Here is a 55,572-nt window from a genome sequence, read left to right on the forward strand (position 1 = left end):
CGGTTCGCCTCCGGGGCGGCGAACCGAGCCCCGAAAAAGCAAGAAGGGGGCGCCCCGGCGTCCTTCGGGCCGACCTGGAACCCGCTGGCTGCGGGTCGACCGAAAGCCGTTGTCTACTGAACGCCGGGGCTCCACCCTGTCGCACCCGCCGACCGGCCGAAACCTTCCCTGGCCCCCCGAGACGCGGGTGCTGGACCTGGCTCCCGGTGGCGGTGCACCGGTGCGGCACACCGCCCCATGACCCAGCGGCGTTCGACGACTGCGCGGGGATTGCCGGACGGACGTCCTGTGGTGGACTCGGCCGAACCTACCCGCCGGTGGCTGCTTACTGTCAACAGCCGTTTGACCTGCGACGTTGGTCGAAATCACCAGGTCAGTAGGGAAGATCCGCAGGTCGCGACCGAGAGCGGGAAGCACTGGTCGGCGGTACGAAATGTCCCCATGTCACTCGTTCGGTCGCACAAACACGGTTTGTCCGGCGACAACGGTCCGCAGACATACGGGCAGCGGGCGGCCCGGGGTCAGATCCGGCAGGCCCGGCGTCCCCGAACGCGGGTCGGTGGACCAGCGGGCCACCCGGTCGTCGGGTGCCTGGACCACCAGTTCCTCGGTGCGCCAGACGGCGTAGTCGGCCGGGGCGCCCGGCACGAGCGTACCCGCGTCGTCGCGGCCGACGGCGCGCCAGCCGCCGCGGGTATGGGCGGTGAACCCCGCCCGTACGGAGATGCGGTGCTCGGGGGTCCGATGGAAGGCGGCGGCCCGCACGGTGCCCCACGGGTCCAGCGGGGTGACCGGACTGTCGGAGCCGAAGGCCAGCGGGACCCCGGCGCGCAGGAGCGCGGCGTACGGATTGAGCGTACGGGCGCGCGCGGCGCCGAGGCGCCGTGCGTACATACCGCCGTCGCCGCCCCAGGCCTCGTCGAAGGCGGGCTGAACGGAGGCGGTGAGTCCCAGCTCCGCGAAGGCGGCGATGGTCCCGGGGGTCAGCATCTCGGCGTGTTCGACACGATGCCTGGCGGCCCGGACCCGGGCGAGGCCCAGCCGCTCGGCGGCGGCCCGTACCCCGTCGACGACCGTGCCGACCGCGGCGTCGCCGATGGCGTGGAACCCGGCCTGGAGTCCGGCCTCGGTGCAGGCGGTGACATGGGCGGCGACCGCGGCGGCGTCGAGATGGGCGGTACCGGTGTGCGGGGCGTCGTCGTACGGGTCGCGCAGCGCGGCGGTGTGCGAGCCGAGGGAGCCGTCGACGAAGAGATCACCGGCGGCGCCCGCCGCGCCCAGTTCGCGGATGCGCCGGGCGCCCTTCTCGTCGGTGACCGGCTCGGCCCAGTAGCCGTGGATCCGGGGGCCGGGCTCCTCGTCCGCCATCCTCAGCAGCGCGGCGAAGTCCTCCTCGTCGGAGATGTCGGGGCCCGCGCACTCGTGCAGGGTGCCGATACCGAGCGAAGCGGCACGCCGGCGTGCCGCGCGCTGCGCCTCCGTGCGCTGGCGCGCGCTGACGGCCCCGTGCGCGGCGGCGCGTACGGCGTGGTGCGCGGCGGCGGTCAGCGGCGCGTCCGGGTGGTAGCCCACGAGGTCGGTGACACCGGGGACGAGATCGAGCAGCGCGGTGGTCACGACGGCCGAGTGCACATCGACACGCGGCAGATAGAGCGGCCGGCCGCCCGCGGCCTCGTCGAGTTCGGCGCGGGACGGCGGGCGCTGCTCGGGCCAGCGTGCGGAGTCCCAGCCGTGGCCGAGCAGAACGCGGCTGTCCGGGTGCGCGGTGCGGTGCGCCCGTACGAGCGCGAGCGCCTCGGCGAGGGTGCGCGCGGAGGACAGATCGAGTCCGCCGAGGGCGAGTCCGGTGGCGGTGGTGTGGACGTGCGCGTCGGTGAACGCGGGGGTGACGAGCGCGCCTTCGAGGTCGACGACCTCGTCCACGCCGGGGGCGAAGGCGTCGGCGGCGCCTTCGGAGCCGACCCAGGCGACATGGCCGCGTTCCACGACCATGGCGGTGGCGAAGGGGTCGGCGGGGCTGTGGACTTCTCCACCACGGAGGAGAAGGGTGCGGTGGGGGTCGGTGCGCTTGGTCATGCGACCAGTGTCGCGCGAAGCGGTGCCGCCTCCCGGCGGGGGGTCGGGGGTGGGGTGCGGGCCCGCATCAGGCCCGTCCGGCGATCGAGGACGGAAGCGACGGAAGCGGCCGTCAGAAAGACGGCGGTCTGGATTCGTAGGGCGTGGACAGGACCACCGTGGTGCGCGTCGAGACTCCCGCCAAGGAGCGGATACGGGTGAGGAGGTGTTCCAGTTCCAGTGGGGTCGGCACCCGGACCTTGAGGATGTAGTTCTCGTCCCCCGCCACACTGTGGCACGCCTCGATCTCGGGGATGCCCGCGAGCCGTTCCGCGATGTCGTCGGGGGCGCTCGGGTCGAACGGCTTCACCGAGATGAACGCGGTGAGCGGCAGGCCGACCGCCTCCGGGTCGACGACCGCGGCATAGCCGCGGATGACTCCGCGCTGCTCCAGCCTGCGTACCCGCTGATGCACGGCCGAGGTGGACAGGCCGGTGGCCTTGCCCAGGTCTGTGTAGCTCATCCGGCCGTCGTTGACGAGCAACTCCACGATCTGACGATCCAGCTCCTCCATACGGATCAACCTATTGCCCCAGGTCACTTCAGGCACAGTCGGCAAATGAGCCGAAGGGGCACCTGCGGGCGGCATGTGACGAAGACCACAGGTCTCTGACGCGGTCCTTCGAGACCTCACGGTTACCCGGCTCGCGCGACGGGAATTGCTTGCTGTGGTCGAGACCACAAGTGCCTGGTCGGCCCACCCGAGGGGGAATGTCTCCATGCAGAGCCTGAAGCGCGCCGGACGTACCGAACCGGAGCCCGTTGATCTCGTCGACGGCGACGACATCGACTTCGACGACACCTTCGAGATGTACCGGGTCGTCTGCCCGGACTGTGCGCAGCCGATCGCGCTGCTGGCGGACGAGGACGTCCTGCCGGAGCACGCTCTGTGCCCCACTCCGTGGAACCCGTTCGTGCTCTCCGTCTGTGCCGGTACGGGCCGTTCGGCGTCGGACGCCCGTCCCGCCGACGAGACGTCCGAGGTCCAGGAGCAGGACACCGCGCTGCTTCTGACGCTCCCTCAGGGGCTCAACTGGCGTACGCAGCCGTTCTCGCATGTCGGCGGACAGGGCTCGCGCCCGTTCAAGGTGCCGGCCGTTCAGCGGCACGCCGCCTGAGAGGACCCCCGGCGCGACCGCCCGACGTGTGTCGGAGAGCGCGCCGGGGACCGGATCAGCGTGTTTCCGGGCCCGCGAGATGACGGGCGATCACCATGCGCTGGATCTGGTTGGTGCCTTCGACGATCTGGAGCACCTTCGCCTCGCGCATGAAGCGCTCCACCGGGAAGTCCACGGTGTAGCCGTAGCCGCCGAGGACCTGTACGGCGTCGACGGTGACCTGCATCGCGGTGTCCGTGCAGAACAGCTTGGCCATGGCGGCCTGTTGGGAGAACGGCTGGCCCGCGTCGCGGAGCCGGGCGGCGGCGAGATAGAGCGAGCGTCCCGCCTCGATCCGTGTGGCCATGTCGGCGAGCAGGAAGCGCAGTCCCTGGAAGTCCGCGATGGGTCTGCCGAACTGCCGTCGCCCGGTGGCGTATTCGACGGCCTCGTCCAGGGCCGCCTGGGCGAGTCCGACGGCGCAGGCGGCGATGCCGAGACGGCCGGAGTCGAGCGCCGACAGGGCGATTGCGAAGCCCTGTCCCTCCTCCCCGATACGGCGGCTGTCCGCCACCCGTACGCCGTCGAAGTGGAGTTGGGCGGTGGGCGAGCCCTTCATGCCCATCTTCTTCTCGGGAGGAGCCGCGTTCAGACCGGGGGCGTCGCCCGGTACGAGGAACGCCGTGATGCCCCGGGCGCCCTCCTCACCGGTGCGGGCGAGCACGGTGTAGAAGTCCGCGATTCCGCCGTGGGTGATCCAGGCCTTGGTGCCGGTGATCACCCACTCGTCGCCGTCCCGTACCGCCTTCGTACGGAGCGAGGCGGCGTCCGAGCCGGAGGCGGGCTCGGAGAGGCAGTAGGCCCCCAGGAGGCCGCCGCCGAGCATGGCGGGGAGGTGTTCGGTCTGCTGGTCCTTGGTGCCGTAGCCGGCGAGGGCGTGGCAGGCCAGGGAGTGCACGCTGACGCCGAGGCCGACGGTGAGCCGGGCCGCGGCCAGTTCTTCGAGTACCTGGAGGTAGACCTCGTACGGCTGGTCCCCGCCGCCGTGGGCGGAGTCGTAGGGGAGGCCGAGCAGGCCGGAGGCGGAGAGCAGGGTGAAGAGTTCGCGCGGGAAGTGTCCCGCTTCCTCCTCCTCGGCCGCCCAAGGGGTGATCTCCCGCTCGATGATGTCGCGTACGAGGGCGACGAGGTCCTTGGACTCCTCGGTGGGCAGTTGCCTGTCCACCTGTCGCGGGGCGCGGTCGGGCATGGCGGCGCTCTCCTCCCTGTCGGGCGCTACGGCGGTCGCACGCGCAGGGTGTGGCGGCGGCGCCGGCTGGGGTCCGGGGGTGCCCCCGGACGGCAGTTCTGCCGAACCGATGCTGCCCTCCCGGATCGCGGAAGCTGCTGACCAGCGGTTGCGGCGCGTCGAGTATGCCCGATCAGCGGCGTTCCGTCACGGGTCGGAGGAACCCTCTCCGGTACGGGCCGAACCCGGCCCGCACCATTGACCCACTGGTCTAGTCCTTCTAACGTTCCCTCTCAACGCGTTCATGTCACACTCCCCCCACTCGTTTCTTCCTCCCCCACGAGGAGACTCCATGCTCAGGCTCCACCGCTCCCGGTTCCGGGCGCTGATCTCCGCCGCCTGTACCGCCGCGCTCGGCGTGACCCTGCTCTCCGGGGCCGGCAGCGCCTCGGCCGGTGAGACCACCGTTTCCGCCGCCCCCACAGCGGCAGGCGACAAGGTGGTCGGTTACTTCACCAACTGGGGCGTCTACGACCGCGATTACCACGTCAAGAACATCGAGACCTCCGGCTCGGCCGGAAAGCTCACCCACATCAACTACGCCTTCGGCAATGTGACCGGCGGAAAGTGCGTGATCGGCGACTCGTACGCCGACTACGAGAAGGCGTACACCGCCGACCAGAGCGTCGACGGTGCCGCGGACACCTGGGACCAGCCGCTGCGCGGCAACTTCAACCAGCTCCGCAAGCTCAAGGCGCTCCACCCCGGTCTCAAGGTCATCTGGTCGTTCGGCGGCTGGTCCTGGTCCGGCGGCTTCGGCCAGGCGGCGCGGAACCCGGCCGCCTTCGCGCGATCCTGCCACGATCTGGTCGAGGACCCGCGCTGGGCCGATGTCTTCGACGGTATCGACATCGACTGGGAATATCCCAACGCCTGCGGTCTGACCTGCGACACCAGTGGCCGTGACGCGTTCGGGAACCTCGCGTCCGCCCTGCGGACCGAGTTCGGGTCCGACGCCCTGGTGACGGCGGCCATCACGGCCGACGGCTCCGACGGCGGGAAGATCGACGCCGCCGACTACGCGGGCGCCGCGCGGTACCTCGACTGGTACAACCCGATGACCTACGACTTCTTCGGTGCCTTCGCGGCGCAGGGCCCCACCGCCCCGCACTCGCCGCTGACCTCCTACCCGGGGATTCCGACCGAGGGCTTCACCTCCGACGCGGCGGTCGGCAAGCTCAAGGGGCTCGGTATCCCGTCGGAGAAGCTGCTGCTCGGTATCGGCTTCTACGGACGCGGCTGGTCCGGGGTGACACAGAAGGAGCCGGGCGGTACGGCGACGGGCGCGGCGCCGGGCACCTACGAGGCCGGTATCGAGGACTACAAGGTCCTCAAGAACTCCTGCCCGGCCAATGGAACGGTCGCGGGCACGGCGTACGCCTTCTGCGGCAACCAGTGGTGGAGCTACGACACGCCCTCGACCATCGCAGGGAAGATGGCGTACAAGGACGAACAGGGCCTGGGCGGCACCTTCTTCTGGGAGCTGAGCGGCGACACCACCGACGGCGAACTGATCAAGTCGATCGACTAGGGCCTTTCCGGATCCAAACGAGAGGCCCTCGGCCCTGTCCCAGCAGGGGCGCGAGACTCGCCGGGGGCGGGGTGGCTGCCGGCCCCCGTCCCCGGCGTCATATCCGCGGCGGGTCCGGCTGCTCCTCGCGGCCGGTGAACGGGCGCCAGGTGAGGTCCGGCGGCGGCGCGGGGCACTCCGGCGCGAACTCCTCGATCGTGTTGAGGGTGTGGCGCAGCATCCGGACCAGCAGATCGCGCGGGATCTCCAGCGTCAGTTCCTGGTGGCCCAGCCACTCCAGCGTCAGCCACTCGACACTGCTGAGCCAGCCGAGCAGCGCGAGCCGGGCGATCGGCGGGATGTCGCGGCTGCCGTAGGCGCCTTCGGCGAGTGTGGCGACCAGGCCCGTGCGTACGGCGTCGCGGATGGCCTGCACCTGGGTGTCGAAGCCGACGCCGCCGGTGATGATGGTGCGGTACGCGGCCTCGTTCAGCTGGGCGAAGCGGAGGTAGGCCTCGACCGTGCGCTGGATCCGTTCCGTACGCGGCACTTCGGCGCTGCCCGCGGCGGCGAGGGTGACCAGTTCGGCGACCGAGTCCTCGACGATGGCGAGGTAGTAGCCGCGCTTGTTCTTGAAGTAGTAGTAGATCAGGCCCTTGGCGACCCCGGCGTGCTGGGCGATGTCGTCCATCGACAGCGCGTCGTACGAGGTGTTGGCGAAGAGCTTCCGACCGGTCGCGATGAGTTCGGAGCGCCGCACCTGCGATCGCGCGGAGGTGCCACGCTGTTGACTACGGTTCACATTCGCGTCCTGGTCTCCGGCTGCCACGGGATTCCCGCAAGATTTCCCGCAGTATCGCAGAGAGAGCACACGGGCTCACGAAGCGACCGCGGTGGCCCGGTGCCGGGGTCCGGGGGCGAAGCGGAATGTCCCCGCCCCCGGTCGCGGCCCCCCAAGGGCCCTGATCAGAGCAGGCCGACCGCCCGCAGGGCACGCCGCTGGACCGTGGACGGCGCGGCGGGCCAGTAGACGTAGCAGACACCGCCGGTGCCGGAGGCCACGGCGCCGGAGGCGTTGTACCGCTTGGTTCGGAGCCAGATCGTCTCCCATTCCGCACGGCGGTAGATCCGGCGTACGGCGGGGTTGTCCGGCGAGGCGGGGTCGTTGGCGATCACATCCCCGTCGGCCGTGAAGCCGATCACGGTCATGAGATGGCCCGAGGTGCCGTAGCCGGCTCCCGTCAGCTCCTCCTTGAGGAAGGACTGGGAGGTGATCACGGGAATGCCCGCGCGGATCAGGGTCTCCACCTCGGTCAGCGAGCCCAGCCGGGTGACGGCCGAACTCATGTCCGGGTAGGTGGCCGCGTAGGCGGCGTTGAAGGGCCAGTTGCCGCAGCCCTCGTACTGGTAGTCGTAGGTGAACCGGGCCGCGTGGCAGACCTGCGGGTCCGCGTACTCCGGGTTCACCCAGGCGAGATCGTCGGGGGCGGGCTCGCGCCCCCAGTACTCGATGATCATCTGCGAGGAGGTGGGGCTGCACCAGGCCTCGCCGCCGTTGTCGTACTCGGGGTACTGCCCGGAGTGGATGTTCTGCGAGTAGCGCGGCACGGGCAGCTCACGGGCGATCCCCGGTACAGAGACCGGGACGGTGAAGCGGTCCGGGACGTCCGAGGCCATCGCCCCGGCCCGGTGGACGGCGGGGGTGAGCCGGCTCCCGGGGACGCGGTAGAGCGTGAGCCGCAGCCGGTACGAGTCCAGCCGCGGCCCGCTCGCCGCGTCGTCCACCGAGAAGGTGTCGGTCCAGATGGTGCTGCGCCCGTCGGTCTGGCCGTCGACGGAGGTGCGCCGGATGTCGTCCGTACCGTCCCCGGCGGTCCAGCGGCCCATGACGTACCAGGGGGTGTCGGTGCCGTCGGAGTACCGGCCGCGCAGTTCGATCTGGAGCCAGGTGCCGGCGGGGGTCGTGGCGTTCCAGGAGGCGATCACCTCGGTGGCGGGGACCTTCGAGCGGTGTACGGGCGAGGTCCAGGTCGCGTACTCCCAGGCGGTGGTCCGCCCGGTGTGCGGATCGGCGTAGTCGGTACGGCCGGCCGGGGCGCCGATCACCAGCGCGGGCCGGCCGCCGGGCACGGCCCGGGTGCCCTGGTGCCGACCGGAGCGCCAGTCGGCGTACGAGGCCCAGAAGGCGTTGTCCACGAGAGGCCCGGCGCGGTCGGGGGCGGCCGGGGCCGGGGAGCCCGCGGCCGCCGCCGGGACGGCGGAGACCGCCCCGGCACCGGCGGCGGCGAGAGCGGCGGCGAGCACGGATCGGCGCGAGGTGGAGCTGGTCACGGGACCTCCGGTCGAAGGCGGAGAGGGCGGAGAGACACAGGTATACGGGGAACGATACGAAGGGCCGGGGAGAGCCGGCGGCTGCCCGGCATCGCCACTATCCCGGTTCGCGACGGGCTTCTGCCAGCGATTCACCTCGCGTCGCCCGATCAATATTGGTCTCGACCAGTGACGTGACCTGGGACCTCGTAGGGTGGGCGGATGACCGACCTGACCGGGGCCACCGCCGGCCTGCGCGCCCTGCCGCCCTCCTGCGGGCCCGTCCGGCTGATCGCCGTCGACGGCCACGCGGGCTCCGGCAAGAGCACCTTCGCGGGGCGCCTCGCGGCGGCGCTCGACGGCGCGCCCGTGCTGCGTCTGGACGATCTGGCCTCGCACGAGGAACTGTTCGCGTGGACGGAGCGGCTGATGAAGCGGATCATCGAGCCGCTCGCGCGGGGCGCGACGGCGCACTACGAGGCGTACGACTGGACGCTGCGGCGCTTCACCGAGCCGCGCGAGCTGCCCGCCGCGCCTGTCGTACTGATCGAGGGTGTGGGAGCCGGGCGCCGGGCGCTGCGGCCCCATCTCGCCCGGCTGCACTGGATGGACCGGGGCGCCGAGGAGTCCTGGGAGCGGGGCCGGCGGCGGGACGGTCCCGGTCTGTCCACTTTCTGGGACGGCTGGACAACGGCGGAGACTCGCCATTTCTCGGCGGACCCGTCCCGGCCCTTCGCCGATGCGCTGGTGAGGGAGTTTCTGGAGGGGTACGTGATGCTCCCGGGGCCCGTTTCGACCGCGATGCACGACCGGACCATCACCCACGGTGATCAGTTTCGGCCGCCATACTGAGCAGTCGGAAATCGACCCCGGACGAGTAACCAACTCCGCTTGACCGAGGGGCCGGACAGGTCTTACGTTCTCAATGTGCGGCTTTTCGGAGCCGCCGCGGACGCGAAGCCCCCGGTTGTTCCCCCGTGATCGGGGGCTTCGTTCTGCCCTCTTCGCCGGTTTCCGGCGCTCGCGTGCCCCCGCCCGCTCACCCTCGGTCACTGCTGTGGCCTCTGAGTGGTGCCCTTAGCCGCACACCCTCTGCGCAGGTACGATGCCATTCGGTAGGGTCAATTCCCGTCCGCCAGAGGGTGGTTCAGCACACTGCCGACGGGCGCCCGCCCGACGGGACAATCCGGGGGCACGGTTTGTTGTGGGGGGCCTGATGGACATCGGCACGCAGGGCGGCACCGCCGCCCCAGCCGACCTCGCCTGGGCGCGAGGTGTGGACGCGTACACGATGGGGGCCTACCCCCAGGCGGAGGAGGAGTTCAGGACCGCCGTACGGCTCGATCCCGCAATGGCCGACGGCTGGCTCGGGCTGCACGCGCTGCGCGTCGACACCACCACCGCGCTGCTGCACATGTACCGCCACCGCGACCGCTTCGGCGAACAGCGCGCCCGCCACCGCCGTACCCTCAACTCCTGGTACTGGCTGGGCTGGTGGGTGCAGCCGGTGCTGGAGAACGGGCGCGATCTGCTGCTCGCCCACGCCTCGCACTGGCTGGACGGCCGGCACGTACCGGAGCTGGACCGGGCGCTGGCGGGGCTGCCGCCCGTGGACGCCGATCCGCAGGTGCGGTTCCTGCACGCCTGCCGCGCCTATCTGGTCAAGGACTGGGACCAGCTGGTGCGCCACACCGAGCCGCTCGTCAACGATCCGCTGCTGGGCATCGAGGCCGGCCTCTTCGGCGGGATGGCCCGGGTCCGGCTGGAGATGTACGGGCAGGCCCTGCCGCTGCTGTCCACCGCGCTGATGCGCTGCCGCAGCGAACAGCCCCAGCGCAAGGAGCTGCGGTACTGGCTGGCGCGCGCCCATGAGGGCACCGGGCGCAGCGCCGCCGCCTTACCCCTCTACCGGGCCGTGCACCGGCTCGACCCCGCGTTCATGGACACGGCGGCCCGGCTGGCCGCGATCACCGACTTCGACGGCTACGAGGGGCCGGACGATCCGGTGGGGCTGGCCTCGGTGGCGCTGACCGGCTTCGGCCAGGACACGGCGGACGCGCAGGGCGAGAGCGAGGAGCCGACCGGCTCCGACGTACTGCTCGGGCGTGAGACCCCGCCCCCGATGGGCGGCGCGGCACCGGCGCCGGCGCGCGACGACGTACGGGAGAAGGTGCCGCCGCCCACCCAGCCGGCCCAGCCCAGATTCCCGGAGGGCCCCACCGATCCGGCGCTGCTCGCCGAGGCACTGGCCGAGCTGGAGCGGATGGTCGGTCTCGATCCGGTGAAACGCCAGGTCAAGGCGATCTCCGCGCAGCTCAACATGGCCCGCCTCCGGGCCGGTCAGGGGCTGCCCGTCCAGCCGCCGAAACGTCACTTTGTCTTCTCCGGCCCCTCCGGTACCGGCAAGACCACCGTGGCGCGCATCCTCGGACGGATCTTCTACGCCCTCGGGCTGCTCGGCGGCGACCACCTGGTCGAGGCCCAGCGGGCGGATCTGGTGGGCGAGTTCCTGGGGCAGACCGCGGTCAAGGCGAACGAGCTGATCGACTCCGCGATCGGCGGGGTGCTCTTCGTCGACGAGGCGTACAGCCTCTCCAACTCCGGATACACCAAGGGCGACGCGTACGGCGACGAGGCCCTCCAGGTGCTGCTGAAGCGCGCGGAGGACAACCGGGACCATCTCGTGGTCATCCTCGCCGGCTATCCGGAGGGCATGGACCGGCTGCTCGCCACCAACCCCGGCCTCTCCTCCCGCTTCACCAGCCGGGTCGACTTCCCCAGCTACCGTCCGCTGGAGCTGACCGCCATCGGCCGGGTGCTGGCCGCGGAGAACGGCGACCTCTGGGACGAGGAGTCCGTGGACGAGCTGCTGTCGATCAGCGGGCATGTGGTGGATCAGGGGTGGATCGACGAACTGGGCAACGGGCGCTTCGTCCGCACGCTGTACGAGAAGAGCTGCGCGTACCGCGATCTGCGGCTCTCCGGCTACAGCGGCACACCCACCCGCGACGACCTGGCGACCCTACGCCTGCCGGACCTGATGCAGGCGTACGGCGAGGTGCTCTCAGGCCGAGGCACGCCACCGCCTGCCGGCTAGGGTCTTTCGTTTGGATCTGGCTGGGTGAGGGAGCGCCCGCCGCGGGAGCGGCTGGTGTCCGCGTGGTGCCGTGGATCGCAAGGCGGAGGAGGGAGTCCACGCGGAGCGTAGGCGACCGACGACAACGCGGCGAGGCGCGGTGCCAGGGCACGCGAGCCCAGCAAGATCCAAACGAGAGGCCCTAGGGGTCGTGGCCGGGGGGTGCGTTGTGGCTGGGGCTGGTTTTCGGGGTGCGGGTCCGTCCGTGCGACGGTCCGTCCTCGCTCGCCGGACGGGCTTGTCTTCCGGGCCTGCGCACGGACCAGGCCCGGCCGGGCGCACCCCCCACCGGCCCGCGGCCGGACCACCGGCGGGAGGGCACCCGACGAACCGCCCCGCACCCACCACCGACCCCCGCGCCGCCGGGCGCGAGAGGCGGTCAGCGCGCCAGGACCTGCGCCGCCTTGTCCGCGCGCTGGCCGCCGACCACCGCTCCCTTCGGTACGCGTTCGCGGTGCGACGGGTCCCGGACCTCGCCGACCAGCTTCTCCAGGACGTCCTCCAGCGCCACCAGCCCCAGCACCCGCCCCGACGCGTCCGCCACCTGGGCGAGATGGGTGGCCGCGCGGCGCATCACGGTGAGCGCGTCGTCCAGGGGCAGCTCCGCCCGCAGCGTCGCCATCGGCCGCCACACATGCTGCGGCACGGCCCGCTCCCCCGCCTCCAGATCGAGGACGTCCTTCACGTGCAGATAGCCCATGAAGACCCCGCCGCTCTCCGCGCACACCGGGAAGCGCGAGTAGCCGGTGCGCACGGTCAGCTCCTCGATCTGGCGCGGGGTGACCGCGGGGGGCACCGTCACCAGTGAGGCGTGCGGCAGCAGCACATCGGTGACCGGGCGGCTGCCCAGTTCCAGCGCGTCCTCCAGCCGCTCCTGCGCCTCGGGCTCCAGCAGTCCCGCCTGGCCCGAGTCCTCGACCAGCCGGTTGAGCTGCTCGCTGGTGAAGACGGCCTCCACCTCGTCCTTGGGCTCGACATGGAAGGCCCGCAGCACCAGCCGGGCGCACGCGCCGAGACCGGCGGTCACCGGACGGCAGAGCCGGGCGAAGCCGACCAGGCCGGGGCTGAACCAGAGCGCGGCCTTCTCCGGGGCGGCCATGGCGAGGTTCTTCGGGACCATCTCGCCGATGACGAGATGCAGCGAGACGACAAGCGCCAGGGCGATCACATAGCCCAGCGGATGGATCAGGCCCTCGGGCACATGGACCGTGTGGAAGACGGGTTCCAGCAGACGTGCCACGGTCGGTTCCGCGACCGCGCCGAGGGTCAGGGAGCAGACGGTGATGCCGAACTGCGCGGCGGCCATCATCTGCGGCAGGTTCTCCAGACCGTGCAGCACCTGTCTGGCGCGTGCGGAGCCGCGTGCGGCGTGCGGTTCGATCTGGCTGCGGCGTACGGAGACGAGGGCGAACTCCGCGCCGACGAAGAAGCCGTTCGCCAGGACCAGTACCACGGCGAAGACGAGTTGCAGGGCGCTCATCGGGCGCCCTCCGCCATCGCGGGGGCGCCGGCCGGTATGTCGGCCGCGGTCACGGGCGGACCGTCCGCCCCGGCCCCGGCCCCGGCCCCGGGCGCGGTCGCGGTCGCGGTCGCGGTCGCGGGCAGGACGTCCGCGGCGGTCATGGGCGGGGCCTCCGCCGCGGTGCCGGGCGGGGCGTCGGAGGTGCGTACCAGCCGGACCCGCTCGGCGCGGTAGCGGTCCACCTGGCGCACGGACAGCCGCCAGCCGGGCAGCTCCGCCTTGTCGCCGGGGGCCGGGATACGTCCCAGCAGATCGGCGACCAGACCGGCCAGGGTCTCGTAGGGGCCGTCCGGTACGTCGAGCCCGATCCGCCGCAGGGTGGGGACCCGGGCGCTGCCGTCCGCGTCCCAGGCCGGGCGGCCGTCCTCGGCGGCGACAGGGGCCAGTTCCGGCCGTCCGTCGCCCTCGGCGTCGTGCTCGTCGCGCACCTCGCCGACCAGCTCCTCGATGATGTCCTCCAGGGTGACGACCCCGGCCGTACCGCCGTACTCGTCGACGACGACGGCTATCGGCTGCTCGCTGCGCAGCCGCTCCAGGAGCTGCTGTACGGGCAGGGTCTCGGGCACCAGCAGGGCCGGTACGGCGATCTCCCCGGCCGGGGTGCGCAGCCGGTCCGCCACGGGCACGGCGAGGGCGTCCTTGAGATGCACCATGCCGACGATCTCGTCGATGCGCTCCCGGTAGACGGGGAACCGGGAGAGACCGGTGGCACGGGTGAGATTGAGGACGTCCGCCGCGGTGGCGTCGCTCTGGAGGGCGCTCACCTTGACCCGGGGGGTCATCACGTGCTGCGCGGTGAGCCGCCCCAGCGAGAGCGTCCGTACGAACAGATCCGCGGTGTCCTGTTCGAGGGTGCCCGCGCGGGCGGAGTGGCGGGCCAGGGAGACGAGTTCGCCCGGGGTGCGGGCCGAGGCGAGTTCCTCGGTCGGCTCCACGCCCAGCACCCGCACCAGCCGGTTGGCGACGGTGTTGAGCAGGGAGATCACCGGCCTGAAGACGGTGGCGAAGAGATACTGCGGGCCCGCCACGAACCGGGCGACCTGGAGCGGCCTGGAGACCGCCCAGTTCTTCGGTACGAGTTCGCCGATCACCATCTGGACGGCGGAGGCGAGCAGCATCCCGATCACCACCGCGACACCGGAGACGGCCCCTTCGGGCAGTCCGGTCGCGGAGAGCGGTCCGTCGAGCAGCCCGGCGAGCGCGGGCTCGGCGAGCATGCCGACGACCAGCGAGGTGATGGTGATACCGAGCTGGGTGCCGGAGAGCTGGAAGGACAGCTCCCGCAGGGATCGGACGACGGCGCGGGCGCGGCGGTCGCCGCCGGCGGCGGCGCGCTCGGCGTCCGGGCGGTCCACCGTGACCAGGCCGAACTCGGCGGCCACGAAGAAGCCGTTGGCGAGAATCAGAAGGAACGCTGCGGCGAGCAGCAGAAGGGGGATGGTCATGCCGCCGCCTCGTCGAAGGGGGCGGCGCAGGTACTACCGGACGATCCGTCCATTGCTGGAGGGAGTCACTCCTCGGGTCGCAGGTGCCCCGCGGGCCGTCGCGGCCGTCTGATGCGGGGCGGGGGCGCACTCGGCGCCTCCGCCACCAGAGTAATCAAGAGAGGGCGCGGGAGGGCAGTGGCGTACGCCCCTGTGGCGCGGCCGTGGACGGCCGGGCTCCGCTCCGCGGGGTCAGTTCTTCTCCGTACCGGTGCCGTGCGATTCGGCCAGCGCGCGCAGGGCGCGCGCGTCACGGATGGCGTGCGCCTTGGCCACACCGGGCTGAATACCCAGTACGGGCAGGCTGCTGCCGTCGCTCAGATCGAGGAAGACCCAGGGATCGCCGGAGCGCAGATTGACCCGGAGGATCTCGGCCCACTCCAGTCGGCGCGTACGGGTGAGATTGACCACGGTGACCCCGGTTTCGTCCGCGACGACCTTGGGGCGGCTGAGCAGCATCAGTATGCCGAGGAAGACCAGGGCCGTGAGGATGAAGCTCGCCCGCTCCCCCGGGCCCAGGTTCTCCAGCAGCAGGGCGACGGCCGTGATGACGGTGAACATGAACGCCCCCACGGTCAGCAGGACGATCCGGGTCCTGGTCGGCCGGAAGGTGACCGGAAGGACGGGCTCCACGGCTTCGGACGGACCGGACCGCGACGGACCGGACGTCGGCGGACCGGACTGCGGGGGAATGGACTGCGGGGGAATGGATTCCGGCGTATCGGATGAATCCGACGGGTCGGACTGGGGCGCGGGAGCGGACATCGGTTCCTGGTCTTCCCGGGGTGGCATCGGAGTGGCGTCGGGGAGGCTCGCGTCAGAGACGGCAGGCGTGGATCGCCGTGGTCAGAATGGCACGGGCGCCCAGTTCGTACAGATCGTCCATGATCCGCTGCGCCTCCTTGGCCGGGACCATCGCGCGGACGGCGACCCAGCCCTCGTTGTGCAGCGGGGAGATGGTCGGCGACTCCAGGCCCGGGGTGAGGGCGACGGCCCGCTCCAGGTGCTCGGCGCGGCAGTCGTAGTCCATCATCACGTACGTACGGGCCACCAGGACGCCCTGGAGCCTGCGCAGGAACTGCTGGACCTTGGGCTCGTCCGCACTCCCGCCGGTGCGCCGGATGACGACGGCCTCGGATGTCATGATCGGCTCGCCGACCACTTCGAGCCCCGCGTTCCGCAGCGAGGTGCCGGTCTCCACCACATCGGCGATGACCTGGGCGACCCCCAGTTCGATGGCGGTCTCGACCGCGCCGTCGAGGTGGACGACGGAGGCGTCGACGCCGTTGTCCGCGAGGTGCTTGGCGACGATGCCCTCGTAGGAGGTGGCGACGGTCATACCGCCGAACTCCTCGACACCGCCGGCGGTGCCCGGCTTGGTGGCGTACCGGAAGGTGGAGCGCGCGAAGCCGAGCGGAAGGATCTCCTCCGCGTTGGCGCCGGAGTCCAGCAGCAGATCACGGCCGGTGATACCGATGTCGAGCCGGCCGGAGCTCACATAGATCGCGATGTCCCGGGGGCGGAGGTAGAAGAACTCCACCTCGTTGTCCGGGTCGACCAGGACGAGTTCCTTGGACTCCTTGCGCTGCTGGTATCCGGCCTCATGGAGCATCGCCGACGCAGGTCCGGACAGTGAACCCTTGTTGGGGACGGCGATGCGCAGCATGGGGCGGATTCCTTTGTGCGAAGGGGTGGTTGTACGGGGACCTGGCCGGTACGGAACCGGCTCCGGGCCGGTGCCCGCGGGCACCGGCCCGGAGCCGGTCAGAGATGGGCGTACACGTCGTCGAGGGAGATTCCGCGCGCGACCATCATCACCTGGACGTGGTAGAGGAGCTGTGAGATCTCCTCCGCGGCGGCTTCCTTGCCCTCGTACTCGGCGGCCATCCACACCTCGGCCGCCTCCTCGACGACCTTCTTGCCGATGGCGTGAACGCCCTTGTCCACGAGCTCGGCGGTACGGGAGGTCGCGGGGTCGCCGTTGGCGGCCTTCTGCTGAAGCTCGGCGAAGAGCTCCTCGAACGTCTTCTTGGACATGGTGGAAGTCACTTTACGCGGCCCCTGGAGGGGGTCAGCGCCAGGGTTCCGCGACGGTGCGCAGGGTGGCCGCGGTGGCGACGGCCGCGGTGACCGCCTCATGGCCCTTGTCCTCGTGCGAGCCCTCCAGCCCGGCCCTGTCGAGAGCCTGCGCCTCGGTGTCGCAGGTCAGTACGCCGAAGCCGACGGGCACGCCGGTGTCGACGGAGACCTGGGTGAGGCCCTGGGTGACGCCCTGGCACACGTACTCGAAGTGGGGGGTGCCGCCCCGGATGACGACGCCGAGGGCGACGACCGCGTCGTAGCCGCGCCCGGCGAGCACCTTGGCCACGACGGGCAGTTCGAAGCTCCCCGGGACACGCAGCAGGGTCGGCTCGTCGATACCGAGTTCCGTGAGGGCGCGCAGGGCGCCGTCGACGAGACCGTCCATGATCTTCTCGTGCCACAGTGCCGCGATCACGGCGACCCGGAGGTCTCCGCAGTTCTTCACACTCAGTTCGGGTGCGCCCTTGCCGCTCACGTCTCTCCTTGTAGCTGTGCTGTTCGCAGAAGTCGTTCTTGCCGGAGCCGGTCCTACTGGTGGTGACTCCGGGGCCTACTGGTTGCCGCAGGCGGACGCGCCGACGGCGGCGTCGAGCCAGGGCAGGTCGTGCCCCATCCGGTCGCGCTTGGTGCGCAGATAGCGGAGGTTGTGCTCGCCCGCCTGGACGGGCATCGGCTCACGTCCGGTGATCCGGAGCCCGTACCGCACCAGCGCGGCCGTCTTGTCGGGGTTGTTGGTCATCAGCCGCAGACTGCGCACACCGAGGTCGTCGAGGATCCGCGCGCCCGCCGCGTAGTCACGGGCGTCGGCGGGCAGGCCGAGTTCCAGATTGGCGTCGAGGGTGTCGCGGCCGCGCTCCTGGAGTTCGTACGCGCGCAGCTTGGAGAGCAGCCCGATGCCCCGGCCCTCGTGACCGCGGAGATAGACGACGATGCCGCGTCCCGCCTCGGTGACACGCTCCATCGATGCCTGGAGCTGGGGGCCGCAGTCGCAGCGCAGCGAGGCGAAGATATCGCCGGTGAGGCACTCGGAGTGGACGCGGACGAGCACGTCCTCGCCGTCGCCGATGTCCCCGTGGACGAGGGCGACATGCTCGACGCCGTCGACGGTGGAGCGGTAGCCGTACGCCGTGAACTCGCCGAAGGCGGTGGGCAGCCGGACCTCGGCGGCGCGCTGGACGGACGGCTCCGAGGTGCGGCGGTAGGCGATCAGATCCTCGATGGAGATGATCGCCAGACCGTGCTTGCGCGCGAACGGGATCAGTTCGGGCAGCCGCAGCATCACCCCGTCCTCACCGGCGATCTCCACGATCGCGCCGGCCGGACGCAGCCCCGCGAGCCGGGCCAGATCGACGGCCGCCTCCGTGTGCCCGTTCCGTACGAGCACACCGCCGGGCCTGGCGCGGAGCGGGAAGACATGGCCGGGCCTGACGAAGTCGCCGGGCTCGGCGTCGCCCGCGGCGAGCAGCCGGAGCGTGGTGGCCCGGTCGGCGGCGGAGATCCCGGTGGTGACGCCATGGACGGAAGCCGCGTCCACGGAGACCGTGAAGGCGGTGCGCATCGACTCCGTGTTGTGGTCGACCATCTGGGGGAGTTCGAGCCGGTCCAGCTCCGGGCCCTCCATCGGGGCGCAGATCAGTCCGCGGCACTCGCTCATCATGAAGGCGACGATCTCGGGTGTGGCCTTCTCGGCGGCGATGACGAGGTCGCCCTCGTTCTCGCGGTCCTCGTCGTCCACGACCACGACCGGCCGGCCGGCCGCGATGTCACGGATGGCCTGCTCCACCGGGTCGAGGGAGAGATCCTCGGCATGGTCCGCGGAGTACCAGGTGACGGGCGGCGGGACGGTGTGCGGCGCCTCGTCGAGGGCGGTGACGGCTGACGGGCGGGCTGTCGCTGACGGGCGGGATGTCATGCTGCTGCTCCTTCCAGGGACGGGGCGCCGGCGCGGGAGCGCAGCCACCAGTCACGCATTCCCCACAGAACGAGGACGAGGTAGATCACATAGACGAAGCCGGAGAAGGCGAGTCCGCTGCTGAACGCGAGCGGTACGCCGACGATGTCGACGAGCAGCCAGGCGAACCAGAACTCGACGAGCCCGCGTGCCTGGGCGACCATCGCGGCGAGCGTGCCGACGAAGATGTACGCGTCGGGCCAGGGGTTCCAGGACAGTTCGGGGACGGCGACGAACAGGCCGCCGACGGCGAGGGTGCCCACCGCCGTGCCGCCGAGGAGCACACCGCGCTCGCGCCAGGTCGCGAACCGGACGGCGATGGAGCCGTCCTGGGCCTGCCGCGTACCGCGCTGCCACTGGCGCCAGCCCCACAGCGCGACCCCGATGACCAGAAGCTGCTTGCCGACGCCGCCGCCGAGCTCGGCCGAGGCATAGGCGCCGACGAGGATGAGCCCGGAGAGCAGCTGGGCGGGCCAGGTCCAGATCGAGCGCCGCCAGCCGAGCGCGAGCGCGGCCAGTCCGATGGTGTTGCCGATCATGTCGGACCACAGGATGTGCTGATCGAAGGCCGTGAAGGCCTCGCCGTTCAGCCAGGACAGGGCGCTCACCGGACGGACTCCCCGCCCGCGGCGCGGACGGACTCCTCGGCCCCGGCGCGGACGAACTCTCCGCCCGCGGCGCCGATGCCCGCTCCGGCGCCGAGCAGCCGCTCGACGTACTTCGCGATGACGTCGACTTCGAGGTTGACCGGGTCGCCGGGAGCCTTGATGCCGAGCGTGGTCAGCGCGAGGGTGGTGGGGATGAGGCTGATGGTGAAGTAGTCCGGTCCGGCGTCCACCACCGTGAGACTGACGCCGTCGACGGTGATCGAGCCCTTCTCGACGACATAGCGCGTCAGCGCGGCGGGCAGCGAGATCTTGACGATCTCCCAGTGCTCGGACGGCTCGCGCTCGACGATGGTGCCGGTGCCGTCCACATGTCCCTGGACGATATGGCCGCCGAGCCGGCCGCCGAGCGCCATGGGGCGCTCCAGATTGACCCGGGAGCCGGTCTCCAGGGCTCCGAGACTGGAACGGTCGAGGGTCTCGGCCATCACATCCGCGGTGAACTCGCCGTCGCCGAAGTCCACGACCGTGAGACAGACTCCGTTGACGGCGATCGAGTCGCCGTGCTTGGCGTTCTCGGTGACGACGGGGCCGCGGAGGCGGAAGCGCGAGGAGTCGCCGAGGTTCTCGACGGCAGTGACCTCACCCAGTTCTTCGACGATTCCGGTGAACACTCAACGCTCCTTCGTGGTGGTGGTGCCCGGGACAGCGAATGCGGTTGTCACGGCGGTCACCGCGGCGGGCCCGCGCGCGGCCACGGCGGGCGCGGCCGGCCTCGCGGGTTCCGGGATCGCGGTGATCCGCAGATCGGGGCCGATCCGTACGCTCTCCGTCATCCGGAGTCGCAACGCCTCGGCGATGGTGGTGATTCCGGCGTCGGCGAGGGCGGCGGGACCCGCGCCGAGCAGGACGGGTGCGAGATAGCCGATGACCTTGTCGACCGCTCCGGCGGCGACGAAGGAACCGGCCAGGGCCGGACCGCCTTCGAGCAGTACGGAGCGCACGCCGCGTTCGTACAGGGCCCTGAGCAGGGCGGGGATGTCCAGACCGCGGGCACCGCGCGGCAGCCGTACGACATCGGGGAAATGGGCAAAGTCCGTGGGAGGGATGTCCTCGGCGACGGCGATCAGGGTGGGCGCGGCACCGTCCAGGATCCGGGCGCCGGGCCGTACGGCGGTGGCCTCCGTGTCGACCACGACGCGCAGCGGCTGTACGGCGCCCTCGATCCCCCGTACCGCGAGATGCGGATCGTCGGTGCGCGCGGTGCCCGAGCCGACCACGACCGCGTCGGCCTCGGCGCGCAGCCGGTGGACATCGGCGCGGGCCTCGGCGGAGGTGATCCAGCGGCTGGTGGAGTCGGCGGCGGCGATCCGGCCGTCGAGGGTGGCCGCGTACTTCCAGGTGACATGGGGGCGGCCGAGCCGTACGGAGGTGAGCCAGGCCGTATTGCCCGCCTCCGCCTCCTCGGCGAGCAGCCCCTGCTCGACGGTGACCCCGGCCGCGCGCAGGGTCTCTCCCCCGCCGGTCGCCCGCGGATTGGGATCGGCCACCGCGTAACTGACCCGGGCGACACCGGCGTCGACGAGCGCCTGTGAGCAGGGGCCGGTGCGGCCGGTGTGATCGCAGGGTTCGAGCGTGACGTACGCCGTGCCGCCGCGGGCCCGTTCACCGGCCGCGCGCAGGGCGTGGATCTCGGCGTGCGGTCCGCCCGCGCGCCGGTGGAAGCCCTCGCCTGCGGGGCGTCCCGCGGCATCGAGGATCAGGCATCCGACGACGGGATTGGGGCTGGTGGAACCGAGCCCGCTCGCGGCCAGCGCGATGGCCCGACGCATGGCGTCGGCGTCTGTCACGGCCTCGGCTTCGATGGCCACCGGGTCCTCCTGCCTCTTCGGGCACGGACTCCGGGGCCTGTCGATGACGACAGAGAAACGGGAACGCACACAGGGACGCCGAGGCCGGCGATCCGGATCGTCCGAGGACGACCCGCCGACGGCGGCGTACCGATGACGGCCCGCCGCGCACTGCCTCCCATCCGGACTTTCACCGTCGGTCCAGGAATCTCACCTGGTCAACCGGCCGCTGGCTGCGGACGGGTCGCGGACTGTAACCGCCGGTTCGGAATTACACCGACCCCGGAGTGCGCTGCTTCTGGTACGCGACCAGTGTGCCACGCCCGATCGTCGGCCATCCGGGGGATGTCTGTGGGCTGTCTCACAGGAGCCGTAGCTGTCTCATATTCCGGTATCCCGGAACGTTTCCGGCCAACTGTCGCGGAATCCCGGGCGTGTCCGGGCGATCGGGCGGCCTCGGTGGCCCGGTCGGGGTGGCCGCGCTCCGGGGTGGCCCGCGCGGGGGTGCGTGCCCGGACCGGACCGCCCGGTTCGGCCACCTGGACCGGACCGCCCGGACCCGACCGCCCGGTTCGGCCGGTCAGTTCGGCCGGTCAGTTCGGCCGGTCAGTTCGGTTCCGGGGCGAACAGGTCGTCCTGGGCCGCGTCACGTGCCGTCAGCAGGGCGCCCCGCAGAACGGCCGTGCCGCCCAGGGTCCCGGCTCTGACCTCCGTGCGCAGCGGGGACATCGCGGCCAGCCGGGCCTCCACCCGGGCGGCCAGTGCCGCGCCGCCCGCGTGGCCTACCTCGCCCGCCAGGACGATCCGGCCGGGGTCGAGCACCGCGCTGACCGCCGCCGCGCCGATGGCCAGCCGGTCGGCGAGCACCCCGAGGAACGCGTCGACGGCCTTGTCCTTCGGCGCGGACGCGGCCACCTCCCCCGCCGTGCCCCCCGCGGCACCCCGCGCCGCGCTCTCCGCCCCGACGGCCGCGCGTACGAGGGCCGCGGCGGGCGGTTCCTGCGCCGCGGCGACCGCCGAGATGCCGTACTCCTCGGCGAGTTCCCCGATGCCCGCCGAGCTCACCAGGGTGTGGAAGCCGCCGTCGCAGCCGAGCGCGGACGGCAGCCGCGAGGTGCCCGGCACGGGCAGGAAGCCGATCTCGCCCGCACCGCCCGAGGCGCCCCGGCGCAGCTTGCCGTCGAGCACGACAGCCGCGCCCACGCCGTGCCCCAGCCAGAGCAGTACGAAGGTGTCCTGGCCCCGGGCCGCGCCGAGACGCTGTTCCGCGAGCGCGGCGAGGTTGGTCTCGTTCTCCACCAGGACGGTGGCCGGCAGCCGCTCATGGAGCGCGGCGACAAGCCTCCGGTGCCAGGCGGGCAGTCCGGTGGTGTCACGCAGCTCGCCGGTGCCCGGGGCGACCAGGCCGGGCGCGCCGATGCCCACGCTGTGCAGCGGTACCGCACCGGCCTCCTCGGCCGTACGTTCCAGCAGCGCCGCCGCCCGTTCGACGGCGGCCTCCGTGGCCGTGTCGCTGCCGATGGGCAGGACGGCCTCGGCGAGGGTCGCGCCGAGCAGATCCGCGACGACGACGGAGACGCTGTGCGTCCGTACGTCGAGGGCCGCGAGATGGGCCAGATCGGCGACGATCCCGTACAGCCGCGCGTTGGGGCCGCGGCGCCGGTCGCCGCTCTCTCCGACGACCCGGACCAGCCCCGAGTCCTGGAGCCGTTCCACCAGGTCGGCGACGGTGGGACGGGAGAGTCCGGTCAGCGTCTTGAGCTGTCCTGCCGTCAACGGGCCTTCCTGCTGGAGCAGTCGCAGGGCGAGCCGGTCGTTGATGGCCCGTGCGGTGCTCGGGGATGCGGCCATGCCGGAATCCTTCCAGATCGCGGGGACCCTAAATTCTCTATTTATCAGGCAGGGTTCCTGATAGTTTACTGCGGCACCACGTACGGGTGTGTCCGCGGTGCGTCGGAGGACGGCACCTCGCAGGAGAGGGCAGGACAGGATGTCGGCTGAAGTGGTCTACGACAAACGGAGTTTGCGGCGCGCGCGGTTCGCCGTCGCCGCCGTCTTCTGTGTGCACGGGGCGGTCACCGGCAGCTTCGCCACCCGTATCCCCTGGATCCAGGACCACGCGGGGGTCAGCGCGGGGCAGCTCGGTCTCGCGCTCGCCTTTCCCGCGATCGGCGCCTCGGTCGCGATGCCCCTGGCGGGTACGGTCAGCCATCGCTTCGGGGCGCGCACCGCGCTGCGCGGACTGCTCGCGCTGTGGACCCTGGCGCTGACCCTGCCGGCGCTCGCGCCCGATCTGGTCACCCTGTGCGCCACGCTGTTCGTCTTCGGCGCGACCGCGGGCATGTCGGACGTGGCGATGAACGCGCTCGGGGTGGAGATCGAGAACCGTCTCGACAAGTCGATCATGTCCGGTCTGCACGGGATGTGGAGCGCGGGCGCCCTGATCGGCTCGGCCGCCGGCACCCTCGCCGCGCATGTCGGCACCGACGCGCGGCTCCACCATCTCCTGGCCGCGGGCGTGCTCACCGCACTGGGCCTGGTCTTCTGCCAGGGCGTACTGGATCTGCGGAGCGCACCCGACGAGGAGCCGCCGCCGCGGTTCGCGCTGCCGCCGAAGTCCGCGGTGGTCATCGGGGCGGTGGGGTTCTGCGCGGTCTTCGCGGAGGGCGCGAGCATGGACTGGTCGGCGGTCTATCTGCGCGACGTGCTGGACACCTCGCCCGGTCTCGCGGCGGCCTCGACCACGGCGTTCGCCCTGACCATGGCCATCGCGCGGCTCGCGGGCGACAAGGTGATCGACCGGTTCGGCGCCGTGCGGACGGTGCGGACGGGCGGGGTGCTGGCCGCGGCGGGCGGGGTGCTGGTCGTCGTCGCGCCCCATCCGGCGCTCGCCATGGCCGGCTTCGGGCTGCTCGGGCTGGGTGTGGCGGTGGTCGTACCGCTCGCCTTCGCGGCGGCGGGGCGTGCGGGGCCGAATCCGAGCCAGGCCATCGCGGGGGTCGCGACCATCACCTACACCTCGGGGCTGATCGCGCCCTCGGCGATCGGCGCGGTCGCCGACGCGACATCGCTGGTGGTGTCGTTCGGGCTGGTGACGCTGCTGGCGTGCGGGCTGATGGTGGGGGCGGGGGTGCTGCGCACGGGGGACCGGGTCGGAGCGGAGGCGACGGCGCGGCCGGTGGCGCCTCCGGGGTAGGCGCCTCCCGGCCAGGGTCGTGGTGCGGGAGCCGGCCGCGGGCCGGAACCCAGCCCGTCCGGCGATCGAGGACGGCGGTCCCGGTGTCGACCCCGGGGTTGCGCTCGCCGTCACGCCGGACGTACGGGCAGCCCCAGGGGTTGTGGGCCAACAGTCCCCACAATGACGCGCACAGGATTCATGAAGGGGAACCCTCCGCCCGGACGGCACAGAGGTCGCACGGATACGCTCGCGGCCGTTCCATAGAATGGTCATATGCGTACATTCTCCGCGCGTGGCGCGAATGAAGTACGTGGAGCCGCCAAATGTTGAGCCATCAACGAGCCTGTGTCATACGGTGGTTGGAACGTCACCGTCCGCACAAAGGAGTGCACCCATGCCGGTCAAACTCGGTCTCGGACTTCCGCAGATGAAGCAGTACGACCTGGGTCCCGATGTGGCCACCGTGGCACGCGCCGCGGAGCAGACGGGATACGAGAGCCTGTGGGTCTTCGAGCGCGTCCTCTTCCCCGAGCCCGCCACCCAGGGGCTGTACAACATCCCTGGGCTGCCCTGGCCCGACGAGTACCGCGGTGTCGCCGATCCGCTGGTGACGCTCACCCTGGCCGCCGCGGCCAGCGAGCGGGCCCGGCTCGGCACCAGTGTGCTGGTCGCGCCGCTGCACATCCCGTTCCAGCTCGCCCGTTCGCTCGCCTCGCTGGACGCCGCGAGCGGCGGCCGGGTGGTCGCGGGCCTCGGCACGGGCTGGTCGCTCGACGAGTACGCCGCGGCCTCCGTCGCCCCGTTCGAGAAGCGCGGCGCGGTCCTGGACGAGCTGCTCGACGTGTGCGCGGCCGTCTGGGGTCCCGACCCCGTCTCGTACGAGGGCGAGCTGACCACCATCGCCCCGTCCGAGGTCGGCCCCAAGCCGGCCCGGCCCATCCCGGTCTACCTCCCCGCGAACAGCGGGCGTGCCACGCGCCGGCTCGTGGAGCGGGCGGACGGCTGGATTCCCGTCGCCATGGGCGCGGAGCAGCTCGCCGATCAGTGGCGGAAGCTGCGGGACGCGGCGGCCGAGAGCGGTCGCGAACGCCCGATCGACGTCTGCGCGCGCGTCAACGCGCAGTACAGTCCGAAGCCGTACGAGGGCGGTGACCGCCGCGCCTTCCAGGGCAGCGTGGCGCAGATCGTCGAGGACCTGGCGGCGCACGCGGAGACGGGTGTGCCGGAGTTCCTGCTGGATCTCCAGACCACGACGCGGGACGCGGCGGAGCTGGTGGATGTGGCGACCGAGGTGTACGAGGCGGCGCGCGCCGCGGGCGTCTGACCGTACGTACCGTGTCCCGGACCGGCGGCGTACGGTGTCCCGGCCCGGGACCCGCGCGCCGCCTGTCCCGTCAAGTCCTCCGGCGGCTCGACCGCCTGTCCCGTCAGTCCTCCGGCAGCTCGACCGGCGCGATGTCGTCGTACACATCGCCCGGCCCGGGGTTGGTCGCGTCCGTCGCGCCCCCGAAGTGGTGCATCACTCCCCACACCGCGTTGAGCGCCGTCTGCACGGCGCCCTCGGCCCAGCCCGCCGTCCATGAGATGTCGTCCCCCGCCAGGAAGACGCCCCGCTTGTCCTCGGGCAGCCGGTCCTGCATGAAGTGCGTGAACAGCCGCCGCTGATAGCGGTAGTGACCGGGCAGATTGGCCTTGAACGCGCCCATGAAGTACGGCTCGTTCTCCCAGGACACCGTCACCGGACTGCCGATGATGTGCCGGCGGATGTCGACCCCTGGATAGATCTCCCGCAGCGAGTTGAGCATGACCTCCATCCGCTCACCGGCGGAGAGCGGGAGCCACTTGAGGCTGTCGTCGCACCAGGTGTACGAGAGACAGATGACGGCGGGCCGGTCCGGGCCGTCGTCCAGCAGATAGGTGCCCCGGGTCATCCGGTCGGTGAGCGTCATCGACATGACGTCACGTCCCGTTCCGGCGTCCTTGTCCCGCCAGAACGGCCGGTCCACCGGCACGAACAGCTTGGACGACTCCATGTAGTGGGTGCGCTCCATCGCCGTCCAGTGGTCGATCGGGAACAGCGACTCGTCACAGGCGATCTTGGAGAGCAGCAGCCACGACTGGGCGGTGAAGACCGCGGCGCGGTAGGTACGGATCCCGCCCGAGGCGTCCGTGACGGTGATCCGGTCGCCGGCCGTACGGTGCAGCCGTACCACCGCGGGCAGCGGCGCGCCGCCGTGCAGCGAGGAGAGCGAGGTCCCGGCCCGCCAGTGCGTGATCTTCACCGGCTCGCGCGCCCAGAGCCGCAGCGGCAACTGCTGGCTGCCGCCCACGATCGAACGGTGGTGGTCGTCGGCCTCCGTGTAGACGACCCGGAGGATCTCCAGGATGGAGTTGGGGAAGTCGGTGTCCCAGCCGCCGGTCCCGAATCCGACCTGGCCGAAGATCTCCCGGTGGCGGAAGGACTTGAAGGACGGGGAGTCGCAGAGGAAGCCGTAGAAGGTCTGGTTGTCGAGTTTCTCGACGAGCCGCGACCAGATCTCGCGGATGCGCGGGATGTCGCGCTCGCGCAGGGCGCGGTTCATGCCGGAGAAGTCCGCGCCCTCCTCCAGACAGGTGTTCCAGGCGTCCATCACCTCGCGGTACACCCCCGGCAGATCGTCGACGGTTCTCGCGTAGTGGGACTCGCCCTTGAGATCGACGACGGTCGACGGGGTCCCGGGGGCCAGCGGGTTGGGGAACGGGCGGGTCTCCAGTCCCACCAGATCGATGTAGTGCTGGAGCGCGGTGGAGGAGGGCGGGAAGCGCATCGCGCCCATCTCCGCGGTCAGTTCGGGGTCGCATCCCTCGAAGCCGACCGTACGCAGCCGTCCGCCGATCCGGTCGGCCTCGTACACGACGGGCTTGAGGCCCATCTTCATCAGCTCGTACGCGGCGACGATGCCGGAGAGCCCGCCGCCGATGACGGCGACCTCGGCGCCGTGCTCGGCCGCGGGTATCTGGCCGAGTCCGGCGGGATGCGCCAGGAAGTCGTCGTACGCGTACGGGAAGTCCGGCCCGAACATGGTGATCGGCGGCCGCGCCTCGGTGTGCTGGACGGCGGTGGGCACCGTGGACGTCATGGGGTGCGGGCTCCTTGCGGTACGTACGGCGGAACGGAACGGCGGCGAAACAGGACGGGACGGGACGGGCGGAGAGCCTGGGCCCGGGGGGCGGGCCGGGCTCCTGGGGTCAGACCGGGCCCGGGGGGCGGACCAGTGAGGCGTACAGACCGGGGCGGCGGTCGCGCAGATACGGATTGGCCTCGCGCGAGGCGCTCAGAAGCTCCTGGTCGACCTCGCCGACGAGCAGTTCCTCACCCCGTCCGGCACGCGCCCGGGTCGCACCGTCGGGACCGGCGAGACAGCTCAGCCCGATGAACTCGAACTCGCCTTCCTCACCCGTCCTGTTCACATAGGCGACATACATCTGGTTCTCGAAGGCGCGGACCGGCACCAGGGATTCGGCGACGAACTGGAACGGGTGCATCACGGCGGTCGGTACCAGCAGCAGATCGGTGCCCGCGAGCGCGTGCGCCCGGACGTTCTCCGGGAACTCGACGTCGTAGCAGATCAGGACACCGAGCCGCAGCCCTGCCAGCTCGGCCTGGATGACGGGGTGCTCTCCGGGCGTGAACCACTTCCGCTCGAAATCACCGAAGAGATGGGTCTTGCGGTAGTTCGCGAGCCGCGCTCCGTCGGGGCCGACGAGCTGCGCGGCATTGAAGATCCGCCCACCGCCCTCGGTCCCTTCCGGGGCCTCGTCCCGCTCGGGGTAGCCGTACAGCACCGCGAGCCCATGGCGCCCGGCGATCTCCGCGACGGCCATGGCCCCCGGGCCGTCGGCCGACTCGGCCAGCCGGGGCACCGCGTCACCGATCGCATAGCCGGTCAGAAACATCTCGGGACAGACCAACAGCCCGGCACCGGCGTCCGCGGCACGGCCCGCGGCCTCGTCCAGCACCGCGAGATTCCCGGCGACGGAGCCCGGCCGGCCGGAGGTCTGGAGCAGGGCGGTACGCAGCGACGGCATGGGTGACCTCGGACGGTACGAAGGGGTTTCCCCGGATCGCGGGGGACGCAATGACCGTACGGTCCGGCCGTCGGCCCGGACAAGACACGACCGTTGCGCGCGGACCACCGATCCGTTGCGCGATCTCCCGCCCCTCCGGCGATTCGTTGCGCCGGGTTTCCGGGGCGCGTCCCCGGCATGTCCTCACGATGTCCGGCCAGGTCCCAGGGCGATGTCCGGCCGGCGGGAGCCGGGGCGGAGGCTCTCAGGCCCCGGCCGGTCCGGTCCGGCCGGGTGCCGCTCCGGTCCGTGCGGGCGAGCCCGAGGAGTAGCGCCTCAGCAGCGGGGACAGCACGAGCACCGACTTCGTGCGCTCGACATACGGCTCACCCGCGATCCGTTCGAGCACCTGCTCGAAGTGGCGCATATCGGCCGCGAAGACCTGGGCGATCGCGTCCGCGTCACCGGTGACCGTGGACGCCGACACCACCTCGGGCAGCCGCTCCAGACCCCGGTGGATCGCGTCGGGCGAGGTGTTGCGCCGGCAGTAGATCTCGATGAAGCCCTCGGTCCGCCACCCCAGCGCCGCCGGGTCCACCCGTACCGTGAACCCGGTGATCGCTCCCCCGGCCCGCAGCCGGTCGACCCGGCGCTTCACGGCGGGGGCGGACAGCCCGACGAGCGAGCCGATGTCGGCGTAGGAGCGGCGGGCGTCCTCCGCGAGGGCGTGGACGATGCGTTCGTCGAGATCATTGAGTCGCACGGCTGGTGGTTCACTTCTCTGCGATGACCGGTCGGGGAGGGCGGAGTCCGCCGGGGGCGGAGCCGTACCGGAAGTAGAACACGGGCCCGGCCGTCCACGGACCGGATGCCATCGGGCCCGGTCCGGCTCGTACGGACGACGCAGGGGGCGTACCGCGACCGCGGTACGCCCCCTCCGTGTTCCACCCCACTCCCCGCGGTCACCGGACGACCGGTCACCCCCGGCCGCCGGACAACCGGTCACCACGCCATGCCACGCCAGGCCACGGGCCGATGCTCCGGGAGACCCCGCGCGGATCACTCCACCGCCAGCAGCCCCGCCCTGAGCCGCCCCGTGATCCGTGACAGCAGACGGGACACGTGCATCTGGGAGACGCCCAGCTCCGCGCCGATCTCCGACTGGGTCATCTCGTCGCCGAAGCGCATCTGGAGGATCCGCCGCTCCCGCTCGTCCAGCTCCGCGAGGAGCGGCTTGAGCGCCTGGACGTTCTCCGCCGTCTCCAGCCCGGTGTCGGGCGCGCCGAGCCGGTCGGAGAGCGGCACCGACGCCCCGCCCGCGTCGTCCGTCGGCATGTCGATCGAGCCCGCCGTGTAGCCGTTGCCCGCGACGACGCCCTCGATGACCTCTTCCTCGTCCAGACCGAGATGCTCGGCCAGTTCGGCCGTGGTCGGCGCGTGGTCGAGCCGCTGGGAGAGCTCGTCGGTCGCCTTGGCCAGATCGATCCGCAGCTCCTGGAGCCGGCGCGGGACATGCACGGCCCAGCTCGTGTCCCGGAAGAAGCGCTTGATCTCACCGACGATGTACGGGACGGCGAACGTCGCGAACTCCACCTCACGGCTCAGCTCGAACCGGTCGATCGCCTTGATCAGACCGATGGTGCCGACCTGGACGATGTCCTCCATCTGGTCCGAGCGGTTCCGGAACCGGGTGGCCGCGTACCGCACCAGCGCGAGGTTCAGCTCGATCAGGGTGTTGCGTACGTACTGGTACTCGTGCGTGCCTTCCTCCACCTCGGTGAGGCGGGCGAAGAAGAGCCTTGAGATCTCCCGGGCGTCCTTGGGCGCGACGTCCGCCGGGCACTCCACGTAAGGAAGGTCCAGCTCCGCCGCATCCGCGTGTGGCCGGCTCACATACGCGTCCGCGTGTTGCCGGCTCACATACTGCGTGCTGTCGGTCGGGACCGTGCTCGCCGTGGACACATCGTCCTCCCCTGCTCCGTGGTCAGTGCGTAGCGCGTGTACCCGGTGCCCACACACTCATGCGTACCGATGCGGAACAATCGCGATCGGATGTGAACCACCGCCGGCCGCCGGCCGGTTCACCCCACCGCGCGGCCGGGGCGAACCGACCGGAAGACCCTAGGTCCAACTGGCGTGCAGCGGCTTGCCCTCGGCGTATCCGGCGGCGCTCTGGACGCCGACGATCGCCTTCTCCGCGAACTCCTCCAGGGAGTTGGCCCCGGCGTAGGTGCAGGACGAGCGGACCCCCGCGATGATCGAGTCGATCAGGTCCTCGACACCGGGCCGCGACGGGTCGAGGAACATCCGGGAGGTGGAGATGCCCTCCTCGAAGAGCCCCTTGCGGGCCCGGTCGTACGCCGACTCCTCGCTCGTACGGTTCCGTACGGCGCGGGCCGAGGCCATACCGAAGGATTCCTTGTACAGCCGTCCGTCGGCGGCCTGCTGGAGATCGCCGGGGGACTCGTACGTACCGGCGAACCAGGAGCCGATCATGACGTTGGAGGCGCCGGCGGCGAGCGCCATGGCGACATCGCGCGGGTGCCGGACCCCGCCGTCGGCCCATACGTGCCTGCCGGACTTCCTCGCCTCCGCCGCGCACTCCCTGACGGCCGAGAACTGCGGCCGGCCGACCCCGGTCATCATGCGCGTGGTGCACATCGCGCCGGGGCCGACACCGACCTTGACGATGTCCGCGCCGGCCTCGATCAGATCGCGTACGCCTTCGGCGGCGACGACATTGCCCGCGACGACCGGCACCGCCGGGCCGAGCGCGCGGACCGCCCTGACGGCCGCGATCATCGACTCCTGGTGCCCGTGCGCGGTGTCGACGACGAGTGTGTCCACACCCGCGTCGAGCAGCTGGGCCGCCTTGCCCGCGACATCCCCGTTGATACCGACGGCGGCGGCGATCCGCAGCCTGCCCCCGGCATCGGTGGCCGGCGTGTAGAGGGTCGCGCGGAGAGCGCCCTTGCGGGTCAGGATGCCGACCAGACCGCCTTCGGCGTCGACGGCCGGGGCGAGCTTGCGATTGGCGTTGTCGAGGGTGGTGAACGCCTCGCGCGGATCCATGTCCGCGGAGATCAGCAGCAGATCCTTCGACATGGCCTCGGAGAGCTGGGTGAAACGGTCGACCCCGGTCAGATCGTGCTCGGTGACGATCCCGACGGGCCGGTGGTCACCGTCGACCACGACACCCGCGCCATGGGCCCGCTTGGGCAGCAGGGACAGCGCGTCGCCGACGGTCTGGGTGGGGGCCAGCACGATCGGGGTGTCGAGTACGAGATGGCGCGTCTTGACCCAGGAGATGACCTCGGTGACGACCTCGATCGGGATGTCCTGGGGAATGACGACCAGTCCGCCGCGCCGGGCGACGGTCTCGGCCATCCGACGGCCCGCGATGGCCGTCATATTGGCGACGACGAGGGGGATGGTGGTGCCCGTGCCGTCCTGGGCGGAGAGGTCCACGTCCTGACGGGAGCCGACGGCCGAGCGGCTCGGCACCATGAAGACATCGTCGTAGGTCAGGTCGTAGGGAACCGGAGCACTCTCCACATGGCGACCGGTACCCGGTTCGAGGAAACGCATAGCTCTCACATTTTCCGTGGAAGACAGCGCAGGTCGTCTCCACGAAGGCGCAGCAAAAGGCCCCCGCGTTCGTCTGCTCCTCCAGGAGGGATTCCTCCGGGAGGAAGGTACGGAGGAGGTACGGGGGCTCCGAGGCCAGGAAGTGGTACCTGCCTTACCCCAGGAGCTTACCGTGTGCCCCGCGCCCGGCACGGCGCGGCCGGTCGCCGGCGGTGGACCGCCCGCGATGGACCGCCCGCGATGAGCCGTCCGCCGGTCACTCGTCCGGGTCGCACCGCTCCAGCGCGGGACGCGGCGCCGGTTCGAACTCGGTCAGCAGGAAGTCCGCCGCCGCGGTGTCGGTCACCAGGCTCGTGACCAGCCCGGATCTGAGAACCGCGCCGATCGCCTCGCCCTTGCGCAGCCCGCCCGCGATCGCCACGACCTCCGGGATACGGCGCAGCCGCTCGGCCTCGACCGTGATGCACCGCTCGCCCAGGTCGCGGCCGACCCGGCGGCCCTCCGCGTCGAAGAGATGCGCGGACATCTCGGCGGCGACACCGAGCGAGGCGTAGTGGGAGCGCTCCTCGTCGGTGAGCATGTCGTGCACCGCGGAGATGCCCGGCTCCCACGAGCCGATGGAGACGGCGGCGACGGTGACCTTGTCGAAGTACTCGAAGGCGCGCGCGATACCGGTCTGGCTGCGCAGCGCGGCGGCGGTCGCCGGGTCGGGCAGCAGCATCGGGGCGTAGATGGGGTGGGCCTCGCCCCCGGACACCTGGGCGGCGCGCCGTACCGCCTCGACCGAGCCGCGCTCGGCGGTGCCCGCGTCGTACACCCCGGTGAGCTGGACGACCGTACAGGGCGGCAGCCGGTCGAGCGCCGCCGCCATATGGATGGTGGACCGGCCCCAGGCCAGCCCGAGCACATCGCCCTCGACCACCAGTTCGCCGAGCAGATCGGCCGCGACCTCGCCGAGGTTCTCCGGGTCGGGCGACTCGTCCCCGCCGTCCGCCGGCGACTCGACGACCACCGCGTGCCGCAGTCCGTACCGCGCGCGCAGCGCGTCGGAACGCTCCGCGTCCAGCTCGGCGGGGACGCGGATCTCGATCCTCACGAGATCGCGCTCCAGCGCCGTCTCCAGGACCCGGGCCACCTTGAAGCGGCTGACGCCGAACTCCTCGGCGATCTGGATCTTGGACTTTCCCTCGAGGTAGAAGCGACGGGCCATGGCCGCCGCCTGCACCAGCTCCGCGGGTCCCATCCGCAGGGCGGACCGACCCGCCGACATTGCAGACACCGCGATCTCCTCACTGCTGTGCGCACTCTGGACTCGCTGTTCATCCTGTCAGATCCAGCGATCCTTGATCGGCCCGAATGGGCCCCGTTCATATTCCCGTGGCTCAGTGGACGGCTGGCAAGCCGGCCGTTGTCCCCGGCTCCGTGACGGCTCAGTGGCCGCACGCCCAGGAGGCCGCGGAGATGGTCTTGGCGGCCTGGTCGCGCAGGGCCCGTACCGCCGCGGCCGGGTCGTCGGCTCCGTATACGGCGGAACCCGCCACGAAGACATCGGCGCCGGCCTCGGCGCATCGCTCGATGGTGCTCGCCGAGACCCCTCCGTCGACCTGGAGCCAGAGCTCCAGTCCGTGCTTGGAGATCAGCTCCCGGGTACGGCGGATCTTGGGCAGCATGATGTCCAGGAAGGCCTGACCGCCGAAGCCCGGCTCCACGGTCATGATCAGCAGCATGTCCAGCTCGGGGAGCAGATCCTCGTACGGCTCGACGGGCGTCGCGGGCTTCAGCGCCATGGACGCCCGCGCCCCCTTGGCCCGGATCTCACGCGCCAGCCGTACGGGAGCCGCCGCGGCCTCCACATGGAAGGTCACGGAGCCCGCACCCGCCTCGACGTACTGGGGTGCCCAGCGGTCGGGGTCCTCGATCATGAGATGGCAGTCCAGCGGGGTGTCCGCCGCCCGGCCGAGCGCTTCGACCACCGGTACGCCCAGGGTCAGATTGGGCACGAAGTGGTTGTCCATGACATCGACATGGAGCCAGTCGGCGCCGTCGACCGCCGCCGCCTCCTCGGCGAGACGGGCGAAGTCGGCGGACAGGATGCTGGGGTTGATCTGGGCCATGTGCCAAGCCTGCCATGTTCCGGACCACTTCCTGACCGCCCGGCGTACCTCTGTGCGAACCAATGCCGAAGGGGAGCGACACAGTCCGCCCAAAGCGGCGGATTCGGTGCCGCTCGGCAGGCCGGAAGCGGAGGTCGGGAGACCGGTACGAGGGCGCGGTGCCGTGCGCTCAGGCCGTGCGGCGCAGCAGGGCCAGATACATCGCGTCCGTCCCGTGCAGATGCGGCCAGAGCTGGACGTCGGGGCCGTCACCGAGCGCCGGTACGCCCGGCATCAGCGCTCTGGCGTCGATCCATTCGGCCCGCACCGCCGGACCGCCGCGCCCCCTGAGGACGTCCTCGACGACGGCCTTGGTCTCCGCGGGATGCGGGGAGCAGGTCACGTACCCGACGACTCCACCGACCCGTACGGCGTCGAAGGCTCCCCGCAGCAGTCCGCGCTGGAGCGGCGCGAAGCCCTCCAGGTCCTCCGGACGACGGCGCCAGCGCGCCTCCGGCCTGCGCCGCAGCGCGCCGAGGCCCGAGCAGGGGACATCGACCAGGACCCGGTCGAAGGAGCCGGGGACCCAGGGCGGGCGGGTGCCGTCCGCGGTGACGACCTGGTACGGGCCGGGGTTCCCGGCGAGCGCGCGTGCCACGAGCCTGGCCCGGTGCGGCTGCTTCTCGGCGGCGACCAGGGTCGCGCCGCGTTCGGCTGCCAGCGCCGCCATCAGCGCAGCTTTGCCGCCGGGTCCCGCGCAGCCGTCGAGCCAGCGCGCGTCGGGGCCCTCCAGCGGTGCGTCGGCGACGGCGACCGCGACGAGCTGGCTGCCCTCGTCCTGGACACCGGCCCGGCCCTCCCGTACGGCGTCGAGCGCGCCCGGTTCGCCGCCCTCGCTGAGCCGTACGGCATACGGCGACCAGCGGCCGGGGAGCGCGCCGTCCTCGCCCAGCGCGGTCAGCAGTTCCTCGGTGGAGGCGCGGCCGGGCCGGGCGACCAGGGTGACCTCGGGCCGCTCGTTGTCGGCTTCGAGCAGGTCCTCGATCCCCGCGCGACCGCCGCCGAGCGCGTCCCAGAGCGCCGAGACCACCCAGCGGGGGTGCGAGTGGACGACCGCGAGATGGTCCTCCGCGTCCTCCTCGTACGGCGGGGCGACCCGCTCCAGCCAGGTGTCCAGATCGTCCTGCGCGATCTTCCGCAGCACCGCGTTGACGAACCGCGCGCGTCCGTCGCCGAGCACCACCCGGGCCAGTTCCACGCTCGCGGAGACCGCGGCGTGGGTCGGGATCCGCGTACCGAGAAGCTGGTGCGCGCCGAGCGCGAGCACATCGAGCACCGGTGGGTCGACCTCACGCAGCGGCCGGTCGACACAGGCCGAGATGATCGCGTCGTACGTGCCCTGGCGGCGCAGCGTCCCGTACACCAGCTCGGTGGCGAGCGCGGCGTCCCGTGGCTCGAAGCCGCTGTTCTCGCGGGCCTTCTTCAGCAGCGGGGGCAGTACGAGATTGGCGTACGCGTCCCGCTCGTCGACGGCCCTGAGCGCCTCGAAGGCGAGGATCCGGACGGGGTCCTTCTTGGGGCGGCGGTACGGCTTGGCGGGACGGTGAGGGGCCTGCGCGTTCAAAGGTGCTCCGCGGTGAGAGATGGTGATCGCCACCAGCCTAAGCGCTGCCCGGTGGCCGGAAAGAACCGTGTACCGCCGCCCGGCACACCCGGCCGCCCCGGCGGGCCGTGACGGGGGCGCGACGCCCGCCGGGGACGTCCGAGAGGGACGCCCGCGACAGAGAGGGACGCCCGAGCGGGACGCCCGCCGGCGGGCCGCTCTTCGAAGCGCCACACCTGACCGGCCCGCGCGTCAGTGGTCCGCGCCGAGCCGTTCGCCCGGGGCGATCCGTACCCCGCGTGCCCAGTCGGCCGCGCGCATCGGCTTCTTGCCCTGCGGCTGGACCCAGAGCAGCTCGACATCGTGCGAACCGGTGCCGACGTGCACATTGTTCTTGCCGGCGGCCAGGGTCCCGGGCGCCAGTTCCGTACGGTCCGCCAGCAGCGCGAGCTGGATCAGCTTGAGCCGCTCCCCGCGGAAGACGGTCCAGGCGCCGGGCGCGGGAGTGCAGGCGCGGACGACCCGGTCGACCCGGAGAGCGGGCGCGGTCCACTCCACCTGTGCGTCCTCGACGCTGATCTTGGGCGCGAGCGAGATGCCCTCGGCGGGCTGCGGCACGGGCTTGAGCGTGCCGTCCTCGATGCCGTCCATGGTCGCGACGAGCAGTCCCGCGCCGGCGAAGGCCAGTCTGGTCAGCAGATCGCCGCTGGTGTCGGTGGGCCGTACATGCTCGGTGAGCACGCCGTACACCGGTCCCGAGTCCAGGCCCTCCTCGATCAGGAAGGTGGCCGCACCGGTCATCTCGTCGCCCGCCATGACCGCGTGCTGCACGGGCGCGGCACCGCGCCAGGCGGGCAGCAGCGAGAAGTGCAGATTCACCCAGCCGTGGGCGGGCACATCGAGGGCGACCCTCGGCAGCAGGGCGCCGTACGCGACGACGGGGCAGCAGTCGGGACCGATCTCGCGCAGCCGCGCGAGAAAGTCCTCGTCCCGTGGCCTGGCGGGCCTGAGCACCTCGATGCCCGACTCCTCCGCGCGCTGGGCGACGGGGCTGGCGACCAGCCTGCGTCCGCGGCCCGCGGGCGCGTCGGGCCGGGTCACGACGGCGGCGACCTCATGCCGGTCGGAGGCGATGAGTGCGTCCAGGGCGGGTACGGCGACCTCGGGGGTGCCGGCGAAGACGAGCTTCATCGGTGGCTGACTGCCTCTCGGGCTGATACGTACGGTGACGAGCGACGCACCAGTCTATGGGCCACGACGGCGGGGGGCCGCAGGGGGCGTACGTCGGTGTGCGCGCCCCGCGCATATGCGCACACGCCCCCGCAGCGTGACCACATCGCCGGGTGGCGCGTTGTCAAGGGAGATTGACCAACGCGGGCCGCACCGGTGCGGCCCGGATCCTTTTCAACGCCGGTTCGAGAGGCTTGTTCATGGCCGACCACGCAACCCACGACGCACAAGCCCGTGCAAGTCTCCACCTGTTGGTGCGGGACATCGAGCGGGTCCGGCGGCAGGTGGACGCGCTGCGCACCCTCACCGCCCAGTTGGGCAATGTCTACCGCCCGCGCCGTTCGGGCCCGTCCACGGGCTTCGTCGTCTACGGCAGGGCCCCCGCCCCGACCGTCCGTCTGGCACAGGAGCTGAGGGACAGCGTCGAGACCCTGGTGACCGCGGCCGTGGACTTCGACCGCTCGCTGGGATTCTCGTGGGACGCGGTGGGCTCCGCGCTGGGGGTCACGAAGCAGGCGGTGCACCGCCGTTACGGCACGCGCCGGGCCGCACAGCAGCCGGGCGCGGGCGACGCGGACCGCGCGCAGGAGACGGTGACGGTGCCGAGCGCCGTCCCGGCGGTGCCGGCCGCCCGCTCGATGCCACCGCAGCCGACGGCGACGACGCAGGCCCTCCGCGAGGATCCCCGTCCACCGGCTTTCCCGGGCCCCCGCGGCGGCTGATCCGCCGACGAGCGCCGCTCGGACGACGGTCCGGGGCGCGGCCCCGGTCCGTCGGTGTGACCGGCCCGGACCCCGGGCCGGCCGGCGTCCCTTCCGTCGCGGGACGGGCCCAGGGTGCCGGGGCCGGGTACGGGAGGGCCGGGTGCCGGGTGCCGGGCCCCGGATGCCGGGAAGCGATCGGCCGGGTCCGGGTCCGGGTCAGCCGATGTCCGGGGGGTCGATCCTTACGCGTACGGGATCGCCGCCGCCCCGGGCTAGACGGGCCGCCTGCGCCGACTTCAGGGCTCCCGCCAGGGCCGCGCCGCTGCCCGGTGGTACCCGTAGCAGCGCTCGCTCCCAGTGCTCCCCCGGCGGCGGATCGCCCTGCCTGCGCGGTCTGCCCGGGTCCGTCGGCGGCAGCGGTACGGGGCCGAGCACCTCGGCGTCCTGCGGCAGCCCGGCCGCGGCCAGGAATGTGCTCACCGCCTCCGCCCGGCCCGTCACCGCCGCCATCCGCGACACCGGCGGGAACCCCAGCTCGGCCCGCTCGGCCAGCTCACGCCGCGCGTGCCCCACCGGATCCCAGCGCACCAGCGCCTGCACCGGCCGCAGGGTGGGCTCGGCGACGACCACGACCGTGCCGCCCTCGCTCTGTCCGCGCACCAGGGCGGCGGCCTGTATCCAGCGGCGCAGGGCTTCCTCGCCCGCCCGCAGGTCCGGCCGTCCGAGCATCGCCCAGCCGTCGAGCAGCAGCGCCGCCGCGTAACCGCCCTCGGCCACCGGCTCGGCGCCCGGCGTGCTGACCACGAGCGCGGGGCGGCCCGGTACGGAGTCGAGGACATGGTCCCGGCCGGACGTACGGACGGGGACGGCGGGAAACGCCCGGCCCAGCTCCTCCGCCGTCCGCCGCGCCCCTACGATCTGCGCGCGCAACCGCGTACCGCCGCACTCCGCGCAGTGCCAGCCCGGTTCGTCACGGCCGCACCAGGCGCACCGCAGCTCCCGCTCCCGGGGTGCCTCCAGCGGTCCGGCGCAGTGGCGGCATCGGGCGGGCGTACGGCAGCGTTCGCACGCCAGCCGGGGTACATAGCCGCGTCGGGGCACCTGCACCAGCACCGGGCCGCTCTTCAGCCCGTCCCTGACCGCCTGCCAGGCGAGGCTGGGCAACCGGGCCGCGCGGGCCGCCTCGTCCCGCGCCAGTTCGCCGTCGCCGACGGTACGGACGAGGGGCGCGGCGATACGCACCCGCTCCCGGGGGGCCGTCAGCGGCAGCGCCCAGCCCGTACCGACGAGCTGCGCCGCCTCGACGGTGCATCCCGTACCGCCCAGCAGGAAGCCGCACTTGTCGTGCGCGGCGCGCAGCAGCAGGACTTCGCGGGCGTGCGGCTGGGGCGCGTGCTGCTCGCTGTGGCTGCCGTCGCCGTCGTCCCAGATGGCCACCAGCCCGAGATCCCGGACCGGCGCGAACATCGCGGCACGGGTCCCGACGACCGCGCGCACGGCGCCGCGCCGTACCGCGAGCCACTCGCGGTAGCGCTTCTCGGGGCCCGCTTCGGCGGTGAGCAGCGCGTGCCGGCCGGTGCCCAGCAGTGCCGTGAGCGCCGCGTCGACCCGTGCGGCGACCCGCCCGTCCGGGACGACGACGAGCGCGCCCCGCCCGGAGGCGAGCGTCGCCGCCACCGCGCGTGCCAGTTCGTCCGCCCAGTACGGTCCGGGCAGCGCGGTCCATACGGCACGCGGCGCACCGCCGCCGGCGAGCGCGTCGAGGAACGCCGCCCCGTTGTCGTACCGCTCCCATGTCCCCGGCTCGGGCGCGGCCGGCGGCGGCAGCGGCTCGGGGGACGGCTTCGACTCGGCCCGCGCGTTCCTCGGCGGGATCGCGAGCTGGAGGACATCCGCGAGACTTCCCGCGTACCGGTCCGCCACGGCCCGCGCGAGCCCGAGCAGCTCGGCGCTGAGCACCGGCTCGGGCGAGACCACATCGGCCAGCGCGGCCAGCGGCCCCGTGTAGTCGGTGTCGGCCCGCCGCTCGACGACGAACCCGTCGATCAGACGCCCGCCCTCGCGCCGCCCGCCCCGCACCTGATGCGCCCCGGCCCCGAACCGCACCCGCACCCGCACCCCCGGCCGCGCCACCTCGTCCAGCTCCTCCGGCACGGCGTAGTCGAAGAACTGGTCGAGATGCAGCACCCCCTTGTTCACCACCACCCGCGCCACCGGCAACCCACCGGCCAGCGCGGCCCCCCGCCACGTCCGCGGCTTGGCCCGCGGCACCTTCGCCTTCCGCACACTCTCCCGAATGAGCGCAAGCTGCTCAGGCCCACCACCGGCGGGATCCCGAGACCGCCCGTCATCGCTGCTCACAGCTCCATACCTACCAGACCCCACCGACACTCCCACCTTCTGTGGTCGTCCCGCCCCACGCGCACGGAGCCGTGCCGCGGCGCACAGGGAACGGCCCCGGACCGTCCTGCGGTCCGGGGCCGTTGAAAGCCGGTGCGGGGCTCGGTGGGTCAGAGGCCCGCGGCCTCGCGGAGGGCGTCCACCCGGTCCGTGGTCTCCCAGGTGAACTCGGGGAGCTCGCGGCCGAAGTGGCCGTACGCCGCCGTCTGGGAGTAGATCGGGCGGAGCAGGTCGAGGTCGCGGATGATCGCGGCCGGGCGGAGGTCGAAGACCTGGCCGATGGCCTGCTCGATCTTCTCGGTGTCGACCGTGGCGGTGCCGAAGGTCTCGACGAAGAGACCGACCGGCTCGGCCTTGCCGATCGCGTAGGCGACCTGGACCTCGCAGCGTGAGGCCAGGCCCGCCGCCACGACGTTCTTCGCGACCCAGCGCATCGCGTACGCCGCGGAGCGGTCGACCTTCGACGGGTCCTTGCCGGAGAAGGCGCCGCCGCCGTGACGGGCCATGCCGCCGTAGGTGTCGATGATGATCTTGCGGCCGGTCAGACCGGCGTCGCCCATCGGGCCGCCGATCTCGAAGCGTCCGGTCGGGTTGACCAGCAGGCGGTAGCCCTCGGTCTCCAGCTTGATGCCGTCGTCGACCAGCTCCTGGAGGACGTGCTCGACGACGAACTCACGCACGTCGGGCGCGAGCAGCGAGTCCAGGTCGATGTCGGAGGCGTGCTGCGAGGAGACGACGACGGTGTCGAGCCGGACGGCCTTGTCGCCGTCGTACTCGATGGTGACCTGGGTCTTGCCGTCGGGGCGCAGATACGGGATGGTCCCGTTCTTGCGGACCTCGGAGAGACGGCGCGAGAGCCGGTGCGCGAGGTGGATCGGGAGCGGCATCAGCTCGGGCGTCTCGTCGCAGGCGTAGCCGAACATCAGGCCCTGGTCGCCGGCGCCCTGCTTGTCCAGCTCGTCCTCGTCACCTTCGACACGCTTCTCGTACGCCGTGTCGACGCCCTGGGCGATGTCGGGCGACTGCGCGCCGATGGACACCGAGACGCCGCAGGAGGCGCCGTCGAAGCCCTTCTTCGAGGAGTCGTAGCCGATCTCCAGGATCTTGTCCCGGACGAGCTGGGCGATCGGCGCGTAGGCCTTGGTCGTGACCTCGCCGGCCACATGGACCTGACCGGTGGTGATCAAGGTCTCCACGGCGACGCGGGAGGACGGGTCCTCCCGCAGGAGCGCGTCAAGAATGGTGTCGCTGATCTGGTCAGCGATCTTGTCGGGGTGACCTTCGGTCACGGACTCCGAGGTGAACAGACGGCGGGACACATCGCTCCCTGAGGTTGCAGCGGCTGCTGGCTGATCATTGGCGGACCGGCGGGGGGCTGCAGCCCCGCGACGGACCACGACCACTTTATCGGTCGTATGACACCACGGGGCGAAGTGTCTCGTTCTGTGGGAGTCCCGTCGCCCGCGGCACTGCATTATGCGATACCGCGATCGCCCCTGGCCAGGGCCCGCTGCGCCGGATTAGAGCAGTTCTCTAGTGCCGGGAACGGCTGCTCCGGAAGCACTTCCGGAAAAGGGGCCGACCGAAGGACACGCAACACAGAATTCACACGAGCCCCGGAATGTGTCACAACCGCACCCGTTCACTCCCCATTTCTCCCGTTCTCTCCACCGCCCGGTCGCCGTCGCTACCGCGGTTCGCCCTCCGGCTCCCGATCCGGCCCCGGACCGCCAGGACCGCGCCCCAGCCTCGGCACCACCAGATCCCAGACGACATCCGCGAGGGCCTCCTTCGGCCCGTAGGGCACCGGGGTCTCCCCGCCGTCCGCGGCCAGCACGACCGCTTCGTTCTCCTCCGTGCCGAAGGTCTTCCGCTCCCCCACCTCATTGACCACCAGCAGGTCGCACCCCTTGCGCAGCAGCTTGCGCCGGCCGTTCGCGAGCACGTCGTCCGTCTCCGCGGCGAAACCGACGATCACCTGGTCCCCGTGCGCGCGCTCGGCCGAGATCTCGGCGAGGATGTCCGGGTTGCGCAGCAGTGCGACCGGAGCGGGCTCCTCGCCGTCCTTCTTCTTGATCTTCCCCTCGGCGTACACGGCCGGCCTGAAGTCGGCGACGGCAGCCGCCATGACCACCGCGTCCGCCTCCGCCGCGGCCTTCAGCACCGCCTCCCTGAGCTGCACTGCCGTCCCGACATGGACCACATCGACACCCGCCGGGTCCGTCATCCCCGTATTGGCCTCGATCAGAGTGACCCTGGCTCCCCGGGCGGCCGCCGTACGGGCCAGCGCGAATCCCTGCTTGCCCGAGGAGCGGTTCCCCAGATAGCGCACGGGGTCGAGCGGCTCGCGCGTACCCCCCGCGCTGACCACGACATGGCGGCCCGCCAGATCCGGCTCCCGGGCACCGCGCGCCAGGACCCGGCGGCAGAGCTCGAAAATCTCGCCCGGATCGGGCAGCCGTCCCTTGCCGGTGTCGACACCGGTGAGCCGGCCGACCGCGGGCTCGATGACCACGGCCCCCCGGCGGCGCAGCGTCGCGACATTCTCCTGGGTGGCGGGATGCTCCCACATCTCCGTGTGCATGGCCGGGGCGAAGACGACCGGACAGCGGGCGGTGAGGAGCGTGCTGGTGAGCAGATCGTCGGCGAGACCGTGCGCCGCCTTGGCGAGCAGATCCGCGGTGGCCGGGGCGACGACCACCAGATCGGCGGACTGCCCGATCCGTACGTGCGGCACCTCATGGACATCGGCCCAGACCTCGGTGGAGACGGGATGGCCGGAGAGCGCCGACCAGGTCGCGGCCCCGACGAAACGCAGCGCGGCAGCGGTCGGCACGACCCGTACGTCATGGCCGGACTCGGTGAGTCCGCGCAGCAGCTCGCACGCCTTGTACGCGGCGATCCCGCCCGCGACCCCCAGAACGACCTTCGGCTTCTCCACCGTGTCTCCCCTCGATCTCTCGTAAGGACATGACACACCACAGGCCCGGCAGCGCGCTGCCGGGCCTGTGGATAAACGAGAGAAAGTGCGAATGTATGAACTACTGAGCCGGGCCCTCGATGGCCTCGGAGGTCAGCAGACCCGCGTTGATCTCGCGCAGGGCGATGGAGAGCGGCTTCTCGTGGACGTGGGTGTCCACCAGCGGACCGACGTACTCGAGCAGGCCTTCGCCGAGCTGCGAGTAGTACGCGTTGATCTGGCGCGCGCGCTTCGCCGCGTAGATCACGAGGCTGTACTTCGAGTCCGTGGCCTCGAGCAGCTCATCGATCGGCGGGTTGATGATGCCCTCGGGCGTGGTGATGGAAGAGGACACTCTCTAGCCTTCCGAAGAAAATTCAGGGAGATATCGGCGGCCCGGACCGGCGCCGCCGACGTGGGATTCCCGAATCGGGAAAAGCCCACAAAAGATCATGCAACTGCCATCAAGGCTAGCAGCTCACGCGCGACGTCCTCGACCGAGGTGTTGACCAGGGTCGTATCGAACTCCGACTCGGCGGCCAGTTCCACTTTGGCGGCCGCCAGGCGGCGCTCGATCACCTCGGGCGACTCGGTACCCCGGCCGGTGAGCCGGCGCACCAGCTCGTCCCAGCTCGGCGGGGCCAGAAAGATCAGCCGGGAATCGGACATCGATTCCTTGACCTGCCGGGCGCCCTGGAGATCGATCTCCAGGAGTACGGGCTCACCCGCGCCCAGCCGGTCGAGGACCGCCTGCCGCGGAGTGCCGTAACGGTGGCCCGCGAACTCCGCCCATTCCAGCAATTCACCATTGGCGACCAGTTTGTCGAACTCCTCGTCGGTGACAAAGAAGTACTGGACGCCGTGGCGTTCGCCGGGGCGCGGCTTTCTGGTGGTGGCCGACACCGAGAGCCATACCTCGGGGTGGACCTTGCGCATATGGGCGACGACCGTGCTCTTACCGACCCCGGAGGGGCCGGAGAGCACGGTCAGCCGCGGTCGTGCCTCTGCTGCCATGCAGCGATTATCCAGGTTCCCGGGAGTCTCCGGGAACGTCAGGCGCCGCTGCCGCCGAACTCGCGCTCAAGGGAGGCGATCTGGTTGGAGCCGAGACCTCGGACACGCCGGCTCTCGGAGATACCGAGCCGCTCCATGATCTGCTTGGCGCGGACCTTGCCCACGCCGGGCAGGGACTCGAGCAGTGCGGAGACCTTCATCTTCCCGATGACGTCATTCTCCTGGCCCTGCTTGATGACGTCATGGAGAGAGGCGCCGGAGTGCTTGAGTCGATTCTTGACCTCGGCCCGCTCCCGGCGAGCCGCGGCGGCCTTTTCGAGCGCGGCTGCGCGCTGTTCAGGGGTAAGGGGCGGAAGAGCCACGCCTACGTCACCTCGGATGTCGAACTGTCGGATACGGACCGGTGAGGAACCTGTTCGCCCCACACCAGGCGAGCAACGGGCAACGTACTGCACGTTGGCTCTCGACGGAGACTAGCGGCCAAGGCCGCTGGAGTCAGCGAGAACAGACGAAAAGTCCTGGTCAGCATCGATCGGGGGTGACATTTTGGTCATTTTGCCCAACTTTTTGGTCAGCGAACCCGACGAGAACCCCGCGACCGGCGTCCGCGTGTACGGGGCAAGCTCCCGCCGGGCGGGTACGTCCCGCCTCCCGCCACCCGCGCACGGGGCGGGTTTCGCGGCACCCGGCGCGGCACCCGGCGCGTGCGGACGCGAGGCGGAGGGGCATCCCCGTACCGGTCACACTCGGACGATCCCGGCAAGGCGGCAGTCATGCGTACAGGGCCCTACGAAGCGGACACGGCGGTCCGCACCTCGTCCGCGAACCGCCGCGCGGCCTCCCGAAGGGCACTGATGTCCGGACCGTGGCGCAGCACGCCCCGGCTGACGCTGGGCACCACCCGGCCCACCTCGGCGCCGAACAGGCCGGGCAGATCGGCGGGGGTCGCGCCCTGCGCGCCGATGCCGGGGGCGAGCAGCGGACCGTTGATCGCGAGATCCGCGCCCGCGCGCGCGAGGGTCGCCCCGACGACCGCGCCGACCGATCCGAGCGGCTCTGCACCCGCGTTCTCCGCGGCCATGTGGTCGAGCATGAGCTGTGCCACCGACCGCCCGTCGGGGGCGGTGGCGCGCTGCACCTCGCCGCCCTCCGGGTTGGAGGTGAGCGCGAGCACGAACACCCCGGCGCCCGAGACGGCCGCCGCGTCCAGCGCCGGCCGCAGGGATCCGAAGCCGAGGTACGGCGAGACCGTGACCGCGTCCGAGAAGAGCGGCGAGTCCTTGTCCAGGTACGTCGCCGCGTACGCGGCCATCGTCGAGCCGATGTCACCGCGCTTGGCGTCCATCAGGACCAGCGCCCCGGCCGCCCGAGCCTCCTCGACGGCCTTCTCCAGTACGGCGATACCGCGCGATCCGAAGCGCTCGAAGAACGCCGACTGCGGTTTGAGTACGGCCACCCGGTCGGCCAGAGCCTCCACCGTTGTACGGGTGAAGCGCTCCAGACCGGCGACATCGTCGCTCAGGCCCCAGGCCGTGAGCAGCGAGCCGTGCGGGTCGATGCCGACGCAGAGCTGTCCCCTGGTGTCCATGGCCTGCCGCAGCCGGGCACCGAAGGGCGCCTGCCCGTCCTGGCCGTCCCGTCGGCCCCGGTGACCCTGCCCGTCCTGCCGGCCCCGACGGTCCCCGTGCCCCTCGGGACCGGTGCCGGACAGTTCCTCGGTCATGCGGTCACCTTCCGGGTGTCTGCGCCGACGGCCTCGGCGAGCGTGCTGTACGGACTGACCCGGAGCCGGGCCGCTAGTCCCTTGTGGACGGCGCGGCTCCAGAACGGGCCCTCGTAGATGAAGGCGCTGTACCCCTGGACCAGCGTGGCACCGGCCAGAATGCGCTGCCAGGCGTCCTCGGCGTCCTCGATCCCGCCGACCCCGACCAGCGTGATCCGGTCGCCCACCCGCGCGTACAGCCGGCGCAGCACCTCCAGCGAGCGTGCTTTGAGGGGCGCGCCGGACAGTCCGCCGGCCTCCGCGATCAGCCCGGGGTCCGAGCGCAGCCCGAGCCCCTCGCGGGCGATGGTGGTGTTGGTGGCGATGATCCCGTCCAGACCGAGTTCGACGGCGAGGTCGGCCACGGCGTCGACGTCCTCGTCCGCGAGATCGGGCGCGATCTTGACCAGCAGCGGGACCCGGCGGCCGGTGACGGTACGGTCGGCCGCTTCCCGTACGGCGCTCAGCAGCGGCCTGAGCAGATCGACGGCCTGGAGGCTGCGCAGTCCGGGGGTGTTGGGCGAACTGACATTGACCACGAGATAGTCGGCGTGGCCCGCCAGCCGCTCCGTCGAGAGAACATAGTCCGCGACCGCCTCACTCTCGGGGACGACCTTGGTCTTGCCGATGTTGACGCCGACCGTCGTCCTGAAGACCGCCCTGCGGGCCCCCAGCCGGGCCGCCACGGCGGCCGAGCCCTCGTTGTTGAAGCCCATCCGGTTGACCAGGGCGCGGTCGGCCACGAGGCGGAAGAGCCGCCTCCTGGGGTTGCCCGGCTGCGGCTCGCCCGTGACCGTACCGATCTCGATGTGGTCGAAGCCGAGCATGGACATGCCGTCGATGGCCAGGGCGTTCTTGTCGAAGCCGGCGGCGAGTCCGAAGGGGCCGTGCATCCGCAGTCCGAACGCCTCGGTACGCAGTTCCCCGAAGCGCGGCGCGAGGGCCGCGGCGACGAACGTACGCAGCACGGGAACACGGGCCACGAACCGGATCCAGCCGACGGCGAGATGGTGGGCACGCTCCGTGTCCATCCGCCGGAAGACCAGCCTGAAGAAAATTCCGTACATGAAGTGGCTCTTCCCCCGGGCCTAGTCCTCGCGCGCCGCGGTCAGCCGCCGCGCGTGCTCCTGGAGCGAGCGGACACCGACCTCGCCGTGGTTGAGGGCGTCGATGCCCTGGACGGCGGCGGCCAGCGCCTGGACCGTCGTCAGACAGGGCACGGACCGCGCCACGGCGGCCGTACGGATCTCGTAGCCGTCGAGGCGGCCACCGGTCCCGTACGGGGTGTTGACGATGAGATCCACCTCGCCGTCGTGGATGAGCTGGACGATGGTCTTCTCGCCGTCCGGGCCCTCGCCCTCGCTCTGCTTGCGCACCACGACCGCGTGGATGCCGTTGCGCCTGAGGACCTCGGCGGTGCCGGAGGTGGCGAGCAGTTCGAAGCCGTGGGCGACCAGTTCACGCGCCGGGAAGATCATCGAGCGCTTGTCGCGGTTGGCGACGGAGATGAAGGCGCGGCCCTTGGTGGGCAGCGGGCCGTACGCTCCGGCCTGCGACTTGGCGTACGCCGTGCCGAAGGCCGAGTCGATGCCCATGACCTCGCCGGTGGAGCGCATCTCCGGGCCGAGGACGGTGTCCACCCCGCGCCCGTGGATGTCGCGGAAGCGCGACCACGGCATCACGGCCTCCTTGACCGAGATCGGCGCGTCGAGCGGCAGCGTGCCGCCGTCGCCCTGGGCAGGCAGCAGGCCCTCCGCGCGCAGTTCGGCGACGGTGGCGCCCAGCGAGATCCGGGCGGCGGCCTTGGCGAGCGGTACGGCGGTCGCCTTGGAGGTGAAGGGGACCGTACGGGAGGCGCGCGGGTTGGCCTCCAGGACGTACAGGATGTCCCCGGCCAGCGCGAACTGGATATTGATCAGTCCGCGGACCCCGACGCCCTTGGCGATGGCCTCCGTCGAGGCGCGCAGCCGCTTGATGTCGAAGCCGCCCAGGGTGATGGGCGGCAGGGCGCACGCCGAGTCGCCGGAGTGGATCCCGGCCTCCTCGATGTGCTCCATGACCCCGCCGAGATACAGCTCCGTACCGTCGTAGAGCGCGTCCACGTCGATCTCGATGGCGTCGTCGAGGAAGCGGTCCACGAGGACCGGCCGGGTGGGGCTGATCTCGGTGGACTCGGCGATGTACGAGGAGAGCCTGGTCTCGTCGTACACGATCTCCATGCCGCGTCCGCCGAGGACGTACGAGGGCCGCACCAGGACGGGGTAGCCGATCTCGTCGGCGATGGCCTTGGCCTCGGCGAAGGTGGTGGCGGTGCCGTGCTTGGGCGCGGGCAGTCCCGCCTCGGCGAGGACCCGGCCGAAGGCCCCGCGGTCCTCGGCCGCGTGGATCGCCTCGGGCGGCGTGCCGACGACCGGTACGCCGTTGTCCTTGAGCGCCTGGGCCAGACCGAGCGGGGTCTGGCCGCCGAGCTGGACGATGACACCCGCGACCGGGCCGGCCTGGGACTCGGCGTGCACGATCTCCAGGACGTCCTCCAGGGTGAGCGGCTCGAAGTAGAGCCGGTCGGAGGTGTCGTAGTCGGTGGAGACGGTCTCCGGGTTGCAGTTGACCATCACGGTCTCGTATCCGGCCTCGCTCAGCGCGAAGGAGGCGTGGACACAGGAGTAGTCGAACTCGATGCCCTGGCCGATCCGGTTGGGTCCCGAACCGAGGATGATCACGGCGGGCTTCTCGCGCGGGGCGACCTCGCTCTCCTCGTCGTACGAGGAGTAGAAGTACGGGGTCTTCGCGGCGAACTCGGCGGCGCAGGTGTCCACCGTCTTGTAGACCGGGCGCACCCCGAGGGCGTGCCTGACCTCGCGGACCACATCCTCGCGCAGACCGCGGATCCCGGCGATCTGCTGGTCGGAGAAGCCGTGCCGCTTGGCCTCGGCGAGCAGTTCGGGCGAGAGCCGCTCGGCGCCGGCCAGCTCGTCGGCGTACTCCTTGATCAGGAAGAGCTGGTCGACGAACCACGGGTCGATCTTCGTCGCCTCGAAGACCTCTTCCTGGGTGGCGCCCGCGCGGATGGCCCGCATGACGGTGTTGATCCGCCCGTCGGTGGGCACCTTGGCGGTCTCCAGGAGCGCGTCCTTGGCGCCCGGCCCCACGATGCCGGGGTCGTCGCCGAAGGAGAACTGGCTGCCCGCCTTCTCCAGCGAGCGCAGCGCCTTCTGGAGCGCCTCGGTGAAGTTACGGCCGATGGCCATGGCCTCGCCGACCGACTTCATGGTGGTGGTGAGGCTGGCGTCGGCGGCCGGGAACTTCTCGAAGGCGAAGCGGGGCACCTTGACGACGACATAGTCCAGTGTCGGCTCGAAGGACGCCGGGGTCTTCTCGGTGATGTCGTTGGGGATCTCGTCCAGCGTGTAGCCGACGGCGAGCCGGGCGGCGATCTTCGCGATCGGGAATCCGGTGGCCTTGGAGGCGAGCGCGGAGGAACGGGAGACGCGCGGGTTCATCTCGATGACGATGACCCGGCCGTCCTCGGGGTTCACCGCGAACTGGATGTTGCAGCCGCCGGTGTCGACACCGACCTCGCGGATCACGGCGATGCCGATGTCCCGCAGGATCTGGTACTCGCGGTCGGTGAGCGTCATCGCGGGCGCGACGGTGATCGAGTCGCCCGTGTGCACACCCATCGGGTCGAAGTTCTCGATGGAGCAGACGACCACGACATTGTCGTTCTTGTCGCGCATCAGCTCCAGTTCGTACTCCTTCCAGCCGAGGATGGACTCCTCCAGGAGCACCTCGGTGGTCGGGGAGAGCATCAGGCCCTGTCCGGCGATCCGGCGCAGTTCCGCCTCGTCGTGCGCGAAGCCGGAGCCCGCGCCGCCCATGGTGAAGGAGGGGCGGACGACGACGGGATAGCCGCCGAGCGTCCCGACCCCGGCCACGACATCGTCCATGGAGTGGCAGATGACCGAGCGCGCGGACTCGCCGTGCCCGATCTTCGTGCGGACGGCCTCGACGACCTCCTTGAAGAGATCGCGGTCCTCGCCCTTGTTGATCGCCTCGACATTGGCGCCGATCAGCTCGACGCCGTACTTGTCGAGGGTGCCCGCGTCGTGGAGGGAGATCGCGGTGTTGAGCGCGGTCTGACCGCCCAGGGTGGGCAGCAGCGCGTCGGGGCGCTCCTTGGCGATGATCTTCTCGACGAAGTCCGGGGTGATCGGTTCGACATAGGTGGCGTCGGCGATCTCCGGGTCCGTCATGATCGTGGCGGGGTTGGAGTTGACCAGGATGACGCGCAGGCCCTCGGCCTTGAGGACGCGGCAGGCCTGGGTGCCGGAGTAGTCGAACTCGGCGGCCTGGCCGATGACGATCGGTCCTGAACCGATGACCAGGACGGACTGGATATCGGTGCGCTTAGGCACGCTGGTCCTCCATCAGGGATACGAAGCGGTCGAAGAGGTACGCGGCGTCGTGCGGGCCCGCGGCCGCCTCGGGGTGGTACTGGACGCTGAAGACCGGCCGGTCGAGCAGCCTGAGCCCCTCGACCACGTTGTCGTTGAGGCAGACGTGGGAGACCTCGGCGCGGCCGTAGGGGGTCTCGGAGACCTGGTCGAGCGGGGCGTCCACGGCGAATCCGTGGTTGTGCGCGGTCACCTCGACCTTTCCCGTCGTCCGGTCCTGCACCGGCTGGTTGATGCCGCGGTGGCCGTACTTCAGCTTGTACGTGCCGAAGCCGAGCGCGCGGCCGAGGAGCTGATTGCCGAAGCAGATGCCGAAGAGCGGGGTGCCGCGCTCCAGGACGCCCTTGACGACGGTGAGATCGGCGGTCGCCGGGTCGCCGGGGCCGTTGGAGAGGAAGACCCCGTCGGGGGCGGTCGCGTACACCTCGTCGAGCGTGGCGGTGGCGGGCAGGACATGCACCTCGATACCGCGCTCGGCCATCCGGTGCGGGGTCATGCCCTTGATGCCCAGGTCCAGCGCGGCGACGGTGAAGCGCTTCCGGCCTATGGCGGGCACGACGTACGAACGCGCGGTGGCGACCTCGGCGGAGAGATCGGCGCCGCACATCTCCGGGACCGCCTGGACGCGCGCGAGCAGTGCGGCCTCGTCGGCGAGCGCCTCGCCGGAGAAGATCCCGACGCGCATCGCGCCGCGCTCGCGCAGATGGCGGGTGAGCGCGCGGGTGTCGATACCGCTGATGCCGACGACGCCCTGGGCGACGAGTTCCTCGTCGAGCGAGCGCCGTGAGCGCCAGTTGGACGGCGTGCGCGCGGGGTCGCGTACGACATAGCCGGCGACCCAGATCCGCCGGGACTCAGGGTCCTCGTCGTTGACACCGGTGTTGCCGACGTGCGGGGCGGTCATCACGACCACCTGGCGGTGGTACGACGGGTCGGTGAGGGTCTCCTGGTAGCCGGTCATTCCGGTGGAGAACACCGCCTCGCCGAAGGTCTCCCCCACGGCCCCGTAGGCACGGCCGCGGAAGCTGCGGCCGTCCTCCAGGACGAGTACGGCGGGAGACGCCTGGGCGCGGGCGGTTCCCCGGGTGGAGGTGGTCATCGTGCGGGGCCTTCCGTCGTGACGGGTGTGACTTTCATGGTGTCCGTGGCGCTCCCGGCGCGGGCCGTGGCGCTCATGCCGGTGTCCTTGGCGCTCCCGGCGGCACGGGGCGGGGAGTTGACGGCCTCGACCCAGGCGGTGTGCTCGGCGGAGCGGTCGGAGCGGAAGCCCGAGTCGATCAGCGTGCCGCCGTGCTCCCAGGTGATGATCAGCAGTCCGCCCTCGGCGAGGACCTTGCCCGCGATGCCCTTGTCGAGCCGGGCCTCACGGAGCTGTGCGGCGGGGATGAAGAAGTCGTCGGCGCCGGGGCGTACGACCTCCACTCCCGCGTCGGTGAGCGTCAGCTCCACCCGGCTGCGGGCGCCCAGGCCATGGGCCACGATGCGGTCGAGCCACTGTCCCGCCGTGGTGGAGCCGTGGTAGCGGCCGGTCAGGGCCAGCGTGGCGGTGCCCGCCGTACGGTCCGTGCCCGCCGTGGCGGGCGCGGTGGGCAGCTCGGGCAGCCCGGACTGGAGACTGCCGCGCCACTTCCAGCCCTGGCGCATCAGCCAGTACACGAGCGCGATGAAGAGCAGCAGACCGACGACCCAGCCGGTCCGGGCGGCCCAGTCGGTGACCTCCGCCGACTTCTGCTCGGCGGCCAGGGGGACCGGAGGGAGATGAACCATCGCACTTGTCACGCCAGATTCCCGTCGACGACCGTGGCGCGGCCCCGGAGGAAGGTGTGGGTGACGCGTCCTGGCAGCTCACGGCCCTGGTAGGGGGTGTTGCGGCTGCGGGAGGCGAAGCCCGCCGGGTCCACGGAACCACGGTATGCCGGATCGACCAGGGTGAGGTTGGCGGGCTCGCCCACCGAGACGGGACGCCCGTGGCCCGTGAGACGGCCGATACGGGCCGGCCGGAACGACATCCGGTCGGCCACCCCCGCCCAGTCCAGCAGCCCGGTCTCCACCATGGTCTCCTGGACGACCGACAGCGCCGTCTCCAGACCGACCATGCCCATGGCGGCGGCGGCCCACTCGCAGTCCTTGTCCTCGTGCGGATGCGGGGCGTGGTCGGTGGCGACGCAGTCGATCGTGCCGTCCGCGAGCGCCGCGCGCAGCGCCTGTACGTCCGCCTCCGTGCGCAGCGGCGGGTTCACCTTGTAGACGGGGTCGTAGGTGCGGACCAGCTCGTCGGTGAGAAGGAGATGGTGCGGGGTGACCTCGGCCGTGACATTCCAGCCCTTGGACTTCGCCCAGCGCACCAGCTCCACGGATCCGGCCGTCGACAGATGGCAGATGTGCACCCGGGAGCCGACATGGGCGGCGAGCAGCACATCGCGGGCGATGACCGACTCCTCGGCGACGGCCGGCCAGCCGCCGAGCCCCAGCTCGGCGGAGACGACGCCCTCGTTCATCTGCGCGCCCTCGGTCAGCCGCGGCTCCTGGGCGTGCTGCGCGATCACCCCGTCGAACGCCTTCACGTACTCCAGCGCCCGCCGCATGATCACGGCGTCGTCCACGCACTTGCCGTCGTCCGAGAAGACCCGCACCTGGGCGGCGGAGTCGTGCATGGCGCCCAGTTCCGCGAGGTGCTTGCCCGCCAGCCCGACGGTCACCGCGCCGACCGGCTGGACATCGCAGTAGCCGTACTCCCGGCCCAGCCGCCAGACCTGCTCCACCACACCGGCCGTATCGGCCACGGGGAAGGTGTTGGCCATGGCGTGGACGGCGGTGAAGCCTCCGACGGCGGCGGCGCGGGTGCCCGTCAGGACGGTCTCCGAGTCCTCACGGCCGGGCTCGCGCAGATGGGTGTGCAGATCGACCAGACCGGGCAGCAGGACGCGCCCCTCGGCCGCCACGACCGTGGCGTCGCCGGCGTCCAGTCCCGTACCCGTCGCCGCGATGGTCTCACCGTCGATCAGTACGTCCCGCGGCTCGCCGCCGAGCACCCGCGCGCCCCTGATAAGGATCTTGCTCATGGTTACCTGTTCTCCTCGTTACGCGCGGGAATGTGTGACGGCGGACTCGTTGCCGCCCAGCAGCAGATAGAGCACGGCCATCCGGATCGAGACACCGTTGGCGACCTGCTCGACGGCCGTGCAGCGGTCGGAGTCGGCGACCTCGGCGGTGATCTCCATACCGCGGTTCATCGGGCCCGGGTGCATCACGACGGAGTCCTCGGGCATCCGGCTCATCCGGTCGCCGTCCAGCCCGTAGCGGCGGGAGTACTCGCGCTCGGTCGGGAAGAACGCGGCGTTCATCCGCTCCCGCTGCACCCGCAGCATCATCACGGCGTCGGACGTGGGCAGCACCCGGTCCAGGTCGTACGAGACCTCGCACGGCCAGCCCTCGACGCCGATCGGTACGAGTGTGGGCGGGGCGACCACCGTGACCTGGGCGCCGAGCGTGTGCAGCAGCAGGATGTTCGAGCGGGCGACCCGGCTGTGCAGCACATCGCCGACGATGGTGACCCGCCGCCCGTCGAGACCGCGCCCCGTGCCCTGGTCGGCGCCGACCAGCCGGCGGCGCAGGGTGAAGGCGTCCAGCAGCGCCTGGGTGGGGTGTTCATGGGTGCCGTCGCCCGCGTTGACGACCGCGCCGTCGATCCAGCCGGAGGTGGCGAGCCGGTAGGGGGCACCGGACGCGGGGTGCCGGATGACAACGGCGTCGGCGCCCATCGCCTCCAGGGTCAGCGCGGTGTCCTTGAGCGACTCGCCCTTGGAGACGGACGAGCCCTTGGCGGAGAAGTTGATGACATCGGCCGACAGACGCTTGGCCGCGGCCTCGAAGGAGATCCGGGTGCGGGTGGAGTCCTCGAAGAAGAGATTCACGACCGTACGGCCGCGCAGGGTCGGCAGCTTCTTGATGGGCCGGTCGGCGACCCGGGCCATCTCCTCCGCGGTGTCGAGGATCAGCACGGCGTCGTCACGGCTGAGATCGCCCGCCGAGATGAGATGGCCGGGTGTGCGGGCGTTTGCCCCTGGGAGGCGCAGCATCGGGAGAGTGCTCCGGTGTCTGGGTGTGCGGGCATGCGGGCGCCCGGAGGCGTCCGTACGGGGATCGGAGCGTACGGAAGCGGCCCTACCGCTCGCCGGACGCGAAGGGCCGCTGGAGGCCGAGCAGCACGGTGTCCCGGCCGTCCTCCTCGGCGAGCTGGACCTTGACCGTCTCCCGCAGCGAGGTGGGGATGTTCTTGCCGACGTAGTCGGCGCGGATCGGCAGCTCGCGGTGGCCGCGGTCGACGAGGACGGCGAGCTGGACGGCGCGGGGCCGGCCGATGTCGCCGAGGGCGTCGAGGGCGGCGCGGATGGTCCGGCCGGAGAAGAGCACATCGTCGACGAGGACCACGAGACGTCCGTCGACCCCGTCGGCGGGAATGTCGGTACGGGCCAGCGCACGGGCCGGACGCAGCCGCAGATCGTCGCGGTACATGGTGATGTCGAGGGAGCCGACCGGGATCGAGCGTCCCGTGATCTCCGCGAGCTTGTCGGCCAGCCGGCGGGCCAGGAAGACCCCGCGGGTCGGAATGCCGAGCAGCACCACGTCGTCGGCGCCCTTGGCGCGTTCGACGATCTCGTGGGCGATACGGGTCAGGACCCGTGCGATGTCGGGGGCCTCCAGCACGGGGCGCGCGGCGCCGGAGCTGTCGGCCGGGGAGTCCGGCGTGTCTGTGTCCATACGAAACGGACCTCCTTCTCCGCCTCACGGGACGGACTTTAAAGGACGTCGAAATTACGCCACCCAGGCTAGCAGGGCGTCCGTCGAACACCTGGTGGCACCCCCTCGGAAGGCAGTCAGGAAGCGGCGGGAGGCCCCTCGGGGAGCCGCTCGCGGATCCCTCGGCTTGACGCATCCAAGTAACGCTGCGTAACCTCACAGTGAGTTACCAGACTTCGTCCGGGGAGCTATATGTCCAGCGAATACGCAAAGCAGCTCGGGGCCAAACTCCGCGCCATCCGCACCCAGCAGGGCCTCTCGCTCCATGGCGTGGAGGAGAAGTCCCAGGGCCGCTGGAAGGCCGTGGTGGTCGGTTCGTACGAGCGTGGCGACCGTGCCGTGACGGTGCAGCGCCTCGCCGAGCTGGCGGATTTCTACGGGGTCCCCGTGCAGGAACTGCTTCCTGGCACGACGCCCGGCGGAGCCGCCGAGCCGCCGCCGAAGCTCGTCCTCGACCTGGAGCGGCTCGCCCATGTGCCGCAGGAGAAGGCGGGCCCGCTCCAGCGGTACGCGGCGACGATCCAGAGCCAGCGCGGCGACTACAACGGCAAGGTGCTGTCGATCCGCCAGGACGATCTGCGCACCCTGGCCGTGATCTATGACCAGTCGCCGTCGGTCCTGACCGAGCAGCTCATCAGCTGGGGCGTTCTCGACGCGGACGCCCGCCGCGCGGTGGCCCACGAAGAGGGCTGACCAACCCACCACATATCAGCAGAAACGTCACCTCCGGGGGGACGGTCCCGCGCTGCCCGCGGGGCCGTCCCCCGGCGCGTCCGGCCCGCCCGTACCC

At 71.5% G+C, this 55,572-nt stretch carries 47 protein-coding genes and 1 riboswitch; of the genes, 8 read left to right on the forward strand and 39 right to left on the reverse strand.

Annotation, left to right across the window (positions count from 1 at the left end):
- Window positions 1–444 precede the first annotated feature (444 nt).
- Together ACWGDX_RS30830 and ACWGDX_RS30835 are read right to left on the reverse strand one after the other, a co-directional pair.
- Window positions 445–2,076 carry an amidohydrolase gene (locus tag ACWGDX_RS30830; protein ID WP_453630873.1) on the reverse strand — a complete coding sequence of 544 codons (1,632 nt, stop codon included), beginning with the start codon at window positions 2,074–2,076 and terminating at the stop codon, window positions 445–447.
- A 112-nt stretch (window positions 2,077–2,188) separates the two neighbouring features.
- Entirely contained in the window at window positions 2,189–2,629 is a 441-nt protein-coding gene (locus ACWGDX_RS30835) for an Lrp/AsnC family transcriptional regulator (RefSeq protein WP_066956527.1), read from the reverse strand.
- 205 nt (window positions 2,630–2,834) lie between these two features.
- Between ACWGDX_RS30835 and ACWGDX_RS30840 the strand changes: the two genes are divergently transcribed.
- Window positions 2,835–3,233 carry a hypothetical protein gene (locus ACWGDX_RS30840; protein ID WP_453630875.1) on the forward strand — a complete coding sequence of 133 codons (399 nt, stop codon included), beginning with the start codon at window positions 2,835–2,837 and terminating at the stop codon, window positions 3,231–3,233.
- A 55-nt stretch (window positions 3,234–3,288) separates the two neighbouring features.
- On the opposite strand, the gene ACWGDX_RS30845 is transcribed toward ACWGDX_RS30840, so the two are convergent.
- Window positions 3,289–4,461, reverse strand: coding sequence for an acyl-CoA dehydrogenase family protein (locus ACWGDX_RS30845; protein WP_453630877.1), 1,173 nt, complete (start codon window positions 4,459–4,461; stop codon window positions 3,289–3,291).
- Between the two features lie 331 nt (window positions 4,462–4,792).
- Between ACWGDX_RS30845 and ACWGDX_RS30850 the strand changes: the two genes are divergently transcribed.
- Complete coding sequence (locus tag ACWGDX_RS30850; RefSeq protein ID WP_453630879.1) at window positions 4,793–6,031, forward strand: glycoside hydrolase family 18 protein; 1,239 nt, start codon at window positions 4,793–4,795, stop codon at window positions 6,029–6,031.
- 97 nt (window positions 6,032–6,128) lie between these two features.
- Here the strand turns inward: ACWGDX_RS30850 and ACWGDX_RS30855 are convergent, their stop codons facing one another.
- Together ACWGDX_RS30855 and ACWGDX_RS30860 are read right to left on the reverse strand one after the other, a co-directional pair.
- A complete protein-coding gene (locus tag ACWGDX_RS30855; protein ID WP_453630880.1) occupies window positions 6,129–6,812 on the reverse strand; it encodes a TetR/AcrR family transcriptional regulator in 684 nt (227 codons plus the stop codon).
- A 164-nt stretch (window positions 6,813–6,976) separates the two neighbouring features.
- Window positions 6,977–8,341, reverse strand: a complete 1,365-nt coding sequence (locus tag ACWGDX_RS30860) for a peptidase C39 family protein (protein ID WP_453630881.1) — start codon at window positions 8,339–8,341, stop codon at window positions 6,977–6,979.
- Window positions 8,342–8,542: 201 nt separating this feature from the next.
- On the opposite strand from ACWGDX_RS30860, the gene ACWGDX_RS30865 reads away from it, so the two are divergent.
- Entirely contained in the window at window positions 8,543–9,172 is a 630-nt protein-coding gene (locus tag ACWGDX_RS30865) for a uridine kinase family protein (RefSeq protein WP_453630883.1), read from the forward strand.
- 364 nt (window positions 9,173–9,536) lie between these two features.
- A complete protein-coding gene (locus tag ACWGDX_RS30870; RefSeq protein ID WP_453630885.1) occupies window positions 9,537–11,417 on the forward strand; it encodes an AAA family ATPase in 1,881 nt (626 codons plus the stop codon).
- Window positions 11,418–11,835: 418 nt separating this feature from the next.
- Here ACWGDX_RS30870 and ACWGDX_RS30875 read toward each other — a convergent pair whose 3' ends face one another.
- The 11 genes from ACWGDX_RS30875 to ACWGDX_RS30925 all read right to left on the reverse strand — a co-directional run bounded on the left by ACWGDX_RS30875 (window position 11,836) and on the right by ACWGDX_RS30925 (window position 22,801).
- The gene (locus tag ACWGDX_RS30875; RefSeq protein WP_382864148.1) at window positions 11,836–12,936 is read right to left on the reverse strand and encodes a hemolysin family protein; all 1,101 of its coding nucleotides are present in this window, start codon (window positions 12,934–12,936) and stop codon (window positions 11,836–11,838) included.
- Window positions 12,933–14,423 (reverse strand): hemolysin family protein, encoded by a 1,491-nt coding sequence (locus ACWGDX_RS30880; RefSeq protein ID WP_453630888.1) that lies wholly within the window; start codon window positions 14,421–14,423, stop codon window positions 12,933–12,935. The genes ACWGDX_RS30875 and ACWGDX_RS30880 overlap by 4 nt, the downstream gene beginning before the upstream one ends.
- A gap of 231 nt (window positions 14,424–14,654) precedes the next feature.
- A complete protein-coding gene (locus tag ACWGDX_RS30885; protein ID WP_453630890.1) occupies window positions 14,655–15,095 on the reverse strand; it encodes a PH domain-containing protein in 441 nt (146 codons plus the stop codon).
- Between the two features lie 184 nt (window positions 15,096–15,279).
- Window positions 15,280–16,128, reverse strand: coding sequence for an ATP phosphoribosyltransferase (hisG, locus tag ACWGDX_RS30890; RefSeq protein WP_453630892.1), 849 nt, complete (start codon window positions 16,126–16,128; stop codon window positions 15,280–15,282).
- A gap of 98 nt (window positions 16,129–16,226) precedes the next feature.
- Window positions 16,227–16,499: a phosphoribosyl-ATP diphosphatase gene (locus ACWGDX_RS30895; RefSeq protein WP_018850137.1), complete on the reverse strand. Its 273-nt coding sequence runs from the start codon at window positions 16,497–16,499 to the stop codon at window positions 16,227–16,229.
- A 34-nt stretch (window positions 16,500–16,533) separates the two neighbouring features.
- Window positions 16,534–17,019, reverse strand: a complete 486-nt coding sequence (gene ribH, locus ACWGDX_RS30900) for a 6,7-dimethyl-8-ribityllumazine synthase (RefSeq protein ID WP_453630894.1) — start codon at window positions 17,017–17,019, stop codon at window positions 16,534–16,536.
- A 75-nt stretch (window positions 17,020–17,094) separates the two neighbouring features.
- Window positions 17,095–18,456, reverse strand: coding sequence for a bifunctional 3,4-dihydroxy-2-butanone-4-phosphate synthase/GTP cyclohydrolase II (locus tag ACWGDX_RS30905; protein WP_453630896.1), 1,362 nt, complete (start codon window positions 18,454–18,456; stop codon window positions 17,095–17,097).
- On the reverse strand, window positions 18,453–19,103 hold the full coding sequence (locus ACWGDX_RS30910; protein WP_453630898.1) for a nicotinamide mononucleotide transporter family protein: 651 nt from the start codon (window positions 19,101–19,103) through the stop codon (window positions 18,453–18,455). The genes ACWGDX_RS30905 and ACWGDX_RS30910 overlap by 4 nt, the downstream gene beginning before the upstream one ends.
- Complete coding sequence (locus ACWGDX_RS30915) at window positions 19,100–19,774, reverse strand: riboflavin synthase (protein WP_453630900.1); 675 nt, start codon at window positions 19,772–19,774, stop codon at window positions 19,100–19,102. The genes ACWGDX_RS30910 and ACWGDX_RS30915 overlap by 4 nt, the downstream gene beginning before the upstream one ends.
- Window positions 19,775–20,932 (reverse strand): bifunctional diaminohydroxyphosphoribosylaminopyrimidine deaminase/5-amino-6-(5-phosphoribosylamino)uracil reductase RibD, encoded by a 1,158-nt coding sequence (gene ribD, locus ACWGDX_RS30920; RefSeq protein ID WP_453630943.1) that lies wholly within the window; start codon window positions 20,930–20,932, stop codon window positions 19,775–19,777.
- Between the two features lie 182 nt (window positions 20,933–21,114).
- Window positions 21,115–21,245, reverse strand: a riboswitch (FMN riboswitch).
- 311 nt (window positions 21,246–21,556) lie between these two features.
- Window positions 21,557–22,801 carry an ROK family transcriptional regulator gene (locus ACWGDX_RS30925; protein ID WP_453630902.1) on the reverse strand — a complete coding sequence of 415 codons (1,245 nt, stop codon included), beginning with the start codon at window positions 22,799–22,801 and terminating at the stop codon, window positions 21,557–21,559.
- Between the two features lie 139 nt (window positions 22,802–22,940).
- On the opposite strand from ACWGDX_RS30925, the gene ACWGDX_RS30930 reads away from it, so the two are divergent.
- Entirely contained in the window at window positions 22,941–24,146 is a 1,206-nt protein-coding gene (locus ACWGDX_RS30930; protein ID WP_453630904.1) for an MFS transporter, read from the forward strand.
- A 376-nt stretch (window positions 24,147–24,522) separates the two neighbouring features.
- Window positions 24,523–25,452, forward strand: coding sequence for an LLM class F420-dependent oxidoreductase (locus tag ACWGDX_RS30935; protein ID WP_453630906.1), 930 nt, complete (start codon window positions 24,523–24,525; stop codon window positions 25,450–25,452).
- Between the two features lie 103 nt (window positions 25,453–25,555).
- On the opposite strand, the gene ACWGDX_RS30940 is transcribed toward ACWGDX_RS30935, so the two are convergent.
- The 9 genes from ACWGDX_RS30940 to fmt form a co-directional block, all read right to left on the reverse strand.
- The gene (locus tag ACWGDX_RS30940) at window positions 25,556–27,247 is read right to left on the reverse strand and encodes a flavin monoamine oxidase family protein (RefSeq protein WP_453630908.1); all 1,692 of its coding nucleotides are present in this window, start codon (window positions 27,245–27,247) and stop codon (window positions 25,556–25,558) included.
- 109 nt (window positions 27,248–27,356) lie between these two features.
- Window positions 27,357–28,196: a carbon-nitrogen hydrolase family protein gene (locus tag ACWGDX_RS30945; protein WP_453630910.1), complete on the reverse strand. Its 840-nt coding sequence runs from the start codon at window positions 28,194–28,196 to the stop codon at window positions 27,357–27,359.
- A 244-nt stretch (window positions 28,197–28,440) separates the two neighbouring features.
- Window positions 28,441–28,938 (reverse strand): Lrp/AsnC family transcriptional regulator, encoded by a 498-nt coding sequence (locus ACWGDX_RS30950; protein ID WP_382864180.1) that lies wholly within the window; start codon window positions 28,936–28,938, stop codon window positions 28,441–28,443.
- Window positions 28,939–29,234: 296 nt separating this feature from the next.
- Window positions 29,235–30,137 carry an RNA polymerase sigma factor SigF gene (locus ACWGDX_RS30955; protein ID WP_453630912.1) on the reverse strand — a complete coding sequence of 301 codons (903 nt, stop codon included), beginning with the start codon at window positions 30,135–30,137 and terminating at the stop codon, window positions 29,235–29,237.
- A 159-nt stretch (window positions 30,138–30,296) separates the two neighbouring features.
- Window positions 30,297–31,763, reverse strand: a complete 1,467-nt coding sequence (locus ACWGDX_RS30960; RefSeq protein WP_453630914.1) for a GuaB1 family IMP dehydrogenase-related protein — start codon at window positions 31,761–31,763, stop codon at window positions 30,297–30,299.
- Window positions 31,764–32,019: 256 nt separating this feature from the next.
- Complete coding sequence (locus ACWGDX_RS30965) at window positions 32,020–33,033, reverse strand: sugar-binding transcriptional regulator (protein ID WP_363084859.1); 1,014 nt, start codon at window positions 33,031–33,033, stop codon at window positions 32,020–32,022.
- Window positions 33,034–33,193: 160 nt separating this feature from the next.
- Window positions 33,194–33,877: a ribulose-phosphate 3-epimerase gene (gene rpe / locus ACWGDX_RS30970; RefSeq protein WP_453630915.1), complete on the reverse strand. Its 684-nt coding sequence runs from the start codon at window positions 33,875–33,877 to the stop codon at window positions 33,194–33,196.
- A 169-nt stretch (window positions 33,878–34,046) separates the two neighbouring features.
- Window positions 34,047–35,480 (reverse strand): RsmB/NOP family class I SAM-dependent RNA methyltransferase, encoded by a 1,434-nt coding sequence (locus ACWGDX_RS30975; RefSeq protein ID WP_453630916.1) that lies wholly within the window; start codon window positions 35,478–35,480, stop codon window positions 34,047–34,049.
- Window positions 35,481–35,711: 231 nt separating this feature from the next.
- Window positions 35,712–36,650, reverse strand: a complete 939-nt coding sequence (gene fmt / locus ACWGDX_RS30980; protein WP_453630918.1) for a methionyl-tRNA formyltransferase — start codon at window positions 36,648–36,650, stop codon at window positions 35,712–35,714.
- 239 nt (window positions 36,651–36,889) lie between these two features.
- Between fmt and ACWGDX_RS30985 the strand changes: the two genes are divergently transcribed.
- Window positions 36,890–37,411 carry a hypothetical protein gene (locus ACWGDX_RS30985; RefSeq protein WP_453630920.1) on the forward strand — a complete coding sequence of 174 codons (522 nt, stop codon included), beginning with the start codon at window positions 36,890–36,892 and terminating at the stop codon, window positions 37,409–37,411.
- A gap of 198 nt (window positions 37,412–37,609) precedes the next feature.
- Here the strand turns inward: ACWGDX_RS30985 and ACWGDX_RS30990 are convergent, their stop codons facing one another.
- The 14 genes from ACWGDX_RS30990 to pyrR all read right to left on the reverse strand — a co-directional run bounded on the left by ACWGDX_RS30990 (window position 37,610) and on the right by pyrR (window position 54,743).
- Window positions 37,610–39,754, reverse strand: coding sequence for a primosomal protein N' (locus ACWGDX_RS30990; protein WP_453630922.1), 2,145 nt, complete (start codon window positions 39,752–39,754; stop codon window positions 37,610–37,612).
- Between the two features lie 149 nt (window positions 39,755–39,903).
- Window positions 39,904–41,112: a methionine adenosyltransferase gene (metK, locus tag ACWGDX_RS30995; RefSeq protein ID WP_453630924.1), complete on the reverse strand. Its 1,209-nt coding sequence runs from the start codon at window positions 41,110–41,112 to the stop codon at window positions 39,904–39,906.
- Between the two features lie 368 nt (window positions 41,113–41,480).
- A complete protein-coding gene (coaBC, locus tag ACWGDX_RS31000; protein WP_453630926.1) occupies window positions 41,481–42,734 on the reverse strand; it encodes a bifunctional phosphopantothenoylcysteine decarboxylase/phosphopantothenate--cysteine ligase CoaBC in 1,254 nt (417 codons plus the stop codon).
- Window positions 42,735–42,834: 100 nt separating this feature from the next.
- Entirely contained in the window at window positions 42,835–43,107 is a 273-nt protein-coding gene (gene rpoZ, locus ACWGDX_RS31005) for a DNA-directed RNA polymerase subunit omega (RefSeq protein ID WP_003970369.1), read from the reverse strand.
- Window positions 43,108–43,202: 95 nt separating this feature from the next.
- The gene (gene gmk / locus ACWGDX_RS31010) at window positions 43,203–43,766 is read right to left on the reverse strand and encodes a guanylate kinase (protein WP_365900583.1); all 564 of its coding nucleotides are present in this window, start codon (window positions 43,764–43,766) and stop codon (window positions 43,203–43,205) included.
- Window positions 43,767–43,804: 38 nt separating this feature from the next.
- Window positions 43,805–44,128: an integration host factor gene (locus ACWGDX_RS31015; protein WP_066954827.1), complete on the reverse strand. Its 324-nt coding sequence runs from the start codon at window positions 44,126–44,128 to the stop codon at window positions 43,805–43,807.
- A gap of 425 nt (window positions 44,129–44,553) precedes the next feature.
- Window positions 44,554–45,489, reverse strand: a complete 936-nt coding sequence (gene pyrF, locus ACWGDX_RS31020) for an orotidine-5'-phosphate decarboxylase (RefSeq protein WP_453630929.1) — start codon at window positions 45,487–45,489, stop codon at window positions 44,554–44,556.
- The gene (locus ACWGDX_RS31025) at window positions 45,486–46,595 is read right to left on the reverse strand and encodes a quinone-dependent dihydroorotate dehydrogenase (RefSeq protein ID WP_453630931.1); all 1,110 of its coding nucleotides are present in this window, start codon (window positions 46,593–46,595) and stop codon (window positions 45,486–45,488) included. Before ACWGDX_RS31025 ends, pyrF begins: the two co-directional genes overlap by 4 nt.
- A gap of 21 nt (window positions 46,596–46,616) precedes the next feature.
- Window positions 46,617–49,943 (reverse strand): carbamoyl-phosphate synthase large subunit, encoded by a 3,327-nt coding sequence (carB, locus tag ACWGDX_RS31030; RefSeq protein ID WP_453630933.1) that lies wholly within the window; start codon window positions 49,941–49,943, stop codon window positions 46,617–46,619.
- The gene (gene carA, locus ACWGDX_RS31035; RefSeq protein ID WP_453630935.1) at window positions 49,936–51,081 is read right to left on the reverse strand and encodes a glutamine-hydrolyzing carbamoyl-phosphate synthase small subunit; all 1,146 of its coding nucleotides are present in this window, start codon (window positions 51,079–51,081) and stop codon (window positions 49,936–49,938) included. Before carA ends, carB begins: the two co-directional genes overlap by 8 nt.
- Window positions 51,078–51,749 (reverse strand): PH-like domain-containing protein, encoded by a 672-nt coding sequence (locus ACWGDX_RS31040; protein WP_453630945.1) that lies wholly within the window; start codon window positions 51,747–51,749, stop codon window positions 51,078–51,080. The genes carA and ACWGDX_RS31040 overlap by 4 nt, the downstream gene beginning before the upstream one ends.
- Window positions 51,750–51,757: 8 nt before the next feature.
- Window positions 51,758–53,044 carry a dihydroorotase gene (locus ACWGDX_RS31045; RefSeq protein ID WP_453630937.1) on the reverse strand — a complete coding sequence of 429 codons (1,287 nt, stop codon included), beginning with the start codon at window positions 53,042–53,044 and terminating at the stop codon, window positions 51,758–51,760.
- 18 nt (window positions 53,045–53,062) lie between these two features.
- Window positions 53,063–54,061 carry an aspartate carbamoyltransferase catalytic subunit gene (locus tag ACWGDX_RS31050; RefSeq protein WP_453630939.1) on the reverse strand — a complete coding sequence of 333 codons (999 nt, stop codon included), beginning with the start codon at window positions 54,059–54,061 and terminating at the stop codon, window positions 53,063–53,065.
- A gap of 85 nt (window positions 54,062–54,146) precedes the next feature.
- Window positions 54,147–54,743: a bifunctional pyr operon transcriptional regulator/uracil phosphoribosyltransferase PyrR gene (gene pyrR / locus ACWGDX_RS31055; protein ID WP_453630941.1), complete on the reverse strand. Its 597-nt coding sequence runs from the start codon at window positions 54,741–54,743 to the stop codon at window positions 54,147–54,149.
- Between the two features lie 231 nt (window positions 54,744–54,974).
- Between pyrR and bldD the strand changes: the two genes are divergently transcribed.
- Window positions 54,975–55,475: a transcriptional regulator BldD gene (gene bldD, locus ACWGDX_RS31060; protein WP_030355502.1), complete on the forward strand. Its 501-nt coding sequence runs from the start codon at window positions 54,975–54,977 to the stop codon at window positions 55,473–55,475.
- Window positions 55,476–55,572: the final 97 nt, after the last annotated feature.

The organism is Streptomyces sp. NPDC055025 (assembly GCF_053608565.1).

Excerpts from the sequence above, each read along its gene's own strand:
- ACWGDX_RS30830 (WP_453630873.1), bottom strand. The coding sequence starts at position 2,076 with ATGACCAAGCGCACCGACCCCCACCGCACCCTTCTCCTCCGTGGTGGA.
- ACWGDX_RS30835 (WP_066956527.1), bottom strand. The coding sequence starts at position 2,629 with ATGGAGGAGCTGGATCGTCAGATCGTGGAGTTGCTCGTCAACGACGGC.
- ACWGDX_RS30840 (WP_453630875.1), top strand. The coding sequence starts at position 2,835 with ATGCAGAGCCTGAAGCGCGCCGGACGTACCGAACCGGAGCCCGTTGAT.
- ACWGDX_RS30845 (WP_453630877.1), bottom strand. The coding sequence starts at position 4,461 with ATGCCCGACCGCGCCCCGCGACAGGTGGACAGGCAACTGCCCACCGAG.
- ACWGDX_RS30850 (WP_453630879.1), top strand. The coding sequence starts at position 4,793 with ATGCTCAGGCTCCACCGCTCCCGGTTCCGGGCGCTGATCTCCGCCGCC.
- ACWGDX_RS30865 (WP_453630883.1), top strand. The coding sequence starts at position 8,543 with ATGACCGACCTGACCGGGGCCACCGCCGGCCTGCGCGCCCTGCCGCCC.
- ACWGDX_RS30870 (WP_453630885.1), top strand. The coding sequence starts at position 9,537 with ATGGACATCGGCACGCAGGGCGGCACCGCCGCCCCAGCCGACCTCGCC.
- ACWGDX_RS30875 (WP_382864148.1), bottom strand. The coding sequence starts at position 12,936 with ATGAGCGCCCTGCAACTCGTCTTCGCCGTGGTACTGGTCCTGGCGAAC.
- ACWGDX_RS30880 (WP_453630888.1), bottom strand. The coding sequence starts at position 14,423 with ATGACCATCCCCCTTCTGCTGCTCGCCGCAGCGTTCCTTCTGATTCTC.
- hisG (WP_453630892.1), bottom strand. The coding sequence starts at position 16,128 with ATGCTGCGCATCGCCGTCCCCAACAAGGGTTCACTGTCCGGACCTGCG.
- ACWGDX_RS30895 (WP_018850137.1), bottom strand. The coding sequence starts at position 16,499 with ATGTCCAAGAAGACGTTCGAGGAGCTCTTCGCCGAGCTTCAGCAGAAG.
- ACWGDX_RS30905 (WP_453630896.1), bottom strand. The coding sequence starts at position 18,456 with ATGACATCCCGCCCGTCAGCGACAGCCCGCCCGTCAGCCGTCACCGCC.
- ribD (WP_453630943.1), bottom strand. The coding sequence starts at position 20,932 with ATGCGTCGGGCCATCGCGCTGGCCGCGAGCGGGCTCGGTTCCACCAGC.
- ACWGDX_RS30925 (WP_453630902.1), bottom strand. The coding sequence starts at position 22,801 with ATGGCCGCATCCCCGAGCACCGCACGGGCCATCAACGACCGGCTCGCC.
- ACWGDX_RS30930 (WP_453630904.1), top strand. The coding sequence starts at position 22,941 with ATGTCGGCTGAAGTGGTCTACGACAAACGGAGTTTGCGGCGCGCGCGG.
- ACWGDX_RS30935 (WP_453630906.1), top strand. The coding sequence starts at position 24,523 with ATGCCGGTCAAACTCGGTCTCGGACTTCCGCAGATGAAGCAGTACGAC.
- ACWGDX_RS30940 (WP_453630908.1), bottom strand. The coding sequence starts at position 27,247 with ATGACGTCCACGGTGCCCACCGCCGTCCAGCACACCGAGGCGCGGCCG.
- ACWGDX_RS30945 (WP_453630910.1), bottom strand. The coding sequence starts at position 28,196 with ATGCCGTCGCTGCGTACCGCCCTGCTCCAGACCTCCGGCCGGCCGGGC.
- ACWGDX_RS30960 (WP_453630914.1), bottom strand. The coding sequence starts at position 31,763 with ATGCGTTTCCTCGAACCGGGTACCGGTCGCCATGTGGAGAGTGCTCCG.
- ACWGDX_RS30965 (WP_363084859.1), bottom strand. The coding sequence starts at position 33,033 with ATGTCGGCGGGTCGGTCCGCCCTGCGGATGGGACCCGCGGAGCTGGTG.
- rpe (WP_453630915.1), bottom strand. The coding sequence starts at position 33,877 with ATGGCCCAGATCAACCCCAGCATCCTGTCCGCCGACTTCGCCCGTCTC.
- fmt (WP_453630918.1), bottom strand. The coding sequence starts at position 36,650 with ATGAAGCTCGTCTTCGCCGGCACCCCCGAGGTCGCCGTACCCGCCCTG.
- ACWGDX_RS30985 (WP_453630920.1), top strand. The coding sequence starts at position 36,890 with ATGGCCGACCACGCAACCCACGACGCACAAGCCCGTGCAAGTCTCCAC.
- gmk (WP_365900583.1), bottom strand. The coding sequence starts at position 43,766 with ATGGCAGCAGAGGCACGACCGCGGCTGACCGTGCTCTCCGGCCCCTCC.
- pyrF (WP_453630929.1), bottom strand. The coding sequence starts at position 45,489 with ATGACCGAGGAACTGTCCGGCACCGGTCCCGAGGGGCACGGGGACCGT.
- ACWGDX_RS31025 (WP_453630931.1), bottom strand. The coding sequence starts at position 46,595 with ATGTACGGAATTTTCTTCAGGCTGGTCTTCCGGCGGATGGACACGGAG.
- carA (WP_453630935.1), bottom strand. The coding sequence starts at position 51,081 with ATGACCACCTCCACCCGGGGAACCGCCCGCGCCCAGGCGTCTCCCGCC.
- ACWGDX_RS31040 (WP_453630945.1), bottom strand. The coding sequence starts at position 51,749 with ATGGTTCATCTCCCTCCGGTCCCCCTGGCCGCCGAGCAGAAGTCGGCG.
- ACWGDX_RS31045 (WP_453630937.1), bottom strand. The coding sequence starts at position 53,044 with ATGAGCAAGATCCTTATCAGGGGCGCGCGGGTGCTCGGCGGCGAGCCG.
- ACWGDX_RS31050 (WP_453630939.1), bottom strand. The coding sequence starts at position 54,061 with ATGCTGCGCCTCCCAGGGGCAAACGCCCGCACACCCGGCCATCTCATC.
- pyrR (WP_453630941.1), bottom strand. The coding sequence starts at position 54,743 with ATGGACACAGACACGCCGGACTCCCCGGCCGACAGCTCCGGCGCCGCG.
- bldD (WP_030355502.1), top strand. The coding sequence starts at position 54,975 with ATGTCCAGCGAATACGCAAAGCAGCTCGGGGCCAAACTCCGCGCCATC.